57 protein-coding genes, 5 tRNA genes and 1 pseudogene (1 of these 63 running past the window's edge) are annotated in these 54,392 nt (G+C 64.1%); 21 read left to right on the forward strand and 42 right to left on the reverse strand.

Annotation, left to right across the window (positions count from 1 at the left end):
- Positions 1-156: 156 nt before the first annotated feature.
- The 6 genes from A3840_RS12615 to A3840_RS12635 form a co-directional block, all read right to left on the reverse strand.
- Positions 157-2,355 (reverse strand): autotransporter family protein, encoded by a 2,199-nt coding sequence (locus tag A3840_RS12615; RefSeq protein WP_281180580.1) that lies wholly within the window; start codon positions 2,353-2,355, stop codon positions 157-159.
- 6 nt (positions 2,356-2,361) lie between these two features.
- The gene (locus tag A3840_RS20045; RefSeq protein WP_245676614.1) at positions 2,362-3,156 is read right to left on the reverse strand and encodes a hypothetical protein; all 795 of its coding nucleotides are present in this window, start codon (positions 3,154-3,156) and stop codon (positions 2,362-2,364) included.
- 303 nt (positions 3,157-3,459) lie between these two features.
- Positions 3,460-4,260, reverse strand: coding sequence for an amino acid ABC transporter ATP-binding protein (locus A3840_RS12620; protein WP_067457226.1), 801 nt, complete (start codon positions 4,258-4,260; stop codon positions 3,460-3,462).
- A gap of 5 nt (positions 4,261-4,265) precedes the next feature.
- The gene (locus A3840_RS12625) at positions 4,266-5,393 is read right to left on the reverse strand and encodes an amino acid ABC transporter permease (RefSeq protein ID WP_067457229.1); all 1,128 of its coding nucleotides are present in this window, start codon (positions 5,391-5,393) and stop codon (positions 4,266-4,268) included.
- Between the two features lie 9 nt (positions 5,394-5,402).
- Complete coding sequence (locus A3840_RS12630; RefSeq protein ID WP_067457232.1) at positions 5,403-6,593, reverse strand: amino acid ABC transporter permease; 1,191 nt, start codon at positions 6,591-6,593, stop codon at positions 5,403-5,405.
- A 111-nt stretch (positions 6,594-6,704) separates the two neighbouring features.
- Positions 6,705-7,721 (reverse strand): amino acid ABC transporter substrate-binding protein, encoded by a 1,017-nt coding sequence (locus A3840_RS12635; protein WP_067457234.1) that lies wholly within the window; start codon positions 7,719-7,721, stop codon positions 6,705-6,707.
- Between the two features lie 218 nt (positions 7,722-7,939).
- On the opposite strand from A3840_RS12635, the gene metC reads away from it, so the two are divergent.
- Complete coding sequence (gene metC, locus A3840_RS12640; RefSeq protein WP_067457237.1) at positions 7,940-9,127, forward strand: cystathionine beta-lyase; 1,188 nt, start codon at positions 7,940-7,942, stop codon at positions 9,125-9,127.
- Here metC and A3840_RS12645 read toward each other — a convergent pair.
- Positions 9,109-9,846 carry a phosphatase PAP2 family protein gene (locus A3840_RS12645; RefSeq protein WP_067457240.1) on the reverse strand — a complete coding sequence of 246 codons (738 nt, stop codon included), beginning with the start codon at positions 9,844-9,846 and terminating at the stop codon, positions 9,109-9,111. The genes metC and A3840_RS12645 overlap by 19 nt on opposite strands.
- Positions 9,847-9,949: 103 nt before the next feature.
- On the opposite strand from A3840_RS12645, the gene A3840_RS12650 reads away from it, so the two are divergent.
- The 3 genes from A3840_RS12650 to A3840_RS12660 all read left to right on the forward strand — a co-directional run bounded on the left by A3840_RS12650 (position 9,950) and on the right by A3840_RS12660 (position 11,326).
- Positions 9,950-10,026: transfer RNA gene (locus tag A3840_RS12650), tRNA-Pro, on the forward strand.
- A 24-nt stretch (positions 10,027-10,050) separates the two neighbouring features.
- Entirely contained in the window at positions 10,051-10,356 is a 306-nt protein-coding gene (locus A3840_RS12655) for an ETC complex I subunit (protein WP_067457244.1), read from the forward strand.
- Between the two features lie 103 nt (positions 10,357-10,459).
- The gene (locus A3840_RS12660; RefSeq protein ID WP_067457247.1) at positions 10,460-11,326 is read left to right on the forward strand and encodes a TraB/GumN family protein; all 867 of its coding nucleotides are present in this window, start codon (positions 10,460-10,462) and stop codon (positions 11,324-11,326) included.
- Positions 11,327-11,532: 206 nt separating this feature from the next.
- Here the strand turns inward: A3840_RS12660 and A3840_RS12665 are convergent, their stop codons facing one another.
- From A3840_RS12665 to A3840_RS12700, 8 genes are all read right to left on the reverse strand, one after another.
- Positions 11,533-12,684: a Gfo/Idh/MocA family protein gene (locus A3840_RS12665; RefSeq protein WP_067457250.1), complete on the reverse strand. Its 1,152-nt coding sequence runs from the start codon at positions 12,682-12,684 to the stop codon at positions 11,533-11,535.
- Between the two features lie 110 nt (positions 12,685-12,794).
- Positions 12,795-13,853, reverse strand: a complete 1,059-nt coding sequence (locus tag A3840_RS12670) for a sugar phosphate isomerase/epimerase family protein (RefSeq protein ID WP_067457253.1) — start codon at positions 13,851-13,853, stop codon at positions 12,795-12,797.
- A 163-nt stretch (positions 13,854-14,016) separates the two neighbouring features.
- Positions 14,017-15,159, reverse strand: a complete 1,143-nt coding sequence (locus A3840_RS12675; protein ID WP_067457256.1) for a Gfo/Idh/MocA family protein — start codon at positions 15,157-15,159, stop codon at positions 14,017-14,019.
- A 3-nt stretch (positions 15,160-15,162) separates the two neighbouring features.
- A complete protein-coding gene (locus A3840_RS12680) occupies positions 15,163-15,912 on the reverse strand; it encodes a sugar phosphate isomerase/epimerase family protein (protein ID WP_067457259.1) in 750 nt (249 codons plus the stop codon).
- 152 nt (positions 15,913-16,064) lie between these two features.
- On the reverse strand, positions 16,065-17,147 hold the full coding sequence (locus A3840_RS12685; protein WP_067457261.1) for an ABC transporter ATP-binding protein: 1,083 nt from the start codon (positions 17,145-17,147) through the stop codon (positions 16,065-16,067).
- 6 nt (positions 17,148-17,153) lie between these two features.
- Positions 17,154-18,086 (reverse strand): carbohydrate ABC transporter permease, encoded by a 933-nt coding sequence (locus A3840_RS12690; RefSeq protein ID WP_067457263.1) that lies wholly within the window; start codon positions 18,084-18,086, stop codon positions 17,154-17,156.
- Positions 18,083-19,024: a carbohydrate ABC transporter permease gene (locus A3840_RS12695; RefSeq protein WP_067457267.1), complete on the reverse strand. Its 942-nt coding sequence runs from the start codon at positions 19,022-19,024 to the stop codon at positions 18,083-18,085. Before A3840_RS12695 ends, A3840_RS12690 begins: the two co-directional genes overlap by 4 nt.
- An 89-nt stretch (positions 19,025-19,113) precedes the next feature.
- Positions 19,114-20,352, reverse strand: coding sequence for an ABC transporter substrate-binding protein (locus tag A3840_RS12700; RefSeq protein WP_067457271.1), 1,239 nt, complete (start codon positions 20,350-20,352; stop codon positions 19,114-19,116).
- A 224-nt stretch (positions 20,353-20,576) separates the two neighbouring features.
- Between A3840_RS12700 and A3840_RS12705 the strand changes: the two genes are divergently transcribed.
- Positions 20,577-21,620, forward strand: coding sequence for a LacI family DNA-binding transcriptional regulator (locus A3840_RS12705; RefSeq protein WP_067457274.1), 1,044 nt, complete (start codon positions 20,577-20,579; stop codon positions 21,618-21,620).
- Between the two features lie 70 nt (positions 21,621-21,690).
- Here the strand turns inward: A3840_RS12705 and A3840_RS12710 are convergent.
- Positions 21,691-21,767, reverse strand: a tRNA-Arg gene (locus A3840_RS12710).
- Between the two features lie 198 nt (positions 21,768-21,965).
- Here A3840_RS12710 and A3840_RS12715 point away from each other — a divergent pair.
- A complete protein-coding gene (locus A3840_RS12715) occupies positions 21,966-22,709 on the forward strand; it encodes an HAD hydrolase-like protein (protein ID WP_082903869.1) in 744 nt (247 codons plus the stop codon).
- Here A3840_RS12715 and A3840_RS12720 read toward each other — a convergent pair.
- On the reverse strand, positions 22,706-23,194 hold the full coding sequence (locus tag A3840_RS12720) for an ArsR/SmtB family transcription factor (RefSeq protein WP_067457280.1): 489 nt from the start codon (positions 23,192-23,194) through the stop codon (positions 22,706-22,708). The genes A3840_RS12715 and A3840_RS12720 overlap by 4 nt on opposite strands.
- 165 nt (positions 23,195-23,359) lie before the next feature.
- Here A3840_RS12720 and trhA point away from each other — a divergent pair, with 165 nt between their 5' ends.
- Positions 23,360-24,034, forward strand: coding sequence for a PAQR family membrane homeostasis protein TrhA (gene trhA, locus A3840_RS12725; RefSeq protein WP_067457282.1), 675 nt, complete (start codon positions 23,360-23,362; stop codon positions 24,032-24,034).
- A 1-nt stretch (position 24,035) separates the two neighbouring features.
- Here trhA and A3840_RS12730 read toward each other — a convergent pair whose 3' ends face one another.
- Together A3840_RS12730 and A3840_RS12735 are read right to left on the reverse strand one after the other, a co-directional pair.
- Complete coding sequence (locus A3840_RS12730; protein ID WP_082903870.1) at positions 24,036-24,596, reverse strand: DUF192 domain-containing protein; 561 nt, start codon at positions 24,594-24,596, stop codon at positions 24,036-24,038.
- Positions 24,597-24,638: 42 nt separating this feature from the next.
- Positions 24,639-25,259: a cold-shock protein gene (locus tag A3840_RS12735; protein WP_082903871.1), complete on the reverse strand. Its 621-nt coding sequence runs from the start codon at positions 25,257-25,259 to the stop codon at positions 24,639-24,641.
- Between the two features lie 186 nt (positions 25,260-25,445).
- Between A3840_RS12735 and A3840_RS12740 the strand changes: the two genes are divergently transcribed.
- From A3840_RS12740 to A3840_RS12755, 4 genes are all read left to right on the forward strand, one after another.
- Positions 25,446-25,862, forward strand: coding sequence for a VOC family protein (locus tag A3840_RS12740; RefSeq protein ID WP_067457285.1), 417 nt, complete (start codon positions 25,446-25,448; stop codon positions 25,860-25,862).
- Between the two features lie 138 nt (positions 25,863-26,000).
- Positions 26,001-26,477 carry a YcbK family protein gene (locus tag A3840_RS12745; protein WP_067457287.1) on the forward strand — a complete coding sequence of 159 codons (477 nt, stop codon included), beginning with the start codon at positions 26,001-26,003 and terminating at the stop codon, positions 26,475-26,477.
- A 93-nt stretch (positions 26,478-26,570) separates the two neighbouring features.
- A tRNA-Glu gene (locus A3840_RS12750) sits at positions 26,571-26,645 on the forward strand.
- A 50-nt stretch (positions 26,646-26,695) separates the two neighbouring features.
- Positions 26,696-26,770: transfer RNA gene (locus tag A3840_RS12755), tRNA-Glu, on the forward strand.
- Between the two features lie 268 nt (positions 26,771-27,038).
- Here A3840_RS12755 and greA read toward each other — a convergent pair.
- The 4 genes from greA to A3840_RS12775 form a co-directional block, all read right to left on the reverse strand.
- Positions 27,039-27,521, reverse strand: a complete 483-nt coding sequence (greA, locus tag A3840_RS12760; protein WP_067457290.1) for a transcription elongation factor GreA — start codon at positions 27,519-27,521, stop codon at positions 27,039-27,041.
- Between the two features lie 74 nt (positions 27,522-27,595).
- Complete coding sequence (locus tag A3840_RS12765; RefSeq protein ID WP_067457293.1) at positions 27,596-27,826, reverse strand: hypothetical protein; 231 nt, start codon at positions 27,824-27,826, stop codon at positions 27,596-27,598.
- A 72-nt stretch (positions 27,827-27,898) separates the two neighbouring features.
- A complete protein-coding gene (locus A3840_RS12770; protein ID WP_067457296.1) occupies positions 27,899-28,621 on the reverse strand; it encodes a DnaJ domain-containing protein in 723 nt (240 codons plus the stop codon).
- Positions 28,618-29,340, reverse strand: a complete 723-nt coding sequence (locus tag A3840_RS12775; RefSeq protein ID WP_067457299.1) for a VWA domain-containing protein — start codon at positions 29,338-29,340, stop codon at positions 28,618-28,620. The genes A3840_RS12770 and A3840_RS12775 overlap by 4 nt, the downstream gene beginning before the upstream one ends.
- Before the next feature lie 123 nt (positions 29,341-29,463).
- Between A3840_RS12775 and A3840_RS12780 the strand changes: the two genes are divergently transcribed.
- Complete coding sequence (locus A3840_RS12780) at positions 29,464-30,687, forward strand: MFS transporter (protein ID WP_067457303.1); 1,224 nt, start codon at positions 29,464-29,466, stop codon at positions 30,685-30,687.
- Between the two features lie 22 nt (positions 30,688-30,709).
- Here A3840_RS12780 and A3840_RS12785 read toward each other — a convergent pair whose 3' ends face one another.
- On the reverse strand, positions 30,710-32,056 hold the full coding sequence (locus A3840_RS12785) for an MFS transporter (protein ID WP_067457307.1): 1,347 nt from the start codon (positions 32,054-32,056) through the stop codon (positions 30,710-30,712).
- A gap of 156 nt (positions 32,057-32,212) precedes the next feature.
- Entirely contained in the window at positions 32,213-32,494 is a 282-nt protein-coding gene (locus A3840_RS12790; protein WP_131798319.1) for a hypothetical protein, read from the reverse strand.
- A gap of 124 nt (positions 32,495-32,618) precedes the next feature.
- On the opposite strand from A3840_RS12790, the gene A3840_RS12795 reads away from it, so the two are divergent.
- On the forward strand, positions 32,619-33,206 hold the full coding sequence (locus tag A3840_RS12795; protein WP_067457314.1) for a 5'-methylthioadenosine/S-adenosylhomocysteine nucleosidase: 588 nt from the start codon (positions 32,619-32,621) through the stop codon (positions 33,204-33,206).
- On the opposite strand, the gene A3840_RS12800 is transcribed toward A3840_RS12795, so the two are convergent.
- Positions 33,203-33,544 (reverse strand): hypothetical protein, encoded by a 342-nt coding sequence (locus A3840_RS12800; RefSeq protein ID WP_067457444.1) that lies wholly within the window; start codon positions 33,542-33,544, stop codon positions 33,203-33,205. The genes A3840_RS12795 and A3840_RS12800 overlap by 4 nt on opposite strands.
- A gap of 111 nt (positions 33,545-33,655) precedes the next feature.
- Between A3840_RS12800 and A3840_RS12805 the strand changes: the two genes are divergently transcribed.
- Entirely contained in the window at positions 33,656-33,973 is a 318-nt protein-coding gene (locus A3840_RS12805) for a hypothetical protein (protein WP_067457316.1), read from the forward strand.
- Between the two features lie 92 nt (positions 33,974-34,065).
- A pseudogene (locus A3840_RS12810) lies at positions 34,066-34,530 on the forward strand (cell wall hydrolase); the annotation flags it as partial.
- A 227-nt stretch (positions 34,531-34,757) separates the two neighbouring features.
- On the opposite strand, the gene A3840_RS12815 reads toward A3840_RS12810, so the two are convergent.
- From A3840_RS12815 to A3840_RS12830, 4 genes are all read right to left on the reverse strand, one after another.
- Positions 34,758-35,303 (reverse strand): DUF2076 domain-containing protein, encoded by a 546-nt coding sequence (locus tag A3840_RS12815; protein WP_067457322.1) that lies wholly within the window; start codon positions 35,301-35,303, stop codon positions 34,758-34,760.
- 69 nt (positions 35,304-35,372) lie between these two features.
- Positions 35,373-35,651: an EscU/YscU/HrcU family type III secretion system export apparatus switch protein gene (locus A3840_RS12820; RefSeq protein ID WP_067457325.1), complete on the reverse strand. Its 279-nt coding sequence runs from the start codon at positions 35,649-35,651 to the stop codon at positions 35,373-35,375.
- Positions 35,648-37,246, reverse strand: coding sequence for a flagellar hook-length control protein FliK (gene fliK / locus A3840_RS12825; protein ID WP_165603180.1), 1,599 nt, complete (start codon positions 37,244-37,246; stop codon positions 35,648-35,650). The genes A3840_RS12820 and fliK overlap by 4 nt, the downstream gene beginning before the upstream one ends.
- 63 nt (positions 37,247-37,309) lie before the next feature.
- A complete protein-coding gene (locus A3840_RS12830) occupies positions 37,310-38,050 on the reverse strand; it encodes a glycosyltransferase family 2 protein (RefSeq protein WP_067457331.1) in 741 nt (246 codons plus the stop codon).
- A gap of 187 nt (positions 38,051-38,237) precedes the next feature.
- Between A3840_RS12830 and A3840_RS12835 the strand changes: the two genes are divergently transcribed.
- Positions 38,238-39,056, forward strand: coding sequence for an ion channel (locus A3840_RS12835; protein ID WP_067457334.1), 819 nt, complete (start codon positions 38,238-38,240; stop codon positions 39,054-39,056).
- A 167-nt stretch (positions 39,057-39,223) separates the two neighbouring features.
- Here the strand turns inward: A3840_RS12835 and A3840_RS12840 are convergent, their stop codons facing one another.
- From A3840_RS12840 to A3840_RS12855, 4 genes are read right to left on the reverse strand one after another with little or no spacing between them, the layout of a single operon-like run.
- Positions 39,224-41,935 carry a sensor histidine kinase gene (locus A3840_RS12840; protein WP_067457337.1) on the reverse strand — a complete coding sequence of 904 codons (2,712 nt, stop codon included), beginning with the start codon at positions 41,933-41,935 and terminating at the stop codon, positions 39,224-39,226.
- The gene (locus A3840_RS12845) at positions 41,935-42,168 is read right to left on the reverse strand and encodes a hypothetical protein (protein ID WP_067457339.1); all 234 of its coding nucleotides are present in this window, start codon (positions 42,166-42,168) and stop codon (positions 41,935-41,937) included. Before A3840_RS12845 ends, A3840_RS12840 begins: the two co-directional genes overlap by 1 nt.
- On the reverse strand, positions 42,161-42,535 hold the full coding sequence (locus A3840_RS12850) for a response regulator transcription factor (protein WP_067457343.1): 375 nt from the start codon (positions 42,533-42,535) through the stop codon (positions 42,161-42,163). Before A3840_RS12850 ends, A3840_RS12845 begins: the two co-directional genes overlap by 8 nt.
- Before the next feature lie 54 nt (positions 42,536-42,589).
- Positions 42,590-44,215, reverse strand: a complete 1,626-nt coding sequence (locus A3840_RS12855) for a helix-turn-helix domain-containing protein (protein WP_082903873.1) — start codon at positions 44,213-44,215, stop codon at positions 42,590-42,592.
- Positions 44,216-44,406: 191 nt separating this feature from the next.
- Here A3840_RS12855 and A3840_RS12860 point away from each other — a divergent pair, with 191 nt between their 5' ends.
- The 5 genes from A3840_RS12860 to A3840_RS12880 all read left to right on the forward strand — a co-directional run bounded on the left by A3840_RS12860 (position 44,407) and on the right by A3840_RS12880 (position 49,648).
- Positions 44,407-45,765, forward strand: coding sequence for a substrate-binding protein (locus tag A3840_RS12860; protein ID WP_067457349.1), 1,359 nt, complete (start codon positions 44,407-44,409; stop codon positions 45,763-45,765).
- 171 nt (positions 45,766-45,936) lie between these two features.
- On the forward strand, positions 45,937-46,968 hold the full coding sequence (locus tag A3840_RS12865) for a branched-chain amino acid ABC transporter permease (RefSeq protein ID WP_067457352.1): 1,032 nt from the start codon (positions 45,937-45,939) through the stop codon (positions 46,966-46,968).
- Between the two features lies 1 nt (position 46,969).
- Positions 46,970-48,106: a branched-chain amino acid ABC transporter permease gene (locus A3840_RS12870; RefSeq protein WP_067457355.1), complete on the forward strand. Its 1,137-nt coding sequence runs from the start codon at positions 46,970-46,972 to the stop codon at positions 48,104-48,106.
- A 10-nt stretch (positions 48,107-48,116) separates the two neighbouring features.
- On the forward strand, positions 48,117-48,881 hold the full coding sequence (locus A3840_RS12875; RefSeq protein WP_067457358.1) for an ABC transporter ATP-binding protein: 765 nt from the start codon (positions 48,117-48,119) through the stop codon (positions 48,879-48,881).
- Between the two features lie 14 nt (positions 48,882-48,895).
- Complete coding sequence (locus A3840_RS12880; protein WP_067457447.1) at positions 48,896-49,648, forward strand: ABC transporter ATP-binding protein; 753 nt, start codon at positions 48,896-48,898, stop codon at positions 49,646-49,648.
- A 477-nt stretch (positions 49,649-50,125) separates the two neighbouring features.
- Here A3840_RS12880 and A3840_RS12885 read toward each other — a convergent pair whose 3' ends face one another.
- The 8 genes from A3840_RS12885 to A3840_RS12910 form a co-directional block, all read right to left on the reverse strand.
- On the reverse strand, positions 50,126-50,884 hold the full coding sequence (locus A3840_RS12885; protein ID WP_067457361.1) for a 5-oxoprolinase subunit PxpA: 759 nt from the start codon (positions 50,882-50,884) through the stop codon (positions 50,126-50,128).
- A complete protein-coding gene (locus A3840_RS12890; protein WP_067457364.1) occupies positions 50,881-51,783 on the reverse strand; it encodes a 5-oxoprolinase subunit C family protein in 903 nt (300 codons plus the stop codon). Before A3840_RS12890 ends, A3840_RS12885 begins: the two co-directional genes overlap by 4 nt.
- On the reverse strand, positions 51,780-52,439 hold the full coding sequence (locus A3840_RS12895; RefSeq protein WP_067457366.1) for a 5-oxoprolinase subunit B family protein: 660 nt from the start codon (positions 52,437-52,439) through the stop codon (positions 51,780-51,782). Before A3840_RS12895 ends, A3840_RS12890 begins: the two co-directional genes overlap by 4 nt.
- 123 nt (positions 52,440-52,562) lie before the next feature.
- Positions 52,563-52,739, reverse strand: coding sequence for a hypothetical protein (locus tag A3840_RS19730; RefSeq protein WP_165603182.1), 177 nt, complete (start codon positions 52,737-52,739; stop codon positions 52,563-52,565).
- Between the two features lie 202 nt (positions 52,740-52,941).
- Positions 52,942-53,178, reverse strand: a complete 237-nt coding sequence (locus A3840_RS19095) for a hypothetical protein (RefSeq protein ID WP_131798320.1) — start codon at positions 53,176-53,178, stop codon at positions 52,942-52,944.
- A gap of 17 nt (positions 53,179-53,195) precedes the next feature.
- Positions 53,196-53,285: transfer RNA gene (locus A3840_RS12900), tRNA-Ser, on the reverse strand.
- Between the two features lie 164 nt (positions 53,286-53,449).
- Positions 53,450-53,737 (reverse strand): PRC-barrel domain-containing protein, encoded by a 288-nt coding sequence (locus A3840_RS12905; protein WP_067457369.1) that lies wholly within the window; start codon positions 53,735-53,737, stop codon positions 53,450-53,452.
- 79 nt (positions 53,738-53,816) lie between these two features.
- On the reverse strand, positions 53,817-54,392 hold the 3' portion of the coding sequence (locus tag A3840_RS12910) for a quinone oxidoreductase family protein (RefSeq protein ID WP_067457372.1). It continues 396 nt past the right edge of the window; only the last 576 of its 972 coding nucleotides appear in the window; its start codon lies off the right edge, out of view; the stop codon is at positions 53,817-53,819.

The raw sequence follows: 54,392 nt of genomic DNA on the forward strand, positions 1-54,392 counted from the left end.
AAATCAGTAAACCACACTTCCTCCACACAAGCCCGAGGGTGACGAGCGGTGGGTGGGGGTGGTGCAGTGATCCGCTGATGGACCCCCACCCTCATTCCCTCCCCTCAAGGGGGAGGGAGGCGACGGGGCCGGGATTCCAGCTCAATGTGGACCGCTCTAGAACCTGACCTTGAGCCCGGCCGTGCCGGCGAGGTTGTAGCTGCCGCCGAAATTGACGAGGCTGGTATTGACGCCGACCTGGCCATGGACGGCGTATTCGTCGTCGCCCCAGGCATAGGTGCCGCCGATGCCGAGGCCGCCCCAGAGATTGTCCTGGGTGTTGACGAGCTCCACCCCCGAAACGTCGGTCCTGCTGTCGGGCAGAACGTCATAATAGAGATTGGCGATGCCGTAGGCATGGAGGCGGCTGGTCTCGCCGGCGGCATCGGTCCAGCTGTCCTGGTAATCGGCCGAAAGGCCCAGCCGGATAGCAAGGTCATTGCCCTCGGCCAGCGAAACGGCGGCGCCATAGGCGTCGGTAAAGCCGTCATAGCGGACATCGGAATAGGTTATCTGCGCCTGTGGCGTGATCGACCAGTTCGGCGCCAGCGCGATCCGCTGCCCGGCCTCGACGCCCAGGGCATAACCGAAGCCATTATTGCCCGAAACCAGGCTGGTGCCGGCGGTGGAGGACGAAAGAGCGCTGTCGTACCAGGTCACGTTCGCCTGGGCATCGAGGTAGAAGCCGCCCGAACCATACCAGGTCAGCGTGCCCCCCAGGCCATAGCCGGTGCTGCTGATCGAGCCGTTGCCGAACGTCGAGGTGACGTCGCCGGCAATAGAGCCCAATCGCGCCGAAACCCCGCCGACCAGATCGCCTTGCTCGGAGGAATGCAGCGGCCGGTCGACGCCGGCCTGCAATTGCCAGGTGCCGACATCGAAATCCGTGCCGGTGGTGGAGAACCGGGAATCGAGACTGGCGTGACGGCCGACCATGCGGCCCCAGATGCCGCTATCGGCCCCGGCCACCGCGGGCACGGCGCCGGTTTCGATCACACCGGTGGTCCAGGCGCGATTGCCAACACGCTGCTGCAGGGTTTCGAGCTCATTGAAACCTTGCAGCACGCCGGCATAGACCTCGTAGATCGGGGCGCCGGCCTGATAGAGCGGCCCGGTCGGCGTGGTTCCTTTGATCAGGGTCGACCGGAGATACCAGTCGCCGTCGGCCGGCGTGGTGACGCCGCCCTGGTGAAGACGATAGGCATAGGCGCCGGCGACCAAAGCCTGGTCCCCTTCGAAAATATAATCCCCCAGCAGCGAGAAATCGCCGCCGGAAAGGCCGCCGACTTCGACGATCTTGATGCCTTCATTGGTCTGCGCGCCGGCGCCGCCGAGATTGATGACGCGCACATTGGTGCTGCCGGCCGTATTGCCGGTGACGACCAAGAGGTCGGCGTCCGAATTGTCGTCACCCAGCACCGCCTCGATTTCGAGCAGGCCGCCATTGCCGAGATAATTGCCGGCGACGGTCAGCGTTCCGATAGAATTGCCCGGGGCGATCGTGCCGCCGCCAAAATTCGTCGTCGTTCCCACCCGGCCGATACCCTGCAATCTGCCGCCTATGGCCTCGAACGATCCGCCGAGCGTGCCATCGACCGAAAGAATGCCGTCATAAACCCTGGAGACGCCCGACAGGCCTGAACTATCGGCGCTGAGCGTGGTCTGCCCGGTGCCGACCTGCCAGACGCCACCCGTCCCGCTGACCGTGCCGCCAAAACCGACCGCGTCCGAGCGGTTGAAGGCCAAGACGCTACTATTGGCGACATCGCCCAGAATGCTGCCGCTCGTACCGCCATTGCCCAGTTGCAGGATGCCGTCGGCGATCGCCGTGCCGCCGCCATAATCATTGGCGCCGGTGATCGTCAGCGTGCCCAGCCCTTCCTTGATCAGGCCGCCCGCCCCGGTCAGGACGGGGGCGATGCCAATATCATGGCCATTGGTATCGATGAAACCGCCGCCGGTGCCGAGGGTGACCTGCTGGTTGCCGTAATTGGCGAAGAAATTACCATTGCTGCGGATGGCCCGAACCACGCCACCATCCACGGTGACATTTGCGGTGCCCATGCCGCCCAGGAAACCGCTGGTCTCCAGAACCCCGCGCGACCCCGGCGTACCCAGCACGTCCAGCGTGCCGCTGGCCGCGGCGTTCGATGTGCCGAGATAGACGCCGGCATTGGCATAGACCCGGCCGCCATCGTCGATGATCATCGCGCCAGCGCCATGATTGCCCAGGCTCAGGTTGTGGTCGGTCATCTCCCAGCTCGACGCCGGCCCAGACACGGTGACACTGCCGCGGCCGCCGGCCTCGGAGCCCACATAGCCCTAGTTGCTGACGACGCTGGCGCCGTCTTCGATGCGCAGAACGCCTTCGTCACCCCAGCCGACCGTCAACTGGCCTGGCATGGTCCAGGATGCGCCCGACTTGAGGATCACTTCGCCGCGGTCATAGAGGCCGATTACCGCATCGTCGCTCGCCAGAGTGGCACCGTACGAGGCCTCGACATAGCCAAGCCCGTCAATACCGACATTGATCCGCGCGCCGACCGCGACGTGACCGCCTGCCTCGACATTGAGCGTTCCCGTCCCCGGATATCCGATGTTCAGGCTTTCCCGGAGCGAGAGGGTGGACGCCGTGCCCGAACCATCCGCGCCCGTAACGGTCACGACGCCGACGCCGCCCGGGCCGGCCCCGATAGAGCCTGTCCCGCCGCTGACGAGCCCGCCAGCCTCAACATCGAGCGTTCCATGGCCTTCCTGCCCGATGACGACGTCACCACGATTGTCCCAGTGCGAATCCTGGCCGGAAACCGTCACGACGCCGACGCCAGCCCCATAAAGTCCCACGTAAGCGTTGGCATTGGCCAAGGTCGCGCCATTGAGGATGGTCAGGGTGCCGCTACCGGGACCGTTCACACCGATTTGCAGGTCGTCATCGCCATCGATCAAAGCGGGATCCGAAGGCGCGGCATCCCCGTTGATGGTGACTTGCGCCGATGCCGGCGAGAGCGTTGCCAGCGCCAGAACGAAGGGCGCGGCGGACAGGAGCAGAGATTGCCGAGACGGCAAAACTGCTCGCGACAAATGGCGTCTTTGCATGGAGACCGGGCTGAAATGCAATCAAACAATGCCCGATGGTGGGAAGACTATGTTTAATTATCCATTAAATTCCTGCTCGGACCGTATGGATATTTTAGAAATTGCCACGGTTTCGAGGGATTAGAGTATTTCGGGCATTGACGGAGGCGTTGCCGCTCTCACTCAATTTCGCTGTCATTGCCGGTCCTGTCCTGGCTATCCCGTCAGACCCGCCGCATCCCATGGACCACCGGGACAAGCCCGGTGGTGACGATGGTGGGAACAGCCCTTGCGCGGCCGATCTTCGTTTCGGATGCCGCTCGGCATTTCAGCGCGCATGGACGCCTAATGCAGGATCTGGCTGAGGAACAGCTTGGTGCGTTCGTGCTGGGGATTGGAGAAGAAGGCCTCGGGCTCGTTCTGCTCGATGATCTGGCCCTGGTCCATGAAGATCACGCGGTTGGCGACCTGGCGTGCGAAACCCATTTCATGGGTGACGCAGATCATGGTCATGCCTTCCTCGGCGAGGCTGATCATCACTTCCAGCACTTCCTTGACCATTTCCGGATCGAGGGCCGAAGTCGGCTCGTCGAACAGCATGATCCGGGGCTGCATGCAGAGCGAGCGGGCAATGGCCACGCGCTGCTGCTGCCCACCCGAGAGCTGGCCGGGATATTTGTTGGCCTGCTCGGGGATCTTCACCCGCTCCAGATAATGCATGGCCGTCGCTTCCGCCTCGACCTTGGGAATGCCGCGCACCCAGATGGGCGCGAGGGTCAGGTTCTGCAGGATGGTCAGGTGCGGGAACAGGTTGAAATGCTGGAACACCATGCCCACCTCGCGGCGCACCTCGTCGATGCGCTTGAGATCGGCGGTCAGCTCGGTGCCGTTGACGATGATCTGGCCTTCCTGGTGTTCTTCCAGGCGGTTGATGCAGCGGATCAGCGTCGACTTGCCCGAGCCCGACGGCCCGGCGATGACGATGCGCTCGCCCTTCATCACGCGCAGATTGATGTCGCGCAGCACGTGGAAATCGCCATACCATTTGTGCATGTCGATGACGTCGATGGCCACTTCGGTCGTGGAGACCTGCATATGGCGGGTATCGATGGAACGGTCGATCGTGGTTTCGGAAACCTGAGACATGGACGCTACCTCTTGTAGCCAGTGTTGAGACGGCGCTCCATGAAGATGGAGTAGCGGGACATGCCGAAGCAGAAGACCCAGAACACCATGCCGGCGAACAGATAGCCGGTGGTGGCCATATTGGCCGATTGCCATTCGATGGCGGAATCGTTCTTGGTCTTGACCGCTTCGAGCAGGTCTCTCATGCCGACGATGTAGACGAGCGACGTATCCTTGAACAGCGCGATGAAATTGTTCACGATGCCCGGGATTACGTGCTTGAGGGCCTGGGGCAGGATGATGAACCACATCCGCCGCCAATAGCCCAGGCCAAGCGCCGCCGCCGCTTCATATTGCCCCCGCGGAATGGCCTGGAGCCCGCCGCGCACCACTTCGGCCACATAGGCGGAGGTGAAGAGCGTGACGCCGACCAGGGCGCGCAGGAATTTGTCCACCGTGGTGCCCTGCGGCATGAACAGCGGCAGCATGACCGACGCCATGAACAGGATGGTGATCAGCGGCACGGCCCGGATCAGCTCGATGAACATCACGCAGGCCGTCTTGATGATCGGCAAGCTCGATTGCCGCCCCAGGGCCAGGACGATGCCTATGGGGAAGGACAGCGTGATGCCCACCACCGAGATGATGAGGGTGACGAGCAGCCCGCCCCATTGCTCGGTCGGCACCACGCGCAGCCCGAACATGCCCCCGGCCAGCAGGATATAGCTGACCACCGGATAGGCTATGAGCAGCAGCACGGCATTGAGCCGCTTATAGGGCACTTTGGGGATCAGCAGCGGCGCCAGGAGCAACGCGCCCAGCGCGAAGACCAGGTTGGGGCGCCAGAATTCCTGGGCGGGATAGAAGCCGTAAATGAAGAACTCCATCTCCGCGGCGATATAGGCCCAGCAGGCCCCCGCCGTTTCCACGCGGCAATCCTCCACCGTGCCCCCGGCCCAGACGGCATTGCCGAAGAAGAAGCCGTAGAGCGGCGGCACCACCCAGAGCAGGAAGGCGACGCCGAACACGGTGAGCACGGAATCGAGCGGGGTGGCGAAGAGGTTCTTCTTCATCCACGCGACGGCGCCGCTGGTGCGGACCGGCGCGGGCCGGGCCTCGACCATTTCGGATCGGACGAAACCAATGTCTGTCATGGCATCCTCCTACCGTTCCACCAGCTTCACCCGGGCATTGTACCAATTCATGATCGCCGAGGTGAGCAGGGAGAAAGTGAGATAGACCAGCATGACGATGGCGATGCATTCGATCGCGCGGCCGGTCTGGTTGAGCGAGGTGCCCGCGAAGACATTGACCAGCTCCGGATAGCCGATGGCCGCCCCGAGCGAGGAATTCTTCGTCAGGTTGAGATATTGGCTGGTCAGCGGCGGGATGATGACCCGCATGGCCTGGGGCACGATGACCAGGCGCAGGCGGTCCGCATCCTTGAGCCCGAGCGAAGCGGCCGCCTCGGTCTGGCCGTGATTGACCGCCTGGATGCCGGCGCGCACCGTCTCGGCGATGAAGGCCGCCGTATAGATGGTGAGCCCGAAGGCCAGCGCCACGAATTCCGGCGGCAATTGCAGCCCGCCGCGGAAATTGAAGCGCTCCAGGACCGGGATCTCGAAGGCGACGCTGGCGCCGCTGATCCAGAACACGAAAGCGGTGACGCCGAAGAGAATGGCAACCGAGGTCAAAAAGACCGGAAACCGCTGGCCGGTGGCTTCAAGGCGCTTCTTGGCCCAGTAGCGCAGCACCACGACGCCGATCACGGCCAGGGCGAGGCCAAGCCAGACGAAGCCGAACTGCTCGTCCGGTATCGGCCTGGGGATCATGATCCCGCGCTGGTTGATGAAGGAATCGAAGGGCAGCTCGAACGAGTTGCGCACGGCCGGCATGGCCTTGAGCACCGCGAAATACCAGAAGAAGAGCTGCAGCAGCAGCGGGATATTGCGGATGACTTCGATATAGATCGTCGCCAGGCTCGACACGATGAAATTGGTGCTGAGGCGGGCTATGCCGATGGTGAAGCCCAGAATGGTGGCGAAGAAGATGCCAACCACGGCCACCAGGACCGTATTGAGCAGGCCGACCAGGAAGGCTTCCCAATAATAGGAAGCCCGCGACCATGGCAGCAGCGAGAAGGAAATGTCGAAGCCGGCGGTGCGCCACAGGAAATCGAAGCCCGTGGTCTTGTTCTGCGCAGCCAGATTGGCCGCCGTATTGCCGATGATCCAGAGAATGAAGCTGATGATCAGGGCTGCGACCACGACCTGGTAGATGACCCCTCGGATCACCGGATCGTTGAAGAAGCTCGCCCTTGGGGCAGTTTGCTGCCCCGTATCGAGTGTCGTCATATGAAACTGTCCCTTAGCCGCAAAGAGCCGCTGCACGCCTGACCGGCGCGGCACGCGACGGAACAAAAAGACCGGCGCTCCATGTGGGAGCGCCGGCTCAATTCGTTCGGCCTAGCGGATCGGCGGGGCGTACTGGATGCCGCCGTCTCTCCAGAGCGCGTTCAGGCCGCGTTCCAGCCCGATCGGGGTGTCGGGACCGACATTGCGTTCATAGGTCTCGGCATAATTGCCGACCAGCTTGATGATCTGGTAGGCCCAGGCATTGTCGAGGCCGAGCGGGGCGCCGAATTCGCCTTCAACGCCGAGCAGGCGCTTGATGGCCGGGTTGTCGGAGCCGAGCTGCTCATCGACATTGGCCGAGCTGACGCCGAGCTCTTCGGCTTCGAGCAGCGCGAAATAGGTCCAGCGGGCAATGTTGAACCATTGCGTATCGCCAGCGCGCACCACGGGGCCGAGCGGCTCCTTGGAGATGATTTCGGGCAGGATGATGTGATCGTCCGGATTGGCGAACTTAGAGCGTTCGGCGGCCAGGGCCGAGGAATCGGTGGTGTAGACGTCGCAGCGGCCGTCTTCATAGGCCTTCACCACTTCGTCCTGGTCGACGAAGACCACGGTGTTGAATTCCATGCCATTGGCGGCGAAGTAGTCCGCCGCGTTCAGCTCGGTGGTGGTGCCGGATTCGATACAGATGGCGGCGCCGCTGAGGTCGAGCGCGGATTCGATGCCGTCTTCCACGCGGACCATGAAGCCCTGGCCGTCATAGAACATGGTGCCGACAAAGCTGATGCCCAATTGGGTATCGCGGCTCATCGTCCAGGTCGTGGTGCGCGAGAGCACGTCCACTTCGCCGGCGGACAGGGCGGTGAACCGCTCCTGGCTGGTGAGCGAGGTGAAACGGACGGCATCGGCATCGTTGAAGATGGCGGCGGCCATGGCGCGGCAATAGTCGACTTCGATGCCGGTCCACACATTGTTGGAATCGGGAGCGGAGAAGCCGGCCACACCGCCGGTCACGCCGCACTGGATGTATCCCTTGGCCTTCACGTCATCGAGAATGGCCGCTTGTGCGGCCGTCGCGCCGAGGCCCAGCGAGGCCGCGACTGCGATCGATACGAACGCTTTTTGCATTTATTTGCCTTTTTGTTTCCTGACCCAGTGTTCGGAGCCTATCTCGTTTGCCGAGGCTCCGACCGCACCACCGCTTTGTTGACGGTTTGGATGCTGCTAAGCATGCAAACCTCTATCGTCGCACAACGTCAAGGGTGTTTGGCGCGTTGGGACAGGAAAGCTGTCGCTTTATTAGACAGACTTCCTCAAATGATTTCTTTTTGAGCATCGAGCTTCCCATGAATGACCACAAAATCAGCAATTCGCCGGCCTCTTCCATTGAAACACTACTGACTCATGACGGCCGGGAGCCCGATGAGCAATTTGGATTTGTGAACACGCCGGTCTATCGCGGCTCCACAATTCTGTTCAAAACGCTGGCCGACCTGGAGAGCGCGCAGCAGCGTTTCCTCTATGGCCGCGCCGGCAATCCCACGACGGAAAGCGTGGAAGCGGTGGTGAACGCGCTGGAAGGCGCCCATCGCACCAAGCTGGTGCCGTCCGGCCTGGCGGCGATCACCATCGCCCTTCTGGCCTGCGTCAAGACCGGCGACGACGTGCTGATCACCGACAGCGCCTATGAGCCGGGTCGCAAATTCGCTGACGGCTACCTGGAGCGCATGGGGGTCAGCGTCCGCTATTTCGATCCCCATATCGGCACCGGGCTGACCGAATTGATGCGGCCCAATACCAGGGCCGTGCTGGCCGAAAGCCCCGGTTCGCTGACCTTCGAAGTGCAGGACATCGCCGTGCTGGCCGAAGCGGCGCATGCCGGCGGGGCGCGGCTTATCGTGGACAATAGCTGGGCCACCCCGCTCTATCACCGTCCGCTGGCGCTGGGCGCCGATATCGTCGTTCATGCGGCGACCAAGATGTTCGTGGGCCATTCCGACGTCATGGCCGGCACCATTTCGACCACGGAGGAAGCCTGGCCCGATGTGGACCGCATCCGCACCCTGCTCGGCTTCTTCGCCTCGGGTGACGACGCCTTTCTCGTCGCGCGCGGCCTGCGCACGCTGTCCATCCGCATGGCGGCACACCAGGAGCGGGCCCTGGACATCGCGGCCTGGCTCGAAACGCAGGATGCGGTGACCCAGGTGCTGCACCCTGCCTTGCCCAGCCATCCCGACCATGCCATCTGGAAAAAGAACTTCACCGGTTCGGGCAGCCTGTTCGGCTTCGTGCTGAAGCCCGCGTCCCGGGATGCGGTGGCCGCCTTCGTCGACCATCTGCAGCTCTTCGGCATGGGCTATTCCTGGGGAGGCTACGAGAGCCTCTGCCTGCCGGTAAAGCCGGGCAAGGCGCGCACGGTCAACCCCTGGACGCGGGACGGCAATCTGTTCCGGGTCCATATCGGCCTCGAGGGCGTGGACGATCTCAAGGCCGACCTGTCCGCCGCGCTCGAGCGCTATTCGGCCGTCCGCTGAAACAATTGGCGCAGGCCGCCCAGCGGCTTGCGCACAATGCGGCCATCGGGCTGCCGCTCGAAGAGCCAGCCTTTGCGGGCGAAGAAATTGCGCACCAGGTAGGCTCCCAGCATGCCCACCACGATGCCGGCGAACACATCGGTGGGATAATGCGCGCCAACCGGCACCCGCGACATGGCCACCACCACCCCGATCACCAGCAGGACGGGAAAGAGACGCGGCCAGACAAAGCCGAAGGCAAAGGCGGTGGCGACGGCCGTGGCGGAATGGCCGCTGGGAAAGCTCTGGAACGTCCAGTCGTTGAAGATGTTTTCGAACGAGAAGGCGCCAGCCGCATCGAATTCGCTCGGCCGGCCGCGCCCGATAATGCGCTTGAGCAGATTGGTCATGAGGCCCGGCACGCCCACCCCGAGAAAGATGAAGGCCGACACCAGGGCCGCTTCGCCACTGGCCTGCCGCCACACGCCCCGCATCGGAAACATGGCCAGCCGCAGCAGGATCATCAGCGCCAGGCTGGGAATCAGGACCCAGTCCGACAGGCCATAATCGGTGATGAAGAAGAAGGGCGCGCGCCACTGATCCGGCCAGCCTATGGCCCCGCGCGAGGCGGCGACGTCAATGGTGGCGAGCAGGCCCAATATGGCCAGCATCGCCACCAGGAAAAGTGGCCAGGAGGAGCGGCTGAGGCCGAGCGGCCAGGGTTTTTGCAGGTCGAACATGGCGTTTCTTGTCCCCTGCCCCAGGAGCCTCGTCAAGTGCGGGGAGACGCCGCAACCGGCCTTGCCCTTTCACCCCGAACGCGCTAACGGAAAGGCGCGACGTCGGAGTGTAGCTCAGCCTGGTAGAGCACCGGTTTTGGGAACCGGGGGTCCAAAGTTCGAATCTTTGTACTCCGACCATTCGCATCGTGTTGAGGACCTTGCATGAAAGCCCGCATCTATCGCCCCGCCCGCAATGCCATGCAGTCCGGCAAGGGCAAGTCCAGGAGCTGGCTTCTGGTGTTCGAGCCGGAAGTGCCGCGCAGCATCGATCCGCTCATGGGCTATACGAGCAGCACCGACATGGCCCAGCAGGTCCGGCTCTCCTTCGAGACGCAGGAAGAAGCCGAGGCCTATGCGCAGCGCAACGGCATTCCCTATGACGTGCAGCCCGCCCATGATCCCACGCCCAAGCGCGTGAGCTATCCGGACAATTTCCGCTCCGACCGCAAGACGCCCTGGACGCATTAGGCCACCCGTTCTCACGATTTGATTCCGTTTGGCGCCGCAAGAGATTGCGGCGCTTTGCTTTTTGGCATTACCTTTCCCGCCGAGTGTAGAAGAAAGGCACGACATGCATTCCCGCCGACTGATTGCCTCTCTGGCCGCGCTGCTGCTGAGCGCCGGCTCCGCCCACGCCGCCCCGGCAATGTGGAAGATCAGCGACGGAGACAGCGCCGTCTGGCTGTTCGGATCCGTGCATCTGTTGCCGCCCTGGGCAGAATGGCGCACGGGCAATCTGGACAAGGTCATGTCCAAGGTCGACCGCGTCTATTTCGAGACCGATATCAGCGTCGAAGCCCAGATGGGCATCGCCGATCTCAGCTATGAACTCGGGTTCAGCCGCGATGGACGCCTGCTGAGCGAAAAGATCGGGCCTGAACTGACCGATGCCTTGCGGGAGAAAGCTGCGCAATACGACATGCCCATGCCGATGCTGCTGACCATGGAGCCCTGGTTGGCCGCAACCACCATTTCGATGGGCGTCGCCGCGGCCATCGGCTACGAACCTGCTCTCGGGGTCGAAATGGTTCTGAGCGAAGAACTATCGGCCGAGCGCAAAGGCTTCCTGGAAACGCCGGAGGAGCAGCTCGGCTTCCTCGCCGGCGGTGACCTGGACGCGCAAATCGCCATGTTGCGGGCGACATTGGAGACCATGGACGTGATGTCCAGCGACATTGGCGCCATGGTCAATGCCTGGATCGCGGGGGAGCCGGAGCTGCTGGGCGACATTTTCAATGCACAGATGGGCGATTACGACGCTGGCATGGTCGAGCAGCTGATCGACATGCGCAATCACAATTGGGTCGAGCAGATCGAAGCCATGCTCGAGCGCAATGAATCGGCGCTGCTGGTGGTGGGCGCGGCCCATCTGGCGGGCGATGTCAGCGTGGTAAAATTGCTGGAAGAGCGTCGATTTACCAGCGAGCGGGTGCAGTAGAAGCGGTTCGCTCAAGAGACAGCGCTTGTTTAGGCATCAATGCCTGAATTCCCCGCGAGGTCATCCCCGCGAAAGCGGGGACCTCTGTTACAGATGTAAGGATGGCAACAGGGTTCCCGCTTTCGCGGGAATGACCTGGTGGATGGGAAAGCGCCAAATAGGCGCTTCCCTCAGAAGGAAGGGCGAGAAGCAACCGCCCTGACCGCTCAGACGTCGCTGAGCCTGGTCCACTTGCTGTCGTTCTGGCTCGACTGCACCGAAGCCACGATGAACTGCATGCCTTCCACGCCATCGGCCAGGCTCGGGAGCAGGGCTTCGAAATCGCCACCCTCGCCGCGGATGACGGCGGCGAACTGGCTGTAGATGGTGGCGAAGGCTTCCAGATACCCTTCCGGATGGCCCGACGGAATGCGGACATTCATGGAGGCGGCCGGCGGCACCGAGATGGAACCGCCACGGGTCAGCAATTGCTTGGGCTTACCGAATTCGGTGAACCACATGTAGTTCGGATTGTCCTGGCGCCATTCCAGACCGCCCTTGTCGCCATAAACGCGCAATTGCAGCCCGTTCTCGCAACCGACGGCCACCTGGCTGGCCCAGAGCATGCCCTTGGCCCCGCCCTCGAAGCGCAGCATGATATGGACATTGTCGTCCAGTTGGCGGCCCGGCACGAAGGCGGTGAGGTCGGCCGAAACCGCCTCGGTCTTGAGGCCGGTGACGAAGCGGGCGAGATTATAGGCATGGGTGCCGATATCGCCGATGGCGCCGCCGGCGCCGGAACGGGCCGGGTCGGTGCGCCAGGACGCCTGCTTGTTCTCTTCGCCGGTGGCCTCGGTGAGCCAATCCTGCGGATATTCGGCCTGGACGACCCGGATTTTGCCGAGCGCGCCGGACGCCACCAGTTCACGCGCCTGCCGGATCAGTGGATAGCCGGTATAATTGTGAGTCAGCAGGAATTTCGCGCCATTCTTCGGCTGGATCTGCGCCAGCTTGCGGGCATCATCCAGCGTCGAGGTCAGCGGCTTGTCGCAGATGACGTGGATGCCCGCTTCGAGGAAAGCCTTTGCGGGCCCGAAATGCATATGGTTCGGCGTCACGATGGAAACGGCCTGGATGCCGTCCGGACGGGCCGCCTCGGCCTTGGCCATCTCTTCGTAGGACGTATAGATGCGGTCCTCGGCCAGGCCCAGGTTCTTGCCGGATTCTTTGGCCACGTCGGGGCGCGACGACAGGGCGCCGGCCACCAGTTCGTAATCCCCGTCCAGCCGGGCGGCGATGCGGTGCACATAGCCGATAAAGGCCCCCGTGCCGCCACCGACCATGCCCAGGCGAATGCGCTTCGCGCCATTTTCAGCCATTTTTATTTCCTCTTCCCGTGCTCTCGTCCACCGTCATTGCCCGGCTTGTCCGGGCAATCCATGGACCACCGGGACAAGCCCGGTGGTGACGATGAACTGGACATTTACGATTACGAAAGGCCCAGCATCTTGCGATTGGCCGCCTGATCGGTGCCGCCCGAGGCGAAATCGTCGAAGGCCTTTTCGGTGACGCGGATGATATAGCTCTGGATGAGCTCGGCGCCCTCGCGGGCCCCGTCCTCGGGATGCTTGAGCGCGCATTCCCATTCCAGCACGGCCCAGCCCTTGAAATCATTGGCCGCCATCTTGGCGAAAATGGCCGGGAAATCGACCTGGCCGTCGCCGATGGAACGGAAGCGCCCTGCCCGGTTCACCCAGGACTGGAAGCCGCCATAGACGCCCTGCCGGCCCGTGGGATTGAACTCGGCATCCTTCACGTGGAAGGCCTTGATGCGATCCTTGTAGATGTCGATGTAGTCGAGATAATCGAGCTGCTGCAGCACGAAATGGCTCGGATCGTAGAGCAGGTTGGCGCGCGGATGGTTCTTCACGCGGTCAAGGAACATTTCGTAGGAAATGCCGTCGTGCAGGTCCTCGCCCGGATGGATTTCGTAGCAGACATCGACCCCGGCCTCGTCGAAGGCATTGAGGATCGGGGTCCAGCGGCGGGCAAGCTCGTCGAAGGCTTCCTCGACCAGGCCCGCGGGGCGCTGCGGCCAGGGATAGATATAGGGCCAGGCCAGCGAGCCGGAGAAGGTGGCATGGGCGTTGAGGCCGAGATTCTTCGATGCCTTGGCGGCATTCATCAGGGTCTGCACGGCCCATTCCTGCCGCGCCTTGGGATTGTTGTGCACCGAGGCCGGGGCAAAACCGTCGAAGGCGGTGTCATAGGCGGGATGCACGGCGACGAGCTGGCCCTGGAGATGGGTCGAAAGCTCGGTGATCTCCAGCCCATGGCTGTTGACGATCCCCTTGATCTCGTCGGCATAGGTCTTTGAATTCGCGGCCTTTTCGAGATCGATGAAGCTCGATACCCAGGTCGGGATCTGGACGCCCTTATAGCCGAGCCCAGCGGCCCAGCGACAGATATTGTCGAGATTGTCGAATGGCGCCGTGTCGCCCGCGAACTGGGCGAGAAAAATGGCGGGGCCCTTGAGCGTGGTGGCCATAGATTTCTCCTCATGTGGCCCCGCGCACCGCATCTGCCGGGGCTTGTTCTTGTGGCTGCGGAACGGGTGTCCGCATGAATGACGGGCGGCGATCGCTCGCCGCCCTGACATGTTACGCACTAGTGTTGACCGGCGCAAAGAGCCTGTCAATGAGGTACGTCCATCAGGCCTTGAGCAAGGCCTGGGCGTCCTCGATGCCGAGGGCGCGGGGCCGCTCGCAACTGGTCTGCAGGGTCAGCACCTGTCCGGTCTCGCCCGCCTTGAGCAGGCCGGTCATCACCTCGACCACGTGCAGCGCCACGTCGAGGTCGCAACGGGCGACCTGTCCGGTTTCCAGCGACTGCATCATGTCGGCCAGGCCGGCGCAGCGGTAATTGGCGCGCGGATTGTCCTTGTCGAGATCCTGGTTCGGCTTACCGAAGGGATGGTTCCAGGGAGTGACCGGGCTGCGGGCGCCGTCGATGGCCGCCGTCACCAGGTCGCCGCCGAAGAAATTCGGATCGGGAACGAAGATGGAGCCGTCAGTGCCGTAAAGCTCGATATTGTGGTGGCCATGGGCCGCCACGTCCCAACTCGCGCCGATGGTGATGATGGCGCCGGAATGGAATTCGAGCACACCATGGATCGTGGTCGGGGTGCCGACCTTGATGACGCTGCCCTTATAGGGGCCCTCGGCGGTGACGACGCGCTCGCTGCGCGCCATGTTGGTGAAAGCCGAGAGGCGCTTGACCGGGCCGAGCAGATGCACGAGGTCGGTGATGTAATAGGGACCGAGATCGAGGATCGGCCCGCCGCCCGGCTGGAAGAAGAAATCCGGGTTCGGATGCCAATGCTCCATGCCTCGGCTCATCACGTGCGTGGTGCCGCTCATGATCTTGCCCAGCTTGCCGCTATCGATGATCTCGCGGGCCTGCTGATGGGCGCCGCCCAGGAAGGTATCCGGCGCCGAGCCCACCTTGAGGCCGCGCTCGACCGCCGCCTTGCGCAGGGCCAGCCCCTCCTCCACGCTCAGCACGAAGGGCTTTTCCGAATAGGAATGCTTGCCCGCCGAGATGATGTCCATCGACACCTTGTAATGGGTCGAGGGGATGGTGAGGTTGACGATGACGTCCAGCTCGCTGTTCTTGAGCAATTCGTCCGGGGTCTGGGCCGCCACGCCGAATTCCTCGGCGCGCTTCTGGGCCGCCTCGGGAATGATATCGGCGACGGCGCGCACCTCGATCCCCTTGAACAGGGGCGCGAGGCGCAGATAGGCAGCCGAAATATTGCCGGCACCCATGATGCCGACGCCATAGGTCTTTGCCATCTTTTAGGCTCCGAAGCTCTTGAGGGTGTCCATGGAGCGGCGAGCAAAGCGGATGGCATCGCTCGGCTTGTCGTGCTCCAGCACGAAGAAGCGGGCCTTGGTCTTGGCCTTGACGTCGGCGATCAGCGTCTTCCAATCCAGCGTGCCATGGCCGACATCGGCCCAGCCGTCTTCGTCGGCGTTCTGGCCGGCCGGCGCGATGTCCTTCACATGGACGGCGGTGATCCGGCTGCCGAGCTTGTCGAGCCAGGCGATCGGATCTTCATTGGCCTTCACCACCCAGGCGAGGTCCATTTCCCATTGCAGGTCCGGCGACGCGTCGAGAATGATCTCCATCGGCGTCTTGCCATTGGCGTCCTTGACGAATTCCCAGTGATGGTTGTGGTAGCCGAAGCCCTTGCCCGCCGCCTTGAACGCGGCCGCGATGCGGGCCAGGCCCTGCGCGAATCCGGCCCAGTCGCCCTTGCCGTTGCGATAATCTTCGGAGGGCGGCGCCGGGCAGTAGACCGTCTCGATGCCCACCTGCTCGACAATGCGCAGCGCGGCATCGGTGTCTTCAAGCTGGCCGTAGCCCATATGGGCGGTCGGCATGGTCAGGCCGGCATTGCGGAGGCTCTGCGACAGCGCGGCCGGATCGGCGAACTGGCCGCCCCAGCCTTCGACCTGCTTGTAGCCCAGGCCAGCAAGCGTCTTGAGGGTGTCATCCAGCGACGCCTCGTTGCGCGCGCTGTACATCTGATAGGAATAGTCCATTTCGGCCTCGTTGTGTTGGGATGCGGCCCCGCATCGGCCACCCGAGTAAACCGTTCGATCGGCTTAGTCGCGCAGCTTCGTCAGGCCCATCACCGCAAAGGTAAGTTTGTCGGAGGGCAGGACGGCGCGGAGGGCGCCGTCCGCCAGAATGATCAGAGCCGGCTTTCGCTCTCTGCGTCGAACAGCGAGCCCCGCGCGATGTCGAAGCCGACAACGACCTTGTCCCCGGCGGCCAGCGGAATATCGCTGCTGCAGCGGAAGGTGACGGGAATGCCGGCAACCTTGGTCCAGGCCAGGGTTTCCGAGCCCATCGGCTCGACGATTTCGATCTCGGCATCGGCCTTGAACGGCATGCCCTCGGCAGCCTCGCCGATGAAGATATGCTCGGGACGAACCCCCAGAACCGCCTTGGCCGCGCCGGTGCGCGCGCCACCGAATTCATAGGCGCCCACCGGAATCCTGGTGCCGTCCTCGGCGGTGAAGATTTCACCATCCAGCGTGCCATTGATGAAATTCATCGACGGCGAACCGATGAAGCCGGCGACATAGAGATTGACCGGCTTGTTGTAGATGGTGTGCGGATCGGCCAATTGCTGGATCACGCCATTCTTCATGATGGCGATGCGGTCGGCCAGGGTCAGCGCCTCGATCTGGTCGTGGGTCACGTAGATCATGGTGTTCTTGAGCCGCGCATGCAGCCGCTTGATCTCGACGCGCAGGTCCGAGCGGAGCTTGGCGTCGAGATTGGACAGCGGCTCGTCGAACAGGAACACGTCCACATCCCGCACCAGGGCGCGCCCGATGGCGACGCGCTGGCGCTGGCCGCCGGACAGATTGGCCGGCTTGCGCTGCAATAGCGGCTCGATCTGGAGGATTTCCGCCGCACGCTTGACCCGCTGGTCGATCTCGGCCCGCTTCATGCCGGCGACCCGCAGCCCGAAGCTGAGGTTCTTTTCCACCGACATCTGCGGATAGAGCGCATAGGACTGGAACACCATGCCGATGCCGCGATCCTTGGGCTCTTCCCAGGTGACGTTCTTGCCGTTGATGAAAATCTGCCCGTCCGACACGTCCAGCAGGCCGGCAATGCAATTGAGCAGGGTGGATTTGCCGCAGCCCGAGGGCCCGAGCAGCACGATGAACTCGCCCTGGGCAATGTCGAGATTGAGGTGCTCAAGCACCTTCACCGACCCGAAATTGAGCGACAGATCCTTAATGGAAACGCTGGGTTGCATAATCGATTATCCCTTCACGGCGCCGGCGGCGACGCCGCGTACGAACAGCTTGCCGGAGACAAAGTAGATGATCAGGGGCACGAGGCCGGTCAGCACGGTCGCGGCCATGTTGACATTGTATTCCGGCGTCCCCTGAGCCGAGTTGACGATATTGTTGAGCTGCACGGTCATCGGCAGGTTCTGCGTGCCGGCGAAGACGACGCCGAACAGGAAGTCGTTCCAGATGCCGGTGACCTGCAGGATGAGCGCAACGACGAAGATCGGCAGCGACATGGGCAGCATGATCTCGAAGAAAATGCGCCAGAACCCTGCGCCATCGACGCGCGCGGCCTTGAACAATTCCTGGGGCAGCGAGGCGAAGTAATTGCGGAACAGCAGGGTCAGGATCGGCATCCCGAAAATGGTGTGGATCAGGATAACCGCCGGAAGCGTACCGAAAATGCCCATTTCCCGAGTGATCATCACCAGCGGATAGAGCATCACCTGATAGGGGATGAACGAGCCGAAAATCAGGATCGAGAAGAAGATTTCCGACCCCTTGAAGCGCCAGTTGACCAGGGCGTAGCCGTTTACCGCCGCGATGAAGATCGAGACGATCGTGGACGGAATGGTGATCTTCACCGAGTTCCAGAAGCCCGGGGACAGACCGTTACAGGTCAGGCCCGTACAGGCGCTGGTCCAGGCACGGCCCCAGGCATCGAAGTTCAGCGCGCTCGGCAGCGCGAAGATATTGCCGAAACGGATTTCGGGCATGGTCTTCATCGAGGTGACGACCATGATGTAGAGCGGGAACAGGAAGTAGAGGCTGAAGAAAACCAGCGTCGTGTAGATGATGATCCTCTTCGGCGTGAAGAACGGCTTAGGCTTGGGCCCGCGCGGTCCTGCCTCCGGGACGGGCGCAGAAGCGGGCGCACCGGACATGGTTGCGGTCTGGCTCATGAGCGGCGCCCCTTCCCACCGAATTCAAGATAGGCCCAGGGGACCATGATGATCAGCACGGTCAGCAGCATCATCGTCGAGGCCGCAAGGCCCTGGCCGATATTGCCGCCGCCAAACATGTAATCGTAAACGTATTTCGCCGGCACTTCGGACGAGATGCCCGGCCCGCCATTGGTCAGCGCCACCACGAGGTCATAGAGCCGGACGATACCGGACCCGATGATGACCACGGCCGTCACGAGCACACCGCGCATCATCGGCAGAACGACCGAAATATAGGTGCGCCAGGTGGGGATGCCGTCCACGCGGGCGGCCTTCCAGATTTCCTCGTCGACGCCGCGCAGGCCGGCCAGCATCAGGATCATGCAGAAACCGACGCCCTGCCAAAGCCCGGCAATCAGCAGCGCAAACAACACCATGCGCGGATTGCTGATCCAGTCGAAGGTGAATCCCGCCCAGCCCAGACCGCGCATCGTGCCCTGCAAGCCCAGCGTCGGGTTCATGATCCACTGCCAGACAAGGCCCGTCACGATGAACGACAGGGCAAAGGGATAGAGCATGATGGTGCGGAAGGCGCTTTCGAAACGCACCTTCTGGTCCATCAGAACCGCCAGCAGGAAACCCAGCGTCAATGTCAGGACAAGCGACATCGAGCCGTAAAGAAGCAGGTTGGTGATCGAGACATTCCAGCGGGATGTCGCAAACAGGCGCTCATATTGGTCGAAACCAACAAAGTCATTGCGCGGCAACAACCGGGAATTGGTGAATGAGTAATAGACCGTCCAGATCGTGCAGCCCACGAAGATGATGAGAACCGTGGCGACCATCGGGATGGCGGCTATCTTGGCCGACAGATTGTGCAAGAAAAGCCGGCGGAATGGACCTGGCCGGGATGAATCTCCGGCAACCTGGTCGGATTGGGTGGCGATATCCGCCATTTATGCCTCTCCATAGAGATGTGGCCGGCCTTGGCAAACAAGGCCGGCCATCGCTTTACGTGGAGCGCCGGTACCGACGCCGGACCAGATTAGTCGGCCTGATCGATGATCGTGGCATAACGCTCAACATAGTCATCCACCGAGATATTGTCGTCGGCGATGAACTCGAGGTTGAGGTCTTCAAGCTGCTTCTGCGTATCGCTCGAGAGCGAGAAGTCGCCGGAAGGCAGCAGGCCATTGTCCAGCAGAGCAAGAGCCTTGGTCATGCAGGCATTGGCGCCCGACAGGTCGATGTCGGTGCGGATCGGCATGGAGCCCTTGACCAGGTTGAACTTCAGCTGGGCTTCGGGCGAGATCAGGATGCGGGCAAGCTGCTCCTGAGCTTCGATCACAGCCGGATCGGTGCCTTCGGGCAGAACCGGGAAGTAGAAGCTGTCGCCACCGCCGGTGAGCTGGGTGCCCAGGCCGAGCGCCGGGAGACATTCATAGTCTTCGCCGGGAACGCCGCCTGCAATCTGCAGGTCGCCCTGCAGCCAGTCGCCGTGGATATTGCCGGCCGCATCGCCCGACAGGAGCTGATTGCCCGCATCGCCGAACGAAGGAACCATGGTTTCCGGAGAAACAACGCTGCGCAGCATGTCCATGGCTTCCGCGACCTTGCGGAATTCGGGACCGCGAACGGCGTCGGCGTTCTTGTCGCGATTGACCTGCATCACCAGGTCGGTGCCGCCGATACCGGCCATCAGCACGCCCGGAATGCCGTTGATCGGCCAGCCGGTGCCCAGGGCGAACGGCAGGATGCCGGCTTCTTCCAGGGCAGGCCAGGACGCGACATATTCATTCCAGTTGGTCGGAACCGGCTGGCCGATCTTTTCGTAAGCGGCAGTGGAGAGCCACAGCCAGTCCCACGAGTGGATGTTGATCGGCAGACAATAGAGACCGCCTTCGTAGCGGCAGGGCTCGAGCAGTTCCTGGTCGACATAGAAGGAGTCGATGTCGAGATCGGCGACGATGTCGGTCAGGTCGCGCATCAGGCCGGCCTGGATGAGCTCCTCGGCATCGCGGCCGGTATTCATCTGGGTGGCGCCCATCGGGTTGCCGCCGATGATGCGGCTGATGATGACCGGGTTGGCGCCGGTGCCCGAGCCGGCCAGGGCGCTGTCGACCCAGGTATTGCCGGTTTCTTCTTCGAAGACCTTGGCGAATTCGGCGATAGCGGCCGCTTCACCGGCCGACGTCCACCAATGGGTCACTTCCAGCTCGGCAGCATAGGCCGTGGAGCCGAGGAAAGCGGTTGCCATAGCGGCAACCACTGCAAATTTCTTCATAGGTTGTCCTCCCAACGAACACGAGGAGCTTGCGCTCCAGCGATGCACCGGCTGCATACCCGTCTTTACCGGAGCGCAGGTCGCAGCCGTGTGTAATCGATTGCACTACACGTTCCAAAATGGTTGTGCAATCGATTTCAGGAGTTTCGTACGAGCCTTGCGGACCTGTCAAGATCGATTTAGACCGATGCGGGGGCTGACAGCTTGAGGGGGCGCTGCCAGAGATGATTCAGTCGAGAAAAACGCCGACAATTCAGGATGTTGCGCGATTCGCGAATGTATCCGCCGCCACCGTGAGCCGCGCGCTGTCGCGTCCGGATCGGGTCAGCGAGGGCACGCGGGCGCGGATCGCCGAAGCCATCCATGTAACCGGTTACACGCTGAACCAGGCGGCGCGCTCCCTGCGCCAGCGCAGCGCCCATACGATCCTCGTGGCCCTGCCCGACATCCGCAATCAGTTCTTCTCCTCCATCCTGGACGCGATCGAGCGGGAAGCCACCGGGCGCGGTTATGGCGTCCTGGTGGCGAACCTCTATTTCGGGCACGAAACGGCGCGGCGCCTGCAGGATTACATGCTGTCCAACCGGGCCGACGGATTGCTGCTGCTGGATGGATCGCTCAATCCCGAAACCCTCAAGGCGATCACCCTGCCGCCCTATTCCGTGCCGCTGGTGGTGGCCTGCGAGGAAATTCCCGATCACGGCTTCCATACGGTCGTCACCGACAATGCCCAGGCCGCGGAGCGCGTCACCCGGCATCTGCTGGATCTGGGGCACACACGTATCGGCCATATCATGGGGCCCGAAACCAATGTGGTCGCGCGCGACCGGCTGGCGGGGTTTCAACGCACCATGCAGCAGGAGGGTCATCCGGTGCCGGCCGAGTGGGTATTCCGCGGCAATTTCGAGATGGCGAGCGGTTTCGCCGCCGCCGCGCGTTTCGTCTCGCTGACGGAACGGCCGACGGCCATGTTCGCCGCCAATGACGAATCGGCCATCGGCTTCCTGTCCGGCCTGCGCCAGCACGGGATCGAATGTCCGCGCGATATTTCCGTGGTGAGCTTCGACGACCTGAGCGTCGCCGCTCACTACACCCCGCCCCTCACCACGATGCGCCAGCCCCGCGAAACCCTGGGGCGGCTGGCGGCGGAAATGCTGATCGACATCCTCGAAGGGACCGAACCGCAGCGCGGCCCCCTTCGAATCGTGCTGAATTCCGAACTGATCGTGCGCGAGAGTACCGGGCACCCTGCCCCGCAATCGCATTGATCTGCCACCGCGCGGCCCATGGATTGGGGGGGCAACGTTGATATGGACCTGCGGACAATCGCAGAAAAGCTGGCGATCCCGACAGGATTCGAACCTGTGACCAACAGCTTAGAAGGCTGCTGCTCTATCCAGCTGAGCTACGGGACCGCGACGGCTCTCCTTTACAACATTTTTCCGCCAAGGCCACACCGGTTGACGGGCTTCCCGCTCGAATCCGTGCCGGAAATCGCCTTTTGCGGCGTGTGGATAAGGCCCCTTGCACCCGCCGGATCACGGTCTGCTTACCGAAGGATTTACCATATCGGCTTGCCCGGACCGGCGAATTAGGCCACTTTGTCGCCATAAATGGGGACTGATCCACTGGCTGAGAACGCGATCCGACCAACCATCGTGCTCTTCGATCTCGATGGGACATTGGTGCACCACGTCAATCCGCGTGTGTTGCAGATGCTCGAATTCCTGGACGATTGTTCGCACCGGGGCGCCAGGCTCGCGGCCCGCTTCCGCCTGATGCGCCGCAACTGCGTTTCCGAGCGCACGCCCAAGCTCCTGGTGCACAAGGCCATCCACAAGGTGCGTCGCAAATCCGTCGAGGAAATGCTGGAGCCCTGCGAGACGATGCGCGGCGTTCTCGAGCGCCTGCGCGCCGAAGGCGTGGCCCTGGGCGTGGTCAGCAACGGGCTGGGTCGCGGCTATGGCCATGACGTGCTCGGCGCCTTCGATCTGCAGAAATATTTCAGCGCCGCCGTGTTCCGCGAGGACGTCTCGCGCGGCAAGCCCTGGCCCGATTCCATCATCACCGCCCTGCGCGGCCTGGGGCGGGATCTGCGGGCCAACGATGTCATCTGGTATATCGGCGATCAGCGCAAGGATATCGCGGCGGCGCAGGCTGCCTCGGCGGCCCTGGGCCGGGCCATCCGCCCCTTCGCGCTCGGCGCCCGGGCCGCCCTCGGCACGGTGGAAGCGCGCATTTCGCCGACGCAGATCATGTGGAGCGCCGCCGATTTCGAGCGCACCGTTTCGGCCACCTTCGAGACGGATTACCGGGGCCGGTCGCTGGTCGACCCCCTGCCCGCACCACTGCTCTAGAAATCGAATCCCATCTGCGTCGCGGCCTTTTCGGGCGCCGGCGCGGCCGGCTTCGCCCGCTTGCGGGCCGGCGCAGGCTCATCTGGAGCCGCCGCAACGGTTTCGATGGCCGCCGGCGGCAGGATGATCGCCGACTCCGGCGGCTGGACCATGATGGGCGCGGCCAATTCGGCCTCCCCATTCTCTTCCACCCTGTCCGCTTCCCGCTCCGCCGCCGAAAACGCCTCGATCCAGCCGAGCGCCTTGTTCAGCTTGCGGGCACGGAAAGCATAGAGATTTTCCCGGCCCTTCTTCACCTCGGCCACCAGCCCCGCCTCCTTGAGCACCCGCAGATGCCGGGAGATGGCCGGACGGCTGATGGTGAAGGAATCGGCCAGGCGATGCACGGGAATCGGCCCGTCGGCCAGGATTTCGATGATCCGGCAACGGGTGGTGTCCGCAAGGGCGGAATAGAGGATAACGGGCGGCTTGATCTTCCGGGTCATGCGCCGGTTAAAGTAACACCAGCGTTACCCGTCAAGGCCCCGGAAAAGCCGGCAAGCACTTGTTCACCAGGAAAGTTGCCCACCGCTTTACGCTCGCACGCAAATGTCGGGCTCCGGCAAGGATCCGGTCATATCCAGGCCACACCATGGGGGCATGGAGGACCGATGACGAGCGCAGCCATGACCGAAGGCCGGCAACGCCGGGCCTATTCCATTGCCGAACTGGTGGCCGATGCCGCCGTGCATATTGTCGGCCTGGTCGTCGCCATAGCGGCCGGCTCGACCCTGCTGGTCCTCGCGCTGCTGCATACCGCGCCCGAGGCCTTTCCGGCGCTCGTGGTCTATGTGGCGACGCTGATCGTGGTGCTGGGCGTATCGCTGGCCTATAATCTCTATCCGGCCTCGCCGGTGAAACATTACCTGGCGCGGCTCGACCAGGCGGCCATTTTCCTGTTCATCGCTGGCTCTTACACGCCGTTCCTCGCCGTGCTTGGCGGAACGCCCGTTGCCACGATCATGATGAGCCTGGTCTGGGGCGCCTCGCTGCTCGGCGTGGCGCTGAAACTGATCGTACCGCAGCGCTTCGGGCGGGTCGCCATCCTGCTCTACCTGGCCATCGGCTGGAGCGGCGTCCTGGTCTTTCAGGCGCTGGGCCAGGCCCTGCCCGCCTCCACGCTCTGGCTATTGCTGGCGGGCGGCCTGACCTATTCGGCCGGGATCGTCTTCCACCTGTGGGAAAAGCTGCGCTTCCAGAACGCGCTCTGGCACGTCTTCGTGGTGGCGGGCGCGAGCCTTCACCTCTGGGCCGTGATCGACTGCATGGTCGTCGCCCGCCTCTAAGCTATTGAGCAGGCCTGATCCTATCATGCTCGACCCGGTCGCCGGCCGCGATGCCGAGCTCGACCGACCGGCCGCCGGGGATTTCCAGCACATATTGCACCGGACCGTCCGACGGGATCGAGGTCTCGTCATGCGGACGAGCATTGACGTGGATGTTCCTCACCATGCCGTCACTGCCGATGAACAGCATGTCGAGCGGGATGAAGGTATTGCGCATCCAGAAGGAAACCGGGCGTTCCTCCTTAAAATCAAACAGCATGCCCGCGTCCGGCGCCAATTCCTGCACATACATCAACCCCTGCGCCCGGCTCTCCGCCGTATCGACGACCTCGACCGTAAAGGCGTGTTCGCCGCCCTCGGAATGGATGACGAGGCGGGAATCGTCGCTGCAGGCCGCGAGCGGCATGCTGACCAGCATGGCCGCGAGGGCGCCGGCAAACAGACGCCTGCGCGGCGTTCTGGGGAGCGGAATATTGGCACTGGACACGGAATAACGATCTTTCTGTTGCGAGGCGGCTGGCGGCCGATAGACCGCAAAGCGCCCGTGCCCGCCGGGCAACATCGTCCTTGCGGAAAGCCGGATCGCGGCCTTCCGCCCGATGCCCTAATGCGAGGACGGCGCTTCGCCCCAACCATCAGGACGAATTTCGGCGACCATGAGGCCCTTTGGACCATTGCCATAGCGCACGAGCACGAATTGGCCGGGCCGCAGCTCGGTGATGCCGAAACGCCGCAGCGTTTCCATATGGACGAAAACGTCGGGCGTGCCCTCGCCGGCCGAGAGGAAACCGAAGCCGCGAATGCGGTTGAACCATTTCACTTCCAGCCGGACCATGCCCGAAGTCGGCTCGACCACCACATGGGTGCGCGGGGCCGGCATCTGCGATGGATGCAGCGCGGTGGATTCGTCCATGGAAACGATGCGGAAGGCCTGCAGTCCACCGGGCCGGTTCAGCGCCTCGACGACGATGCGGGCACCCTCATAGGCGGTCTGGTAGCCATCGCGGCGCAGGCAGGTGACATGCAGCAGCACGTCGGCCATGCCGTTGTCCGGCACGATGAAACCGAATCCCTTGCCGGCATCGAACCATTTGATGGTCCCGGCCACCTCGATCACGTCCACCGACGCGTTCTGGCCAACGGGCGCGCTGGTATCGCGCCTGCTCTCTCCGTTTTCTGACGGATTGACGGACTTGCCGTCCTCGCCGTTGACCTTGGCCCCCATTATCCCCAACGCCCTCTTACACGCCCGCAAAACGCGGGTACTCCACACAAGACCAAATCAGTCTGGCCGATTCAACGGCAAAAGTTAAGAAGGTCTTGCGATTTTGTCGACAGTGCAGATCTGCGGCCATTGCCGCGCCCGGCCGAGCTTGTTAGGCCAGTGCCCGGACGAAACAGGAGGATTGCCATGAAATATCTGCACACCATGGTGCGCGTCACCAATATCGAGGACAGCCTCCGCTTCTATTGCGAAGGGCTGGGCCTGGAGGAAGTGCGCCGCATCGAGAACGAAAAGGGCCGCTTCACCCTGATCTTCCTGCGCGCACCGGGCGACGAGGGCGGCCAGGTCGAACTGACCTATAATTGGGACCCCGAGGATTATACCGGCGGCCGCAATTTCGGACACCTGGCCTATCGCGTCCAGGACATCTACGCACTGTGCCAGCACCTGCAGGACATGGGCGTGGTCATCAACCGCCCGCCCCGCGATGGCCACATGGCCTTCGTCAAATCCCCCGACGGCATTTCGGTGGAGCTGATCCAGGACGGCCATCTCGATCCGCAGGAGCCCTGGGCCTCGATGCCGAATACCGGCACCTGGTAACCGCCCGCGCCCAACCTTTAACCGCCCGCTAACCCTGTTGCTTAGCGGGCGGTTAGCGAAACCGATCTAATTTTAACGACCGAACCCACATGCCCATTGCCTGTTGCAGCTTTGCGACAGAGGCCCGGGAAGGTCGATATGCCCCGCCTGCTTCGCTCCATCGCCGCCATCGCGCTGACCGCCATCGTCCTGGCGGGCTGCCTGCCCATGGCCATGTTCGCCAGCGGCAGCGGCTCGGGCTATTCCGGCCTGCGCCAGGACTGGGGCACCTATGTCAGCTCCGGCAATGTCAACGCGCTCTGCATCTCGCCCAAGCTGCGCTTCGTCATCTGGGAATTCGAAGGCCATTTCGGCAAGCGCATCGTGATGAATTCGGGCTATCGCAACGCCTTCCACAATGCCTCGGCCGGTGGCGCGGACAATTCCTATCACACCAAGTGCATGGCGGCCGATTTCTACATTCCGGGCGTGCCCAAGCAGGAGCTGATCGCCTTCGCCATGCGCACGGACAGCGTCGGCGGGCTGGGCTGCTATCCGGGCCGCAACTTCATCCATGTGGACGTGCGCGACCGTCCGCGCGGCCGCCGGACGCCGGTGACCTTCTCGGGCTGTTGAAAACTCGCTCCCGAGAAATTTCCTCACAGGATCAACGCAAAATGGGGTTGCGCAATCAGGCACACCCCACTATACGACGGCCATCGCGCAGATGCGCCCTTCGTCTATCGGTTAGGACGGCACCCTTTCACGGTGCAGAGAGGGGTTCGATTCCCCTAGGGCGTACCACCCTCCCCTTGCTTTTATGGCAGGCGGATGGCTTTTATAGCGCGGACCGTGCGCCCATCGTCTAGCGGTCAGGACACCGCCCTCTCACGGCGGGAACAGGGGTTCGATTCCCCTTGGGCGTACCAATCTCCCCTCTCGCATCATAGGTTTGGTCTGCGCGCTCGTTCCGCGCCGTATTCCCTTCGTCATTGCCGGGCTTGTCCCGGCAATCCAGTTTCGGGCCAGCAATTCATGGACCACCCGGACAAACCGGGTGGTGACGTTTGCCCTTGCAGCAAGCTCTTGGAAGACCTCATGGTGAGCCTGTCGAACCACGAGATCGGGCACGCCTACGCTTTGGTGCCACGCCCTCACCCTTCGACGAGCTCAGGATGAGGTCTACCAAGATACAGCTCAGCCGATCCCGACGATCTCCACGTCACCGCCGACGAAACTCGCTCCTTCGCCGACGCCCTTGCCCATAAGGGCGCGCGCAATCGGCGAGGCGAAGGAGATGGAGCCCGCTTTGGGATCGGCCTCGTCCTCGCCGACGATTCGATAGGTCTGCACCCGCCCGTCGTCGCGCTCGAAGGTCACGCGGCTGCCGAAAGCGACGACATCCTGACCCTCGGGCGGTGGAACCAGCTGCGCGGTGCGCAGGCGCTCGGTGTAATAACGCAGGTCGCGGAACGGGTTGGCGGCCTGCCGCCGGCGCTCGTTGACGTCCTCGACCGCCATTGCCGCATCATAGGCGGTGCGCGCCTCGGCCAATTGCCGCTCCAATGCTGCCAGCCCTGCTTCCGTCACCAGGTTCGGGCCTTCCGGCACCGGGCGGTCGGGCAGCATGGTTTCCGAAGCCGTTTCGGCACTGTCTTCCTTGGTGAAGGCGACGCTCACGGGCGATTCCTCAAATGCTTCTGTTGGTCATGGCATATTTGGGCGGCAGGAACGAATACCCGCCCCGGACGACCTCAAACCTCGGCGCAATTGCCTTCCGTGCCGTCGGTCTCGCCGCGTTCGCGCGCTTCGAGACAATCGCATTGCGTTTCGAAACGGCTGGTCTCGTCCTCGGTCAGCTTTTCCCCCGATTGCAACAGGTCGAGCTGGGCCCTGCACAATTCGGAATCGAGGGCCGGCCGCTGGGCATGGGCAGGCAGGACGGAAAGGGCCAACAGGAGGGCGACGGTGGAAAGGTATTTCATAAGGCGCTCCGTTTGCGGGTCGGGGCGGGTTCGACCACGCAAAAGCGGAGAGAACGTGTCATTGCGGGGAAACTAGCCCCGCCCCACACGCTCCAGCAGCAGATCGCGGGCCTCGTTGATCTTGGCCGCGAGGAATTCCGAGCCGCCCCGATCCGGATGCACGCCTTTCATCAGTTCGCGGTGCGCGGCCTTGATCTCCTCGGCATTGGCGCCGGGCTGGAGCCCCAGCACGGCATAGGCCTCGGCCACCGGATCGCGCGATCCGCCCGAGGGCGCTTCGCCGCCCGGCCCGCCTCCCGCATCCTGTTCGGCGAAATATTCGCGCCACCCGGCGCGATTGGTATCAAGCCAGCTTTCGAGCAGGTTGACGCTTTCCGCATCGTGCCCGATCTCGCCGATCAGCACCCGGGTTTCGTATTCGCCCAGGTCCAGCAGGTCCCAGCCGGCAAATTGCCCATCCAGCACCCGGCCGGACAATTCGCCGGTATCGTGATCGAGCTCCATGGCCAGGTAACGGCTGCGCACCTTGGATGTATTGGCATTGCCCCCGGCGACGCTATCGAAGGAAAACTGGCCGATCCGCCCGCGCAGCAGCACCGAGGCGGCGAGCGCGCCCACGATCATGGCGATGTCGATGCGCCGGAACAGCAGGGCCGCCAGCGCGACCAGGCCCGCAAAGCCGCCCACAATCCAGCGCAGGCTGCGCATCAGCACGCGCCGGTCCATGTTCCGCATCGCCTGCAACAGCCAGAGCGCGGCCAACAGGCCCAGGCCTCCAAGAAAAATCCAGCTCATCTGCCCTCGATCTGCGCCAGCAGCGCCCGCGCTTCGCCATTCTGCTGCAGGCGCAGATGCGCCCTCCCGCCGCTCGCAAAGGCGGCCACAGCCTTCAGTAGCGCCGCCAATTGTCCCGGCGCCGAATTGTCGAACCGGGCATAGGCGCCCTTGGACAGCCGCGCGAATTCGCGGAACGCCGCTTCGACGCGGGCATCGCGCCCTTCCTGGAACACGAAGATCGGCAATCCCAGCAGGCCCAGCTCCCCGGCCTTGGCGCAGAGCGCATCGACATCTTCCTCGATGGCATCCCCGACAAAGACCATGGCATTGATCCGCCGCTTCTTATGCTCGTCCCGGGCATGGTTGAACACCTTGCCGATCTGCGTATTGCCGCCCTGGCAGGCTATGCCGCTCATCAATCGCGCCAGGGCCGAGGCATCCTTGACCCATTTGGAAGCGCGGCATTCGCCCAGCCCGCGGAAATAGAGCAATTGCACCTGCAGATGCGCGTCGTCCGGAATCGCCTCGAACATGCCGGCCTGCAGGGACACGGCCATGTCCCAGGTGGGCTGGCGGCTCATCGTGGCATCCATGGCGAAGAGCAGCCGGCCGTCCTCGGCGGCATTGGGTCGCGCGAGCTTGCCCACCTTCTCCACGAAGCTGGCGATTTCGTCGCGAACCGCGCCCTGCTGCTGCACGACGCCATCCCGGCGGGTCGTCGGATTCTTCTCACTCATGGTTCGAATATGTGGGGCGATCACCGCCCCGGCAAGGGATTGACGAAATTCTGCTTGTCTTGGTCGAAATGCGGGCGCCTCATTCGTCATGGCAGGAGAAATCCTGTTAGGAGGGAAATCCAAATGGAACGGCATTACGGCTGGGTCATCGTGGCCGCCGGCGCGGTGATCACCTGTCTGGCAATGGGCGCGATGTTCGCCCTGCCCGTCTACCTGCAACCGATCTCGGACGAAACCGGCTGGACCCGGGCCGGCATTTCCGGAGCGATGACGGTGGGCTTCATCGTCATGGGCGTGGCCGGCTTTCTCTGGGGCACGCTGACCGACCGCATCGGCGCCCGCCCCGTGGTGCTCATCGCCGCCGTGCTTCTGGGCCTGGGCCTCTTCGTCGCCAGCCGGGCCGACAATCTCTTCATCTTCCAGTTTGCCTATGGCGGGCTGGTGGGGGCCTCGGGCGGCGCCTTCTTCGCCCCGCTGATCGCCACCACCCTGGGCTGGTTCGACAAGCATCGGAGCCTGGCCGTCTCGCTGGTCTCGCTGGGCGGCGGCATCGCGCCCATGACCATTACCCCGCTGGCCACCGTGCTGATCCAGACCTTCGGCTGGCGCGACGCGATGATGATGACGGCCATCGGCGCCACGCTCTTCATCGTGCCCGCCGCCTTCCTGATCCGCCGCGCGCCCGAGGCCGTGGCGGCCGCGCCGAGCCCGGCCAGCGACGTGGCCCCGGCCGAACCGCGCCCAACCAATATGGGCGCCATTTTCCGCACGCCGCAATTCTTCGTTCTGGCCGGCGTGTTCTTCCTCTGCTGCGCCGCCCATTCCGGGCCGATCTTCCATACGGTGAGCTATGCCATGCTCTGCGGCGCCTCGGCGCTGGCGGCGGCCAGCATCTATAGCGTCGAGGGCTTTGCGGGCCTGTTCGGCCGCGTCTTCTTCGGCGTGCTGGCTGACCGCATCGGCGTCAAGCGGGTCATCGTCGCCGGCCTCGTGCTCCAGGCCGTGGGCATCTATCTCTATATCTATGTCAGCGAATTGCCCCATTTCTACATGCTGGCCGTGGTGCTGGGCCTGGTCTATGGCGGCGTCATGCCGCTCTATTCGGTGCTGGCGCGCGACTATTTCGGCCCCAAGGTCATGGGCACGGTGCTGGGCGGCATCACCATGACCTCCTCCATCGGCATGGCCTTCGGCCCGGTCGGCGGCGGCTGGCTGTTCGACACCTTCGGCGACTACCACTGGCTCTACGTCGCTTCGGCCGGCGTGGGCCTGGCGGCGGCAGCCCTGGCGCTGGCCTTCCCGCCCAAGACGCAGGACGAAACGCCGACCGCAGCGCAGCCGGCGTAACGGGTAAGGCTCCGATTACCGATCAGGCGGGGCTCGCCACGGCGGCCCCGCCATTTTCATCATCGTCCTTGCCTGCCGCATAGGCGGCCGACAAATCCCGGTAATAGCGGGAATTGAAGGCCAGGATGGTGATGATCACCCCAATGAAGCCGGCAATGGTGAAGACCAGGGCAATGCCTCGATCCGGCCCGGTGCCGAACCAGGAGCCGATCGTGTCGGCGCCCGCCCCATCAGTCATGAAGGGGATGACGATGAACTGCGTCAGCGGCCCGATCAGGAAGGCCGTGAGCGGGGATGCCGATTGCTCCACCGATTGGGCAAAGCCGAAGACGCGCCCCTGCCGCTCCAGCGGCACCACCTTCTGCAATGTCGTATGCTCGGCCGCCTCGGCATAGGGGCCCAGCAGCATCCAGATGAAACAACCGCCCGCCAGCAGCCAGATCGACGGCTGGATGGTGAAGACGCAGCACACCGACCAGGTGATGAGATTGACCAGGAGCAGCGTGCGCAGCGGGTTCTTGCCCAGGCCAGTACGCGAAATGATGATGCCGCTGGCGATGAAGGCGGTGGAGAGCACGCCGAACAGCAGGCCCCAGACCTCCACGGAAACCAGCGACAGCCCATAGGCGTCGAGCAGGGCCATGAAGACGCCGCCCAGGAAATTGTTGAAGCAGGCGAAGAAGATCAGCGCGAACAGCCCCGGCACCGCGGCGATGACGCGAATGGTGCCGGCAATATCGACGCGCTTGGGCTCTTGGGGCACGTCCGGACTCGGTGCCGGGCGGCCCTCGTCGATCCGCACCAGGCTCAGATGCAGCAGGACCAGGATGGTGGCGCCCAGCGCCAGGGCCAGCACGCCCAGCATGCCGGTATAGGCCACCAGGAAACCGGAAATCACCGAGGTGGTGAGAAAACCGATGCCGCTGACCATGCCCACAAGGCCATTGGCCTTGTCGCGCTGGTCCTCGGGAATGAGGATGGTCACCAGGGTCGGCAGCGCGATGGAGCGGATATTACCGGCAATGACGCCCAGCATGACCACCAGCACGAAGAGCCAGAGATAAGGCCCGAAGGGATCGGTGAAGGCGCCCTCGGGCTCGATCAGCACCAGGACAATTGCGGCCGCATAGAGCGCCGCCGACACCACGCTTGACCCCATCATCGCCAGTTTCTTGCCATTGTGGTCGACGATGGAGCCGAACCAGAAACCGAAGCCGGCCGTGAAGACCAGATAGACGCCCGCGATCATGCCCGTGGCGAAGACCGAATGCGTCTCGAGAAAAATCCAGAAGGTGATGGCGAACCACACCGTGAAATTGGTGACATTGGCCACAAGGTTGTTGGCCAGGATTTGGTGAAACGGCTTCATCGAACTTTCCCGCTCGGAATGCGCGGGCGCATCCCGTTTCTCTGAATGTACAATCTCGCGGACCACCCTGACGAGGGGTGTCAGTAGCCCGCAGCATTCAGACGAACGGCACCATTCCGGTTCGACATGGGGCGGGGCGATTGCTCCGCTGCGCCGCTACCAGCAGCGCGGCCAATAGATATCGTCGCGAAAATCTTCCGGAATCCGGGACATGCGCGACAGCGCGCCGGCGGCGAGATCGATCTGTTCGCAGAGCTGGTGGATGCGGGCGGGCACCGGGGTGCCGGAGACATATTCGCGCATCCGCCATTCATCCAGCCCCAGCGCGTCCTTGCGCCGCCGCGCCTCGGCCTCGATGTCCATGGGGCGAACCGCGCCGGAATGGCCGATGGCCTGGTCCGGTTCACTCCATTCCCTGCTCTCTATCGCGAAACGCATTCCGGCCGCCTTGCGGGTCGCGCCGCAAATCGGCGGACCACTGGTTCAAATTTAATCGATATCGGTTACGGAAGCGCAAAGAATTGGGCGGCCTACACCGCCCTGCCCGTGCTAAAGGACCATCATGTCGATCCTCTATCTCATGGCCGCAGAATCCGAATATGGCCCGCATCTGCGCGCCCGCATCAACCCGGTCATGGTCGGAATCGGCCCGGTGGAAGCCGCCGTCAACACCACGCGCATCCTGGCCGAAGCCAATGAACGGCCGCGCCTCGTCGCATCCCTAGGCTCGGCGGGTTCGCGCCTGCTGGACCATTGCGGCGTCTACCAGGCCATCTCGGTCTCCTATCGCGACATGGACGCGTCCCCGCTCGGTTTCATCCGGGGCGAAACGCCGCTGACCGGCCTGCCCGTCACCCTGCCGCTGGAACCGCTTGTGCCCGGGCTTGTCCCCGCCACGCTCTCCACCGGCGCCAATGTGGTTTCCGGCGCCGCCTATGACGGGATCGCCGAGGACATGGTGGATATGGAAACCTTTGCCATCCTGCGCGCCTGCCAGGCCTTCGGCCTGCCGCTTCTGGCGCTGCGCGGCATTTCCGACGGCAAGAGCGAACTGCGCCAGCTCTCGGACTGGACGGACTATCTCCACGTCATCGACGAGAAGCTGGCCGTGGCGGTGGATCTGGTGGAAGCGGCCTACGCGACGCGCTAGGCGCCGCGATCGCCCTGCCCCTGCTGCTTCTTCTTGTCCCGGCGGGCGCGCTGCCAGCTGGTCCATTTGCGGCTGCCGCGCAGGATGGCCATGTTCACCGGGCCTTGCAAAAAGATCAGGTCGACGGCCAGCAGCAGCAGGCCCAGCGGCAACATCCAGATGCCGAGCACCGGCAGGAAGCTGAAAATGCCGCCCAGCACCAGTAGGATGCCGAGCGGTATCCGCACCCAGCGCGCCTCAGGCCGGCGCACGCGGGAAAGCCAATTCGCCGCCAGGGCGGGAATCCGGCGCTCCAATCGATCGAACAGGCGATTCAGCCGTTCCGTGCTTTTGCTCATCGAGGCTTTCTCCAGCATGAGCAGTAAATGGCTGCCACAAGGCGGCGGATCAAGGGCAAAACGGAACCCGGGCCGGAGATATTTCGTTGATCGGCAAACAGGAGCGTCCCCATGTCTCTCGACCATGTCCTTGCCAGCCTCGGCCTGGCCCATCGCGACCCCAACAGCCTTGAAGCGCGGATCGAGTCCCTGCAGCGCGACATGCGCCGCATCGGCCGCCGGCTTTCCAGCCAGGCCGAACACACCGCAGAGGATTGGGGCGATCACCTCTCCGATTTCGGGCGCGAAGCGGCGCGACAAAGCCGGCACCTGGCCGAGGCCGCCGGCACCCAGGCTTGGCGCGGCGCCAGGGCCGTGCGACGCGACCCGCTGCCGGCCATTGCCGTGATCGGCACAGCATTCCTGCTGGCGCGGCTGCTGCGGCGGTAACCTTCCGCTTACCGTCCTTCTGAGGCATTCCTTAAGGCTGCGGGCGCATTTTCAGGCGCAGAGACATCTTTGTCACAGCCTGGAATGCCCCCATGTCCCGCTCTGCCGGCGCCCTGCTGCGCCTCGCCATTGTCGCCGTCGCCGCCACCAGCCTCGGCGGCTGTTCCTTTCTCGGGATGAATTTCGGCTTCAACCGCCTGACCGAGAAGGAATGCATGATGCGGGCGATGTATTTCGAATCCAACCGCTCCAGCGCCGATGGTATGCTGGCCGTCGGCACGGTGGTGATGAACCGCCTCAACGATCCGCGCTACCCCAAGACGGTTTGCGAGGTCGTGGGCCAGAAAAACCAGTTTGCCCAGGGCGTCCTGACCAAGCCGATGACCGATAGCGGCGCGGTGCTCGCCTCCCAGGTTGCCGATCAGGTCCTGCGCGGCTCCCGCCATCCCGGCGTGCAGAATGCCCAGCATTTCCACACCGCCGGCCTGCGCTTCCCCTATAACAACATGTTCTATGTGCTCGAAGCGGGCGGCAACGAATTCTACGAAAAGCGCTCGGTGCGGTAGGTATTTTAGCCTTCTCACTTCTCCCACCGGCAAGCTGGATTGCGGGGACAAGCCTGACAATGGCGAGGGGTGGAATTCAAGCCGCCCAATAGCCCAACAGACGCTATCTGCCTCCGGTAGACCTCATTCTGAGCCTGTCGAAGGAGGAGGTCGTGGCGCACGAGCCTCAACGTTCCCGACCTCATGGTTCGACTGGCTCACCATGAGGTCTCCGGGTCCTAAAAATCCCCGCCGATATCGAAGCCGCCACCTCCGCCCCAATCATCACCGCCGCCCCAGTCGTCACCACCATCAGATGGCTCGTCGGGCGCGGGATTGTCGACATTCTCGGCTGCCGATGCGGGCGTGCCGAACATGCCGGCAATGGCCGAGCCGAGCAGCAGGCCGCCAGTGACGCCAAGCGCGGTCTGTGCCGCGCCAGCCAGAAAGCCGCCTTCGGCCGGGCGGTCCCAGGGGCCGGACCGGCGCTGGGGCTGCGGCTGGCGCCGCTCCGGCCTGTCCTGGCCGAAAATACCGCCCAGAAAGCCCGAATCCTGACGCTCGGCCCGCTCTTCGAGTTCGGCGAGGCGCTGCTGCTGTTCACGCAAGGCCGCTTCCTGCACGATGATCGTCTGGGCCATGTAATAGGCCGCCGCAGGGTGCTGGCGCAGGCGTTCGCGGATCAGCGCCTCCGCGTCGACATCGCGGGGGCCGCTATGGCGCTCGACATTGGCCAGGCGCTCGAACAAGTCCTCGATGGCGCGTTCATCTTCCGGTCTCAGCATGGCGCTCTCCTCTGTGTGCTTGTCTGCACATGGGAAGCCGCCGGGGACCGCGCAAGGCCGCGCCCGAAATCAGGGACGCCCGCGAGTCTGGCGCAGCACATAGCCGATCACCACCGCCATCGCCTCGTAAAGCTCGAGTGGAATGGTCTCGTCCAGCTCCACCCCACTCAGTGCCTCCGCAAGCACGGGATTGGCCTCGATGACTACGCCGTTCTCTTCGGCCAGAGCGATGATCTTCTCGGCCAGCAGCCCCCTGCCCTTGGCGACGACGCGCGGCGCCTCGCGCGAGCCGTTTTCATAATGCAGCGCCACCGCCAGCGCCCGTTCATCGCGAGGGTCCTGGCTCATCCCATTGCATCCACGATATGGCCCGCCGTCGTGGCCGGATGGGCCGGCGCGCTGGGCGCCCCCGCCCGCACGACCAGCGCGCCGGGAACAAGCCCCAGGCCTTCGATCTCCTGCCGTAAGGCATCGATGCCGGCATCGAGCAAGGCCGCGATCTCTGCCCGCTCGGCCCAGAGCAACACGCCGGTGCCGCTGCCCCGCAGCGAGATTTGCGCGCCGATCTCGCCCATATCGCTAAGATTGATGGCGAAGCGCACCTGCCAGCCGCGATCCTCCGGCCGCTCGGGATCGGCATCGCGGTCGCGATGGATATGCAGATGCAGCAGGCTTTGCTGTCCGCCCATCACCACCGGCAAATCCATGCTCCATTGCGCCTCGTGCCGCGCGGCGGGTTCGGGCAGGGAAGCGTGCTGATGCAGGCGCAGCCGCGACAGAGCGGCCTCGGTCCGGTCGAAGAGCACCTTGCCGGCCAGATTCGGATCGTCCGGCAGGTCGGCTGGTGGAGCGTCCCCGCCCCGGGCGCGCGGCATCGCCCCGCGCAACGGCGGCGGAATGGCGCGCACCGGATCCAGCGCCGGCTGCTCGCCCAGCCAGGCGCCGAGCTGCCGCTGCAATCCCAATAGCGCCGTCTTCATGTCGCCGCCCGCCGCCCTGCCCTGGCCGGCGGCCAGCATGGCTTCCTGAAAAATCCCCGAATTGCGGATCGCCTTCTGCAGGCCGGCGGCGCTGGGGCCGCCATTGTCCAGCGCCAGGCTCTGGCCCAGAACCTGCTGCGCCGCCTTGGCCACTTCGGCCGGCAGGGCCAGCCGGCCCACCGCCTGGGTCAGGGCAGTGGTCAGCCCCACCACGCTGTCCTGACGCGCCAGCGCCTGTTGCACCATCTGCCCCAAGGCAGCCTGCGGAGCAGGCGCCGCCATTGCCGGCGCTGGCGACCGGGCAACAGGCGTGGCTACTTGCGGAGCCGGCCCATTCGGCGCGGCCTGATGCTGGCCCACGGGCGCAGCCCCAGCCGATTGCGCCACGGGCGGCAAGGCGGTCGTCGCCGATCCCATATTGGCCACCGCCGGCCCCGGCGCCACGACCGGCGCCGCGACGGCATAGGGAATGGCGGGCCGGCCGGTGGCCGTAGCAGCAACCGCTGGCGAAGCTGCGGACGCCGGCGTCCGTTCGCCCGGCACCGCGGCAGCGCCGGACGACGGGGCGGCCATTGCGGTGTTCGTCGCCGGCTGCGGATTGACGGGGGGCGCCGCATTCGGCCCACGTTGCCCGGACAGCGCCGCGGCGGAGAGCTGCACCGAGGTCGCCGGGGTCTCGACGGGCGCAGAGCCGGCGGCCCTGGGCGGCTGGACGGAGAGGAGCGCCATGCGCACCTGCCCCTCGCCCTGCTGCACGGCCAGCGTCAATGTCGTGCCGATGGGTTGCGGAGCGGGCAATTGCAGGTTCATCACCTGCCGGCCGATCTGCACCTGCGTCGTGCCATTGGCCAATTGCGCCAGGACCCGCGCTTCCACGTTCTGGTCCCCGGCATGGGCCATGGCGCGCAGCATCGCGCTGGCCTGCGCCAGGGGAATAGGCGGCAATTGCGACGATATGCTCATCTGCCACACCGAATCCGGCCACATCATGCGGCCGGAAAAGTCTAGCGCATCATCGCCGCCGCGTCAGGAGCGGATATCATTGTACTCTTTGGTGACCGGCTTGCCCCGGAACGTCACCCAGAAGAAATTGAGCGTATAGGTGCCCGCGGTGCGGAATACGCCTTCCTTTTCCAGCCGCCGGCCCGAGGTCTTCATCTTGAGCGCGAAAGTCCATTTGACCCCGCCGACCTTGGACAGGCGCACCGCCACATCGGTGTCCTCGCCGAAAAAGTCGATGGACCGGTCATAGCCGCCCACGGCGGCCCAGGCGGCGCGCTTGAAGACGAAATTGCCCCCCTGCACCACCGAGCCCACGCGCAGAACGAAGCGGTTGAGCAGGTAGATGAGATAGGTCAGCCCATAGAACATGCCGACCAGGAACCGGTTATGGGCCGCCATGTCGTAATAGATATAGGGCCCCGAGACACAGACCAGCTTGGGATCCTTGTCGAATTCGCGATAGACCACGTCGAGCCAGCCTTCGGGCACGATGGTGTCGCTGTCGATATTGGCGACCAGCTCATAGCCTTCGCTGGCGGCAAAGCCGGCATCGCGCGCATTCACCAGCCCCTTCTTGGGCTCGTCCACCACCCTGACGCCATCGAAGGATCGGGCGATTTCGCCGGTGCGGTCGGTCGAGGCATTGTTGACCACGATGACATCGGCCGGAACGCCGGAGCGCCGGATTTCCGCCAGCACCGAGGCGAGGCATTTCCCGATCAGCGCCTCTTCGTTATAGGCGGGAATGACAAAGGCAAGTTTCATTGCGATCCTCACGCGGCTCGGGCCGGCTCCGTCTGGGGTGCATGCACATAGCGCGCACGGGCCGCCGCGGCAACCGTCCCGCGCCGATGCGCCGCCTTGCCGGTTTCGGCGCGATCGGCCTTGAATGTCGCGGCGGAATGGGCCCTCCTTACCTGCCGGCAACGGCGCGACTCGGAAGCGGCAGGCCATGGCAGATGCGACGAAACCACCGGCGGACGACGAAAACGGCACGGAAAAGGGCCTGGCCGGCCTGCGCTCCAGGCTGCGGCTGCTCTATCACGGCCAATCGCCCAAGGCCCTGCGCTTCCAGGCGACGATCCTGGTGGTCGACCTCGCCATCATCGCTTTCTTCATCGCCTCCCCGCTGCTGCGCGATTCGGCGAGTTTCCTGTGGATCGACTATTCCATCGCCGCCATCCTGGCGCTGGACCTGACGGCGCGAGGCCTGGCCTCCACCCATCCGCTGCGCTGGCTGCGGCAATTGCCGGTGATCGTGGATATCTTCATCCTCATCACCCTGCTGGCGCCCACCTGGTTCTTCAATCTGGGTTTCCTGCGCATCCTGCGGCTCTGGACGCTGTCGCGGTCCAGCATCGTCTGGCGCCCGCTGGAAAAGCGCGGCCTGGGCAGCTACCGCGACACGATCCAGGCGGTGATCAACCTCCTGGTCTTCCTCTTCGTGGTCACCGGCTTCGTCTATACCGCCTTCGCCCAGCGTGACGCCGGCATTGCCGGCTATGTCGACGCGCTCTATTTCACCGTCACCACCATGACCACGACCGGCTTCGGCGATATCGTCCTGCCGGGTACGTTCGGCAAGCTGGTGTCGATAATCATCATGATCATCGGCATTTCGCTGTTCGTGCGACTGGCTCAGCTGGTCTTCCGGCCCAACAAGGTCACCTTCCCCTGCCCCCAATGCGGCCTCTCCCGCCACGAGCCGGACGCCGTCCATTGCAAGGCCTGTGGACACCTGCTGAAGATTCCGGATGAGGGGGTGCATTAGTCATTCACGCCTCAACGTCCCCCACCATCGTCACCACCGGGCTTGTCCCGGTGGTCCATGCTTGCGGCAAGATGGATTGCCGGGACAAGCCCGGCAATGACGACAGAGCGCGAGAGCGGCCGCCCGCGTGGTTCGACAGGCTCACCATGAGGTCTTCTGGAACGGCCCTACGATTCCCGCCCCACCACCGGCAGGCGCACGCGGAAGCAGGCGCCCGGCAGCGGGCCCTGCACCAGTTCCAGCACCCCGTTCATGCGGGCGATGATCTGGCGGCTGATCGCCAGGCCCAGTCCCGCACCGCCCTGGTCACCCGCACCCGAAACGCCGCGCCAGAACTTCTCGAAGATCAGCTTGCGCTCGGTCTTGCCGATCCCCGGGCCGTTATCGGCCACCTCCACCACATAGGTGCCCGAGCGCACCGAAGAGCTGACATGGACGACCGGCTGGTCGGCATCGTTATATTTGACCGCGTTGGAAATGAGATTGATGAACACCTGGCAGAGCCGGTCGGCATCGCCCTCCACCATGGTCGTATGCGCCCGCTCGCCGAATTCCACCCGCATGCCCCGCTGGCGTAGCAAGGCATCGCAGACGCTGACCGCCCGGTTGAGCGCGTCCTCGGCGTCGACCGGCTCGTTCTGCCAGGTCCGCTCGCCCCGCTCCAGCGCGCTGAGATCGAGGATTTCGTCGAGCAGCTTGGTCAGCCGCATGCTTTCCTGGTGGATGGTGGAGATGAAGCGCTGCCGCTGCCCCTCGTTGAGCCCGGCCGGCTCGAGCAGGATTTCCGAAAAGGAGCGGATGGAGGTCATCGGCGTGCGCACTTCGTGGCTCACCTGGCTGAGGAATTCGTCCTTCTGGCTGTCCAGCTCCCGCAATTGCGCATTGGCCTCCTCCAGCTTGTGCGCCGTCAGCCGCAGCTCGGCCGAGGTCTTTTCCAATTGCTGGGAATATTCGATGACCTGCTGGGTTTCGTCGGCCATCTGCATCATTTCCTCAAGCGACACGTCGCCGCCCGCTACCACCTTGGAGAGCATGACATGGGCCGATGAGGCCCCGATGGAGCCGGCCAGTTCGCGCTCCAGCCGGCCGATAAAGGCCGGCGTCGGCTCCAGCAGCGCCGGATCGACGCCCCGCTCGCGTGCCGCCGCCTCGAACAAGGCCGCCGCCCGCTTCTCCCCCAGCACGCGCTCGGCCACGAAATAGAGATCGTTCGCCGTAGCCGAGCCCGGCACGAAATTGCGCTGCGGCAGGCCATGGCGCCGGAACACGTCCACAAAGGCCGTCGCCTGGATGCGCTCCAGCGCCGAGGGGCTGGTCAGCAGCGAGCCCAGCGTCAGGATCAGCACATTGATCGAAAGGCTCCAGAAGGCCGCATGCGCCAGCGGATCCCAGCCTTCAAGACCGAACATCGCCTCCGGCCGCAGCCAAAGAACGCCCCAGGGCCCCTCCTCCAGCAGCGTCGAGACCAGCGGCGACACCGAGGCGAGCGAGGGCAGGAAGCACGACCACGCCCAGATGACGAAACCGACCGAAATCGCCGCCGTCACCGCCTTGAGCGAGGCATCTTTCCAGAAGATCGCCGCCAGCAATGCCGGCAGGAATTGCGCGATCGCCGTGAAGGAAATGAGCCCGATCGGTGCCAGCGCGTCGGAATCGCGCGTGAACAGGAAATAGAAGAAGCCCAGCGACAGGATCAGCACGATGGCGAAGCGCCGCGCCACCAGCAGCACGCTGCTCACCCCCTGCCCGTCCCCGCCTTGCGGCGCCGCGCCGAACTTGAGCACCAGCGGCATCATGATGTGGTTCGACACCATGATCGACAGGGCGATGGATTCGAGGATGATCATTGATGTGGCGGATGAAAAACCGCCGATAAAGGCAAAGAGTGCCAATGCATTCTGTCCTGCCGATAGCGGCAGGGTCAGTGCGAACATGTCGGGATTGGCATCGTCTGGCATCACCGTCAGCCCATAGACGGCGATGGGGATGATGAAGATGCTCATCAGCATCATATAGGCCGGAAAGGCCCAGCCGGCGACGCGCAGATGGTTCTCGTTGGAATTCTCCACCACCGTCACCTGGAACTGGCGCGGCAGGCAGATGATGGCGGCGATGGAGAGGACCAGCGTGGTGATCCAGCGGCTGTCGAAACTGGCCGAGGTGTCGAAAACCACGCCCTTTTCCGCCGCCTGGCTGAAAATACCCTCGATGCCGCCGCCTAGATAGATGACGAAGACCCCCACCGCCACCAGGGCGGCGAGCTTCACCACGGCCTCGAAGGCGATGGCGGCGACGACGCCGTGATGCTGCTCCTTGGCGTCCACGTGGCGCGTGCCGAAGAGGATGGTGAACAGCGCCATTGCCGCCGCCACGCCCAGGGCCAGCCCCACATCGTCGATGCCGGTGAGGCTGCCGCGCCCGAATTCGGAAGCCCCCGCCACTGCCTGGATCGAGGACGTCACCGCCTTGAGCTGGAGCGCGATATAGGGCGCGATGCCGATCACCGCGATGCAGGTCACCAACACGCCCAGCCGGCTGGACTTGCCGAAGCGCGAAGACAGGAGGTCGGCCACAGAGGTGATGCGATGCAGGTGGCTGATGCGCACCAGCCGGCGCAGTACGAAATACCAGCCCACGAAAACCAGCGTCGGCCCGAGATAGATGGTGAGGAATTCCAGCCCGCTGCGCGCCGCATTGCCCACCGCGCCGTAAAAGGTCCAGCTGGTGCAATAGACCGAGATGGACAGCGTGTAGACCGCCGGCGAATTCAGCCAGGAACGCTTGTTGGCCTTGGCGCGCCTGTCCCCGAAATAGGCAAGCACGAAGAGCAGGCCGACATAGGCGACAGAGGTGGCGATGACGAAATCGGCCGACAGCATCAGCCCTCGCCCTCTTCTTCGCGCTCCACCGGATCGGGCGGCAGGTGCCGCGTCAGCGCGACCGTGCCGACGATCAGCAGCAGCCAGACGGTGAACAGATAGAACACGATCTGCGGCATGCCGAGAAAGGTCACGTCGCGATTGAACAGGCCCACAACGGGCGGCACGAATAGCACCAGGCCCAGCACGGTCAGCATGAACAAGCCGCCGACGACCCGCCGCCGGTCAGTCATTCTCGCCCAGCAATTGGCGCACCGCCCCCACCACTTCGGCATTGGAATAGGGCTTGGTCACGAAGCCATCCGCCCCCAATTCCTCGGCGATGCGCCGGTCCTGCTGCTGGCCCTTGGCGGTGAGGATCAGCACCGGCAGGTCGCGGGTTTCGACATCGGCGCGCAATTGCTTGAGCACGTCGAAGCCGCTGCGCCTGGGCAGCATGACATCGAGCACCAATACGCGCGGCGGCGCCCGGCGCACCCGTTCGAGCACCGCTTCGCCATCCGTAACCGACTCGATGCTCCAGCCCGCGCGGCGCAGGATGAAGTCCAGTGATTCAAGAATGCTCGGCTCGTCTTCGGCGATCAGGACATCGATGCCCAAAATTCCCCCTCCGTCCGCGATCTCCCCTCCGCGAACCGCAGTAATAAAGCCCAATCAATTGTGTTCGCCAAGGCCAAATTCGCTGGGGATCAGCGGCAGGCGCGTTACCGAGCGCGGCCCGCCAGGCGAAAGCATCTCCTCCTGCCGGGCCGAACATTCCCGCCGCGGGCACAGCCGGCAACTGGGCCCCACCGGCACATCGGCGCTCTGGTCGTTGAGATCGAGCCCCGCCGCATAGACGGTGCGGTCGGCATGGAGCACGTCGCAGGCCAGCATCACCGAAATCGAAATGGGCTGGTCGCGGAACGATCCGGCGCGGTGTTGCAGGGTCCGGGCGATGAACAGATAGCGCGAACCGTCGGAAAACCGCACCACTTGGCGCAAAATAGCGCCCGGCTGCCGGAAGGCCCCATAGATCGCCCAGAGTGGGCAGGCATGCCCGGAATTGGGCAGCAACAGGCCCGGCAGCGGAAAATGCTTGGTCAGCCGCCCCGCCGGGTCCGAGCGCAGGAAGCCGAAAGGAATGCCCTCCTCCCCCGGCCGCCGCAGCGAAACCAGCCGATGGGCGACCTGCTCGAAGCTGCCCCCGAAGGTCTCGCGCAGATAATCGGCGTCATAGGCGGATGCCTCGGCCTCCGCCAGAAACCGCGAATAGGGGAAGACGATGGCCCCGGCGAGATAGGAGCCCAGCGCCCGCGCGGCCAGTCGCCGCGAGGTTTCGTTGGTCAGCATCGCCCCGTCGAGAATATCGCGCAGCACATCGGCGGCCACCAATTCCCCGAGCAGCCGCGCCAGCTGGAATTGCCGCGTCGCCAGCGTCGTCGTGCCCTGGAACCACATGACGCCGCGCTCCGGCTCGTAGCGGTATTGCCCGGGAAAATCCGCCGGTCCCGGCCGCCCGCCGATGCGCGTCACCACACCGAACTGGCGCTCCAGCATCTCGACCAGCGCAGCGAGACCGAAATGGCCGTGCTGCGCTTCGATTCGCGCCCGCAATTGCGCTGCGACGGCTTCGAGCTGCGGGAAATAATTCTGCCGCTCGATGATCAGGTCATCGATTTCCCGCCGCGTCGATACGGTGCGCGCCGCCTGGCTGGTCACTTCGAACTGGCCGATCAGGCTCCGCGCGACATCGCCCAGGATGCGCGCCTCTCGGCCGATGGCGACGAGGAATTTCTGCCGCTCGTCCTCATCGAGATCGGCCACGTCCTCGAGGATTTCCGCGCTGGAGCGCACGGCGGTGATGCCCGAGAGAATCTGGTGCAGCAATTGGCTCAGGAGCGGGTCCGAGCGCAGCCGGTCCGCATAGGCATCGGCATTGTCCCGCGCATCGGAATAGGCCCGGTGCAGCCGCGCCATGGCCGTGGCGCTGGCCGGATATTGCGCCACCAATTGCCGCCTTTCATCCGGCTGGAACGGCAGCGACTCGACCATGGGGTCGGCATAGGCCTCTTCCAACTCATGCATCAGTTTCTGCTCGGCCTGACCGGTCAGGTCGTCGATTGCGATCTGCAGATGATGCGCCACGCGCTGCAGGAGCGCGCCGCCGACATCGCGTTTATTGTTTTCGATGAGGTTGAGATAGCTCGGCGAAATGCCCACCAGCCGCGCCAGTGCCGCCTGGGAAATCTTCAACGATTTCCGCCTGTTGCTGATCCGGAATCCGATCGGCGCCCGCATGGCCCACCCCCTCCCCGAGAAGACCGCCTGTCAACACATTCACAAATAATGCGTCACGACAGATCAACAATTTACAAAATTCTGGTGGTATTACAATGCTCTATTGAAGCCGTTTTCAAATGTGTCGAATACTGGGCAGGCGGTGAAGTCCCGACAATGTATCGGAACTCCCGCGCCAAAGGAGGAGATCAATGACACTTTTGAAGCGCGGGCTGACCCGCCGCAGAGTTATGCAGACCGGCATGGCCGGCATCATCGGCGCCGGTGTCGCACCCATAATGTTCACCAGGGGCGCCTGGGCGCAGGAGGATTTCTGCAACAACCCGACCGGCGACACCGTCACCATCGGCCTCAACCTGCCGCTGACCGGCGCCTATGCCGAGGAAGGCGCCGACGAACAGAAGGCTTATGAGCTCGCCATTGCCCACCTCAACGGCGAAGGCGATGGCGGCCTTCTCAACGTGCTCGCCCCCTCCGCGCTCAAGGGCAACGGCATCCTGGGCAAGAAGGTCGGCTATGTGTCCTCGGACAGCCAGACCAAGTCCGACGTGGCCCGCGCCGGCGCCACCCGCATGATCGAGCGCGACGGCGCCATCATGATCACCGGCGGCTCGTCCTCGGGCGAAGCCATTGCCGTTCAGGGCCTGTGCCAGGAAAAGGGCATCATCTTCATGGCCGGCCTGACGCACTCCAACGACACGACCGGCAAGGACAAGCGCCGCTACGGCTTCCGCCATTTCTTCAACGCCTATCAGTCCGGCATCGCCCTGGGCCCGGTTCTGGGCCAGGAATACGGCGCAGACCGCCGCGCCTATCACCTCACCGCCGATTATACCTGGGGCTGGACGCAGGAAGAGTCGATCAAGGCTGCCACCGAAGCCCTCGGCTGGGAAACCGTGGCCGCCGTGCGCACCCCGCTCGGCTCCACCGATTATTCCCAGTACCTGACGCCGATCCTCAATTCCGGCGCCGACGTGCTGATCCTCAACCATTACGGCCTCGACATGGTGAACTCCCTGCCCCAGGCCGTGCAGTTCGGCCTGCGCGACCGCCAGGCCAATGGCAAGCAGTTCCAGATCGTCACCCCGCTGGTGTCGGAACTGATGGCCAAGGGCGCCGGCGAAGCCATGCAGGGTGTGTTCGGTACCTCCAACTGGCACTGGAACCTGCAGGATCCGGGCTCCATCGCCTTCACCAAGTCCTTCGGCGCCGCCTATGGCTCCCCGCCGTCCCAGGCCGCCCACACCGCCTATGTGCAGATGCTGCTCTACGCGGATGCGGTCGAACGCGCCGGCACCTTCTACCCCCCCGAGGTCATCAAGGCGCTGGAAGGCCACGAATTCGACGGCATGGGCAATGGCAAGACGCTCTACCGTGCCGAGGACCATCAGTGCATGAAATCGGTTCTGGTGGTGCAGGGCAATGAAGCCCCGACCAGCGAATTCGACGTGCTGAACGTGGTCCAGGAAGTGGACCGCGAGACCACGACCTACGATCCGTCGATCTTCGGCGGCGAACTCGGCCCCGCAGAACCGGCGCCGCTGTGCTGATCGCTTGATCCCTTTGGCTCGCCCCTCGCGGGGCGGGCTTTCTCAGTAGACCTCATCCTGAGCCCGTCGAAGGACGAGGTCGTGCCCCGATTGTTCGAGCCTTGTACCACGCGCTCGTGGTTCGACAGGCTCACCATGAGGGCTACGGAAGCGAGCTCAGCGGAGCCATCCATGTTCGAAGTCATCTTTCTGCAATTTCTCAACGGGCTCGACAAAGGCGCCGCCTATGCGCTGATCGCCCTTGGCCTCACCCTGGTGTTCGGCACGCTGGGCGTGGTCAATTTCGCCCATGGTGCCCTGTTCATGCTCGGCGCCTTCTGCGCCGTCACCGTGCGCATGTTCCTCACCATGGAAACGGTCACGGTCGATCCGACCCAGCTCTCCCCTTGGGGCGCGCCGCTGGAAATCCGCGAGCCGCTGGTCCAGGCCTGGCTCGGCGATTTCGGCGCGGTGCTGGTCAATTACTCGGTGCCGTTCTCGATCCTCATCACCATCCCCATCATGCTGCTGGTCGGCATCGGGCTGGAACGTGGCATCATCAAGCATTTCTACAAGCGCCCCCATGCCGAGCAGATCCTGGTGACCTTCGGCCTGGCCATCGTGGCCCAGGAAGTCATCAAGTCGATCTTCGGCCCCAATCCCATTCCCCAGCCGATGCCCACCGATCTGCGCGGTGCCGCCGATATCGGCGCCTGGCTGGGCATGCAGGCCAATGTCATCACCTATCCGATCTGGCGCCTGGTCTATTTCCTGTTCGCCGGCGTAGTCATCGGCGCGGTCTTCGCCTTCCTCCAGTTCACCACCTTCGGCATGGTGGTGCGCGCCGGCATGGCCGATCGCGAGACGGTGGGCCTGCTCGGCATCAATATCGATCGCCGCTTCACCATCATGTTCGGCCTTGCCGCCGTCGTCGCCGGCGTGGCGGGCGTCATGTACACGCCGCTCCTGCCGCCGAACTATCATATCGGCATGGACTTCCTGGTGCTCAGTTTCGTGGTGGTCGTGGTGGGCGGCATGGGCTCGCTGCCCGGCGCCGTCGCCGCCGGCTTCCTGCTCGGGATTCTCCAGAGCTTCGCCTCCATGAACCAGGTGAAAGCCATCTTCCCCGGCATCGACCAGATCATCATCTATCTCGTCGCCGTCGTCATTCTACTCGTTCGTCCGCGTGGCCTGCTCGGCCGGCGCGGTGTCATGGAGGCCTGACATGAATCCCGCTCTCATGTCCCGCAACGACCTCTTCCTGCTGCTCGGCTTCACCCTGGTGGTGCTGGCCATGCCGATCTGGCTGGCGCCTTTCGGCGCCGGCTATCCGGACCTGCTGCAGCGTTTCATGATCTACGGCATCTTCGCCGTCGGCTTTAACATCCTCTTCGGCCTCACCGGCTATCTCAGCTTCGGCCATGCCGCCTTTTTCGGCGTCGGTTCCTACACCGCCGTCTGGTCGCTGAAGCTGCTGACCCTGGACGCCATCCCGGCCCTGTTCTTCGCTGTCATCATCTCGGGCCTCTTCGCCCTGGTCATCGGCTTCCTCTGCCTGCGCCGCTCGGGCATCTATTTCTCCATCCTCACCCTGGCCTTCGCCCAGATGAGCTACAATCTCGCCTATTCGGTGCTCACCCCGATCACCAATGGCGAAACCGGCCTGCAACTGACCCTTTCCGATCCGCGCGTCATCGACGCGGCCGTAGGCCATACTTTCGTGGGCCAGCCGATCCCGACCCTCCTGGGCACGCCGATCGGCGGCTATGCCGGCTTCTATTTCTGCGCCGGCTTCCTCATCATCACCTTCTTCATCGCCCAGCGCATTGCCGGCTCGCCCTTCGGCATGATGCTCAAGGCGATCAAGTCCAACCAGACCCGCATGCAGTTCACCGGGTTCAATACCCGCCCCTATGCCCTCTCCGCCTTCGTGATCTCGGGCATGTATGCGGGCCTGGCCGGCGCCCTGCTCGCCGTCACCGACCCGCTGGCCGGCGCCGAGCGCATGCAATGGACCGCCTCGGGCGAAGTCGTGCTCATGACCATCCTGGGCGGCGTCGGCACCCTGGTGGGCCCGGTCATCGGCGCCTGGATCATCAAATATTTCGAGAACATCCTCTCGGCGCTCAACGACAATATCCTCGCCCGCTTTTTCGACTTCCTGCCCGATGGCGTGGATACCTTCTTCGTCAAGGTCATCGGCAAGTTCGTGGGCGATGGCTGGCACCTGACACTGGGCCTGGTCTTCGTGATCATCGTGATCTTCCTGCCGGGCGGCATCATGGAAGGCGTCCGCCGCGTCGCCGCCATGTTCGACCGCTCGGGCGGCAAGACCTCCACCCGCACGCAAGCCGCAGAATAGGACCCCGGCCATGGCACAAAACAATGTTGTCCTGCATGTCGCGGACGTCCACAAAAGGTTCGGCGGCCTGCACGCCCTGGCCGACATCGATCTGCAGATCGAGGAAGGCAAGACCCATGCGATCATCGGCCCCAACGGAGCCGGTAAATCGACCCTGCTCAACGTCATCATCGGCAAGCTGCCGCCCACCAGCGGCCAGGTGGTGTTCGACGGCACGATCCTGACCGGAAGAAAACCCTATCAGATCAACCAGCTCGGCATTGCCCGGGTGTTCCAGACGCCCGAGATTTTCGCCGATCTTTCAGTGCTCCATAACGTCATGATCCCGGCACTCGCCAAGCGCGACGGCATGTTCAGGCTCAACATGCTGCGCACGCTGGACAGCGAGACCGGCATCCGCGCCGAGGCCGAACACATGCTGGAGGATGTGGGGTTGATCAACCGCCGCCACATGCAGGCCGGCTCGCTCTCGCGCGGCGACAAGCGCCGCATGGAACTGGCCATGTGCCTCATCCAGCATCCGCGCCTCTTGCTGCTGGACGAACCCACGGCCGGCATGAGCCGCCATGACACCAACACCACCATCGACCTGCTCAAGAAGATCAAGGCCCGCGGCATGACCAAGGTGATCATCGAGCACGACATGCATGTCGTGTTCTCGCTGGCCGACAAGATTTCGGTGCTCGCCCAGGGGCGGATCATCGCCGATGGCATGCCCGATCAGGTGCGTGGCAATCCCAAAGTGCAGGAAGCCTATCTCGGAGGAGCCCATTGATGAGTTCCATCGCCATGACCACCGAAACCATCGTCAGCCAGGCCGCCGAAGTGGAAACCAGCCGTCCCTTCTTCTCGGTGCGCGATATCCACGCCTATTACGGCGAAAGCTATATCGTGCAGGGCGTGTCGCTCGATATCCGCAAGGGCGAAATCCTGGCCCTGCTCGGCCGCAACGGCGCCGGCAAGACCTCTACCCTGCGCACCATTGCCCGCACCGGCAATCCGGAAATGCGCCAGGGCGAAATCTGGCTCGACGGCCAGGCCGTGCACCAGATGAAGAGTTTCGAGGCCGCCCGCGCCGGTATCCAGCTCGTGCCCGAGGACCGCCGCATCATCCAGGGCCTGAGCGTCGAGGAAAACCTCAACCTCGCCCGCGTCGCCCCCGGCCACGGCTGGAGCCTCGAGCAGATTTACGAGAGCTTTCCGCGCCTCGCCGAGCGCCGCACCCAGGATGGTGTCACCCTGTCGGGGGGCGAGCAGCAGATGCTGGCCATTGCCCGCGCCCTCGCCCGCGACCTCAAGCTCCTGCTGCTCGACGAGCCCTATGAGGGCCTGGCCCCGGTCATCGTGCAGGAAATCGAACGCATCCTGCATTCGATCAAGCCGCTGGGCATCACCACCATCATCGTCGAACAGAACGCCGTGGCGGCCCTGAAACTCGCCGACCGCGCCGTCATCCTCGACACCGGCGAGGTCGTCTTCTCCGGCACCGCCAAGGAGGTCCTCGACAACGCCGAACTTCGTCACGAATATTTGGCGATTTAGGCCTTCAACCGAACTTTCATAGACCTCATCCTGAGCCTGTCGAAGGACGAGGTCGCGGCCACCGAGTAACCGATCTCGTGGTTCGACAGGCTCACCATGAGGTCTCCGAGAGTTCAGAAATCCGGCCCCAGGCCGCAAACGCTACCCTGGGTCCTTCAGGTAAAGGCATGATGCCGATCTCACCCTCTCCCCCCTGAAGGCCCCAGGGTTCACCTTTCTTACCTCTCCTTTTGGGGGAGAGGTCGGCTCGCAGCGCCGAGTGAGGGGGCCTTGCAATCGGCTCCACAAGCAAAATCCCACCCCATTCCGAATCGTCACTCTCCGGCTTGCCCCAACGGCTCTTGCACCGCAGCCGTCCGCCCCGGATCGTCACCCTCAGGCTCGACCTGAGGGCGTTTGCGACAAGCGCCACAAACAAAGACCCTCGGGTCGATCCCGAGAATGACAAGCATTGGGCGGATGGCGGATGAGGGGTTTTTACCCCTCCACCTCCGGCGCCCCCGCCGCAATGGTCACGCCCTCGCCTTCCAGCGCGTCGCGCACTTCGCGCGCTAGGTCGACCGCGCCCGGCGTATCGCCATGCAGGCATATCGAGCGCGCCGCCGATTTCAGCACCGAGCCGTCGATGGCCTCGATTTCCCCATGCAGCGCCAGCCGCAGGCACCGCGCGATCACCGCATCGACATCGTGGATCACCGCGCCCTCCCGGTCGCGCGGCACCAGCAGGCCATCCGCGCTATAGGCCCTGTCGGCATAGGCCTCGCGGATCAGCGGCATGCCCACGGCCTTGGCCGCCCGCACCTGCTCGCTATTGTCGAGCGCCAGCACCGCCATATGCGGGTCCATGGCCCGGATGGAGGCGAAGACACCCACGGCAAAGGCCAGTTCCTCCGCCGTCTGGTTGGCCAGCGCGCCATGCAGCTTCACATAGGCCAGCGGTACCCCGACTTCCCGGGCGATGTGCCGCACCAAGAACATCTGCTCGCGGATTTGCCCCAGCAATTGCTCGAGCGGCATGACCACGCGGAAGCGCCCGAACCGTTTCTTGTCGGCATAGCCCGGATGCGCCCCCGCCCGCGCGCCGCGCGCCTTGCACACCTTGAGGATATGCCGGATCGTCGCCGCGTCGCCCGCATGGCCTCCACAGGCGATCGAGGCGCTGGAGACGATGCCGAGCAGGTCTTCGTCCGTCCCCATGCCTTCGCCGAGATCGGCGTTGAGATCGATGCTGGTCATGTCTGTCCGCTCCGCAACAAGCGATGCGCATGGTCCACCGAGACCGGCTCAAAGGCAAGAACGCTGCCGGGCCGCATCTGCGCGAAGCGGTCGAGATCGGCGCCGATGATCGTGCCAATGCGCGGATAGCCGCCGGTGGGCTGATGATCGCGCATCAGCACGATGGGCGTGCCATCGCCCAGGATTTGGATATCCCCCGGCAGCACCGGATCGGAAACCAGCGACAGGATGCTTTGGCCGCCGAACACGCCGTCCTCGTCGGCCAGCCGCACCCCCATGCGGTCCATGGCGGGGCTGATCCGGAACCGCGCGCCAACGAACTGGCTCTGCACTTGCACCGAAAACCGCTCCCAATGCAGGCCCCGGATAAAGCGGATCGGTCCGTCCTCGACAGGCGCGGTCGCAATCGGGCCGGGCTCACCCGCCCCGTCCTCGAACCGCAGGCGATCTCCCGCCGCCAATGCCCGGCCCTCCAGCCCGCCGAGCCGGGCTCGCATATTGGTGGATAGGCTCCCCAGCACGTCGGGCAGGTCCAGCCGGGCGCCGAAGCGCAGATAGCCGTAATTGCCGGCGGACCCGGGAGTCACCGACAGAAGATCGCCTGCCGACAGCCGGGCCGCGCCCGGCCAGCCCAATGCCGCCCCATTGATCCGCACGGCGAAGGCCCCTCCGGCCCAACCGATCCGCACCGCGCCCGTTTCGATCACCAGGTCGAGCCCAGCCCGGGTCATCTCGATCCCCGCCCCCGATCCTGCGCCGGCCAAGGCACCAGCCTGCCGGAACGCGCCCTGATCCATCGGCCCCGACGCGCTGATTCCATGCGCCAGAAGCCCATGCCGCCCCGCATCCTGAATGGTCGCCAGCGGGCCGGCCCGCACGATCCGCACCAGGGCGCTCATGCCAGCGCCTCGAACGAGACCAGGTCGCCGGCCTGCAATCGCGTCGGCGGCAGGCGCGCCGCATCGAAATTGCGGAAATCGGTCTGCCCGATCACATGCCAGCCCGTGGGAATATCGCTTGCCGCGATGGCGGTCTGCCCCGCCGCGAACAGCACGCTGCCCGCCGACACCAGCGGCCGCACCTGCTGTCGCCGCGGCAGCGTCAGGTCCGCACCGTGAAAACCGCAATAGACGAAGCCGGGTGCAAAGCCGGTCGCCAGCACCCTCAGGGGCGCCGCGCAATGCCGGGCGATGAAATCGGCAATGGTCAACCCGAGCGCGGCCGCCACCTCCGCGAGGTCCGGCCCATCGAATCGCACCCCGATCCGATGCGAGCCTGCCGGCTTCTCCGCCGGCCGCGACAGGCGTAGCGCGATTTCGCCGGCCAGCCGGAAGGGCTCGGTAGCGGCCGGATCGTAGCGCAGCAGGACCGAAACCAGGCTCGGCACCACCTCGACCACGCCGGCGATCGGATCGGCGTCCAGCGCCGCCGCCAGCGCCTGGGCGGCCCGGTTGGCGCCGTCCTCGAGGCTGTCCCCGAACCGCACCAGCAGGGCGCAATCGCCCAGCGGCACGATCAGCAATCCTTCCCGCCCGCTCCGGCTCGTTTCGATCATCTCCACCCGGTCCCATGGCAACGGAGCGCAGTCCAAGGGATTGGACCGCGCTCCGTCAAGCCGTCGGCAGCCATAAATGGCCGGAAATGGAAATGTCTGTTCAGTTCAGGAGCGCATCTGCATCTAATTGGGGTCGCGGCCCTCCTGCTCAACCACCGCCTCGAACAATTCGCGGGCATTGCCCGCCCCGATGGCCTCGATGGCCACGGCGGCGATGGCGGCAAACAGCTCAGCGATTTCCTGGGGATCGGTGATTTCGGCGTCGTCTTCTTCGGCGTCGGCGTTGATCAGGGTGAACATGAGGAACGCGCCTCCACACTAAGGCGGGCTGCGGATGTAGGAGCAGGTTCCGCAGAAATCCCGCGACAAAAGAGAAGTCCGAAGCGATGGGCTGCCCCGAACGAGCCTACACAGGGAGTGTGCGGCGATTCCCGTTACGTTTTAAATAATGGATTGTGGCCGCGGGCCGCACAACGCCGCTTGCCTCGCTGCGCGACGCGGCCTACTCTTCGCCCGCTTCCAGCCGCTCCAGATAGGCCTCGATGTCGTCGAGCGATGCCGAGAACGGCTTGGGCGCATCCCCGTACACCACCTTGAAGCTCTCGTCGTCCCTGAGGGCATGGCCGCCCGGCTGGCCGAGCACCTTGATCTTCTCGGAGGTCAGGATGGTCAGCCCATAGCGCGCCGCCACCCGTTTCATGCGCCGCATGCGCGAAGCGTCGAATTCCTTGCGGCTCATCTGCATATCCCAAGATTTGGCGGGCAGGGAGGGATTCGAACCCCCGGAAGGCTTGCACCTTCGCCGGTTTTCAAGACCGGAGCAATCAACCGCTCTGCCACCTGCCCGTTGCCAGTGCCTTTAGCGGCGGCCGGGCGGGCTGTCCAGAGGCTACGATATCTCCGCCGATGTCGGGATCGTAAAGACTAAGGGGCCGGAGCAACCGGCCGCCCGGGAGGGCGAATGCCCCGGCCCGGAAAAGAAAAACCCGGCTATTGCCGGGCTTTCTTTCTTAGTGGTGATGTTCAGGCATTTCCTTGAGCTGGTCCTTGGTCCAGGCCGTTACAGCGTGGACATCGCCGTTTTCGTCTCGCATGAACTCCAGATCGCTCAGCGGAACGGCAACTGGCTTTGCACCGATGCCGAGAAAACCGCCGACATCGATGATGACATTGTCGAGGCCATGCATGTGGTCCACCTTGCCGATCTTGTGGTCATCGGCACCATAGATCGTCGCGCCCTCAAGAATGGCGGGGGTCAGCTCGGCCGCGCCGAGGCGAACGTGATTAATATGGTCCATGATGGGACTCCTTCTGGTTGTGCCAGACCAACCCTTGAGAGCCCCAACTGTTCCAGGACAATTCAGCGACGCCCTGCCCTTACGGCACCAGCACCACCGAGCCGGTGGTTTCGCGCCCTTCCAGCGCCCGATGCGCCGCGGCGGCGTCTTCCAGGGCGAAGGTGCGGTTGATCTCCACCTTGATCGCCCCCGACTGCACCGCCTCGAACAGCGCTCGCGCGCCTTCCAGCAGGTCTTCCCGACGGGAGAAGTAATGCACGCCCGTGGGCCGGGTGACGAAAAGCGACCCCTTGCGCGCCAGGATGCCCAGATCGGGCACGCTGACCACGCCCGAGGCATTGCCGAAGCTGGCGAGCAGCCCGCGCGGCCGCAGGCAATCGAGCGAGCCTTCGAATGTCGCCTTGCCGACACCGTCATAGACGACGTCGACGCCCCTGCCCCCGGTCAGTTCCTTCACCCGTGCCGGAAAATCCTCTTTCTTGTAGTCAATGGCATGGTCGCAGCCATGCCGCAGCGCCAGCGCCACCTTTTCCGGGCTGCCGGCCGTGCCGATCACGGTCGCGCCCAGCGCATGCGCCCATTGGGTGGCGATCAGCCCGGTGCCGCCCGCCGCCGCATGCCAGAGAATGGTCTCGCCCTTCTGCACCGGCCAGGT

Origin of the sequence: Devosia elaeis (genome assembly GCF_001650025.1) — a bacterium.
GTDB classification, from domain to species: domain Bacteria; phylum Pseudomonadota; class Alphaproteobacteria; order Rhizobiales; family Devosiaceae; genus Devosia; species Devosia elaeis.

Excerpts from the sequence above, each read along its gene's own strand:
- A3840_RS12635 (WP_067457234.1), bottom strand. The coding sequence starts at position 7,721 with ATGCAAAAAGCGTTCGTATCGATCGCAGTCGCGGCCTCGCTGGGCCTC.
- A3840_RS12880 (WP_067457447.1), top strand. The coding sequence starts at position 48,896 with ATGACCACCGAAACCATCGTCAGCCAGGCCGCCGAAGTGGAAACCAGC.
- A3840_RS12780 (WP_067457303.1), top strand. The coding sequence starts at position 29,464 with ATGGAACGGCATTACGGCTGGGTCATCGTGGCCGCCGGCGCGGTGATC.
- fliK (WP_165603180.1), bottom strand. The coding sequence starts at position 37,246 with ATGAGCATATCGTCGCAATTGCCGCCTATTCCCCTGGCGCAGGCCAGC.
- A3840_RS12805 (WP_067457316.1), top strand. The coding sequence starts at position 33,656 with ATGTCTCTCGACCATGTCCTTGCCAGCCTCGGCCTGGCCCATCGCGAC.
- A3840_RS12820 (WP_067457325.1), bottom strand. The coding sequence starts at position 35,651 with ATGAGCCAGGACCCTCGCGATGAACGGGCGCTGGCGGTGGCGCTGCAT.
- A3840_RS19730 (WP_165603182.1), bottom strand. The coding sequence starts at position 52,739 with ATGTTCACCCTGATCAACGCCGACGCCGAAGAAGACGACGCCGAAATC.
- A3840_RS12705 (WP_067457274.1), top strand. The coding sequence starts at position 20,577 with ATGATTCAGTCGAGAAAAACGCCGACAATTCAGGATGTTGCGCGATTC.
- A3840_RS12815 (WP_067457322.1), bottom strand. The coding sequence starts at position 35,303 with ATGCTGAGACCGGAAGATGAACGCGCCATCGAGGACTTGTTCGAGCGC.
- A3840_RS12675 (WP_067457256.1), bottom strand. The coding sequence starts at position 15,159 with ATGGCAAAGACCTATGGCGTCGGCATCATGGGTGCCGGCAATATTTCG.
- A3840_RS12785 (WP_067457307.1), bottom strand. The coding sequence starts at position 32,056 with ATGAAGCCGTTTCACCAAATCCTGGCCAACAACCTTGTGGCCAATGTC.
- A3840_RS12670 (WP_067457253.1), bottom strand. The coding sequence starts at position 13,853 with ATGGCCACCACGCTCAAGGGCCCCGCCATTTTTCTCGCCCAGTTCGCG.
- A3840_RS12845 (WP_067457339.1), bottom strand. The coding sequence starts at position 42,168 with ATGACTGACCGGCGGCGGGTCGTCGGCGGCTTGTTCATGCTGACCGTG.
- A3840_RS12660 (WP_067457247.1), top strand. The coding sequence starts at position 10,460 with ATGCATTCCCGCCGACTGATTGCCTCTCTGGCCGCGCTGCTGCTGAGC.
- A3840_RS12665 (WP_067457250.1), bottom strand. The coding sequence starts at position 12,684 with ATGGCTGAAAATGGCGCGAAGCGCATTCGCCTGGGCATGGTCGGTGGC.
- A3840_RS12885 (WP_067457361.1), bottom strand. The coding sequence starts at position 50,884 with ATGACCAGCATCGATCTCAACGCCGATCTCGGCGAAGGCATGGGGACG.
- A3840_RS12690 (WP_067457263.1), bottom strand. The coding sequence starts at position 18,086 with ATGAGCCAGACCGCAACCATGTCCGGTGCGCCCGCTTCTGCGCCCGTC.
- A3840_RS12860 (WP_067457349.1), top strand. The coding sequence starts at position 44,407 with ATGACACTTTTGAAGCGCGGGCTGACCCGCCGCAGAGTTATGCAGACC.
- A3840_RS12740 (WP_067457285.1), top strand. The coding sequence starts at position 25,446 with ATGAAATATCTGCACACCATGGTGCGCGTCACCAATATCGAGGACAGC.
- A3840_RS12875 (WP_067457358.1), top strand. The coding sequence starts at position 48,117 with ATGGCACAAAACAATGTTGTCCTGCATGTCGCGGACGTCCACAAAAGG.
- A3840_RS12895 (WP_067457366.1), bottom strand. The coding sequence starts at position 52,439 with ATGATCGAAACGAGCCGGAGCGGGCGGGAAGGATTGCTGATCGTGCCG.
- A3840_RS12835 (WP_067457334.1), top strand. The coding sequence starts at position 38,238 with ATGGCAGATGCGACGAAACCACCGGCGGACGACGAAAACGGCACGGAA.
- A3840_RS12685 (WP_067457261.1), bottom strand. The coding sequence starts at position 17,147 with ATGCAACCCAGCGTTTCCATTAAGGATCTGTCGCTCAATTTCGGGTCG.
- A3840_RS12790 (WP_131798319.1), bottom strand. The coding sequence starts at position 32,494 with ATGCGTTTCGCGATAGAGAGCAGGGAATGGAGTGAACCGGACCAGGCC.
- A3840_RS12720 (WP_067457280.1), bottom strand. The coding sequence starts at position 23,194 with ATGACCCGGAAGATCAAGCCGCCCGTTATCCTCTATTCCGCCCTTGCG.
- A3840_RS12620 (WP_067457226.1), bottom strand. The coding sequence starts at position 4,260 with ATGTCTCAGGTTTCCGAAACCACGATCGACCGTTCCATCGATACCCGC.
- A3840_RS12765 (WP_067457293.1), bottom strand. The coding sequence starts at position 27,826 with ATGAAATACCTTTCCACCGTCGCCCTCCTGTTGGCCCTTTCCGTCCTG.
- A3840_RS12745 (WP_067457287.1), top strand. The coding sequence starts at position 26,001 with ATGCCCCGCCTGCTTCGCTCCATCGCCGCCATCGCGCTGACCGCCATC.
- A3840_RS12695 (WP_067457267.1), bottom strand. The coding sequence starts at position 19,024 with ATGGCGGATATCGCCACCCAATCCGACCAGGTTGCCGGAGATTCATCC.
- A3840_RS12735 (WP_082903871.1), bottom strand. The coding sequence starts at position 25,259 with ATGGGGGCCAAGGTCAACGGCGAGGACGGCAAGTCCGTCAATCCGTCA.
- A3840_RS12630 (WP_067457232.1), bottom strand. The coding sequence starts at position 6,593 with ATGACGACACTCGATACGGGGCAGCAAACTGCCCCAAGGGCGAGCTTC.
- A3840_RS12715 (WP_082903869.1), top strand. The coding sequence starts at position 21,966 with ATGGGGACTGATCCACTGGCTGAGAACGCGATCCGACCAACCATCGTG.
- A3840_RS12795 (WP_067457314.1), top strand. The coding sequence starts at position 32,619 with ATGTCGATCCTCTATCTCATGGCCGCAGAATCCGAATATGGCCCGCAT.
- A3840_RS12645 (WP_067457240.1), bottom strand. The coding sequence starts at position 9,846 with ATGTTCGACCTGCAAAAACCCTGGCCGCTCGGCCTCAGCCGCTCCTCC.
- A3840_RS12700 (WP_067457271.1), bottom strand. The coding sequence starts at position 20,352 with ATGAAGAAATTTGCAGTGGTTGCCGCTATGGCAACCGCTTTCCTCGGC.
- A3840_RS12890 (WP_067457364.1), bottom strand. The coding sequence starts at position 51,783 with ATGAGCGCCCTGGTGCGGATCGTGCGGGCCGGCCCGCTGGCGACCATT.
- A3840_RS12775 (WP_067457299.1), bottom strand. The coding sequence starts at position 29,340 with ATGAGTGAGAAGAATCCGACGACCCGCCGGGATGGCGTCGTGCAGCAG.
- A3840_RS12655 (WP_067457244.1), top strand. The coding sequence starts at position 10,051 with ATGAAAGCCCGCATCTATCGCCCCGCCCGCAATGCCATGCAGTCCGGC.
- A3840_RS12770 (WP_067457296.1), bottom strand. The coding sequence starts at position 28,621 with ATGAGCTGGATTTTTCTTGGAGGCCTGGGCCTGTTGGCCGCGCTCTGG.
- A3840_RS12830 (WP_067457331.1), bottom strand. The coding sequence starts at position 38,050 with ATGAAACTTGCCTTTGTCATTCCCGCCTATAACGAAGAGGCGCTGATC.
- A3840_RS12855 (WP_082903873.1), bottom strand. The coding sequence starts at position 44,215 with ATGCGGGCGCCGATCGGATTCCGGATCAGCAACAGGCGGAAATCGTTG.
- A3840_RS12840 (WP_067457337.1), bottom strand. The coding sequence starts at position 41,935 with ATGCTGTCGGCCGATTTCGTCATCGCCACCTCTGTCGCCTATGTCGGC.
- A3840_RS12865 (WP_067457352.1), top strand. The coding sequence starts at position 45,937 with ATGTTCGAAGTCATCTTTCTGCAATTTCTCAACGGGCTCGACAAAGGC.
- A3840_RS12870 (WP_067457355.1), top strand. The coding sequence starts at position 46,970 with ATGAATCCCGCTCTCATGTCCCGCAACGACCTCTTCCTGCTGCTCGGC.
- trhA (WP_067457282.1), top strand. The coding sequence starts at position 23,360 with ATGACGAGCGCAGCCATGACCGAAGGCCGGCAACGCCGGGCCTATTCC.
- A3840_RS12625 (WP_067457229.1), bottom strand. The coding sequence starts at position 5,393 with ATGACAGACATTGGTTTCGTCCGATCCGAAATGGTCGAGGCCCGGCCC.
- metC (WP_067457237.1), top strand. The coding sequence starts at position 7,940 with ATGAATGACCACAAAATCAGCAATTCGCCGGCCTCTTCCATTGAAACA.
- A3840_RS12905 (WP_067457369.1), bottom strand. The coding sequence starts at position 53,737 with ATGGACCATATTAATCACGTTCGCCTCGGCGCGGCCGAGCTGACCCCC.
- A3840_RS12800 (WP_067457444.1), bottom strand. The coding sequence starts at position 33,544 with ATGAGCAAAAGCACGGAACGGCTGAATCGCCTGTTCGATCGATTGGAG.
- A3840_RS12680 (WP_067457259.1), bottom strand. The coding sequence starts at position 15,912 with ATGGACTATTCCTATCAGATGTACAGCGCGCGCAACGAGGCGTCGCTG.
- A3840_RS12730 (WP_082903870.1), bottom strand. The coding sequence starts at position 24,596 with ATGTTGCCCGGCGGGCACGGGCGCTTTGCGGTCTATCGGCCGCCAGCC.
- A3840_RS19095 (WP_131798320.1), bottom strand. The coding sequence starts at position 53,178 with ATGAGCCGCAAGGAATTCGACGCTTCGCGCATGCGGCGCATGAAACGG.